Here is a 56,951-nt window from a genome sequence, read left to right as displayed (position 1 = left end):
TCGCCTTGATGGCGATACAATTCACAAACAACAATTGCCGTTTCTACAGAGAAATCTTCTCCAAGATCGTAGCGCAGAACTTCTCTGCCTGTTGTCTCATCTACAATTCGAACAAACGCATTTGATACTTGTCCAAAGTTTTGGTTTCTGATATCAGCCTCATGAATCGTAATCGTGATCGCTACTTTTTCAATGTCAGCTGGAACAGCCTTCAAATCCACTTTGATTTGCTCATCGTCGCCGTCACCCTCACCAGTCAGGTTGTCACCAGTGTGAACCACAGATCCATTCCCGCCTTGAAGGTTGTTGTAAAAGACAAAATCTTGAATCCCGGACGCTCTTCCACCAGTACGCAAAAGGAAAGCAGCTGCGTCGAGGTCAAAAGCTTGTCCGCCACTGTATTTATTTGTGTCCCAACCAAGACCAACAACGATTTTTGTTAAATTCGGATTGCCTTTTGTAAGATCAATTTTCTGACCTTTAGTTAAACTAATAACTGACATAAAAATTCAATCCTTCATCTGTGATTTGTATGCTTCCTATCCGATGTTTACTCCGAAATCGCGAGCGAGTCCTGCCAATCCATCTTTGTAACCAGAACCGATTGCACTGAACTTCCATTCGCTACCGTTACGATACAGCTCTCCAACTACAATCGCAGTTTCGATAGAGAAGTCTTCGCCCAAATCATAGCGGAGTAATTCTTCGTTGTTTGCAGGATTTACCACGCGTGCATAAGCGTTGGAAACCTGTCCAAAGTTTTGGTTACGAGTTTGCGCATCATAAATCGTGATAGCAAAAGAGATTTTTTGAATACTAGCCGATACTTTGGACAAATCAATATTGATTACTTCATCGTCGCCTTCCCCTTCGCCAGTGCGGTTATCACCAGAGTGCACAACGGAACCGTCAGGGCTAGTTGCATTATTGAAGAAAATAAAGTGTTGGTCATCCAGTACTTTTCCTGCATCATTCAAGAGAAATACGGAAGCGTCGAGGTCGAAGCTTTGTCCACCGTCATACTTGTTTGTATCCCAACCAAGACCTACCTGAATTTGAACCAGACCAGGATTCGTTTTCGTGAGATCTACCTTTTGACCTTTTTGCAAAGATACTGCCATGTTAAAAAACCTCCTTATATTTCATTCATTTTAAAAACTTTCAAATTAACTATATCTTCTTACAAGTTGGGAGATAGCTGTGTCTGTCGTCCCTTCGCCAATCGCAGAAAACTTCCACTCACCATCGTAACGGTATAGTTCTCCAATAATTAACGAAGTTTTTCCCGAATAATTATCGGTAAGATTAAACTTGCACAAATTCTGATTGTTCGAAGCATTGACTACGCGAATATACGCATTGCCGATCATCCCGAAATCTTGGCGACGACTCACACAATCGTAAATATTCACAACGAACACCAATTTATGTACATCATTGGGTACTCGGCTCAAGTCTACGTTCACTTGCTCATCATCACCTTCACCATCTCCGGTGAGATTATCTCCTGAGTGTGATACGCTGCCGCATTGACTTTTTTTGTTGCCGAAGTAAACAAGGTTCTTCTCTTTAGTTATTTTCCCGTTCTGGTCGAGCATAATTACGGAAGCGTCACAATCGATGTTTGCGTTACTCCCGCCACCAAAAATGCCTCCAAGCAACCCGCCACTTTTCTTGACCGGGTCCCAGCCTAGACCAACTAACAATTTAGTTAATCCTGCATTCCCTTTTGTCAGGTCGATCTTCTGACCTTTTTGCAAACTGACTACTGACATGTTCTACCTCCCAACCTCATTAAAATTTTACAGATTCATGTAATGAAGTAAAATTTTTTAGACATCACTATTATTTCATAAATCTACCAAAATATCTACATGAATCCCGTAAAATCGACGATATGTGCAATTTTTTGACAAGTAATAACATTTTACAGATTTAACGTGTTATCTTTATCTGCTCAATGACCCAGTCAAGAATTTCCTCTGACGCTCGTATTCCATTCTTAGCTGTAAACTGAAACGGTGTGTCTTGTGCTGATATTTGAGCAAGATGATAGATTTCCCCATGAGAAGGAATCAGAGAGTTTTTCGTGCAGGACACCAAAGGCAAATCGAGCAAAGAGTCTCCCGATGCGAAAATCTCTGTCCTCTTTTCGATGTCTTTTACATAGAGGACTGCATCGCGTTTATTCACGGCTCTTGGCACAAAATAAAGCTTTCTCCCCTGGATGGATACTGTCCAATTGCCTTGCTCCATCCATTGCACAAAACCGTCCCATTCGCTTGTTGGCATATTTTGGCGATCGATGATGAAATAATGAAACAGATCTTCTGCCGATTTTCCATTGAGAATCCAGCTTGAGTCTTTTATGTCTTCAAAACGCGCCAAAATATCCGTGATGGATATGCACTCATCCTCTATACGCTCACGAATTTTTTTGTTCCACGACTCATCGACAGCCCCATTACGGATGATATTCCCACCATTGCTCGTGACCGCATACGCAGGCCGCAGCTCGTTCTGAAATACCGTGATTCTCCTATATTGCTCGATCGTTCTCGTAGTCACTGGAATAAACAGCATGTGCTTATGGATCTCTTGCAGTAGCAATAGTGCCCGCTCTGTCATATACGAAATTGGCTTTCCATCCAGTTGCTCGATTAAGCGTACCTGCAGCGTCGGGTCCGTTAAGAACCGCTCCGAATATATCAACGTCTGGTCAAGATCACTGGCAAAGATCATCGGTTATCCTCCCCCTGTGGACGAATGATCCCACAACAAGAGTAGGAAAGGTCTGAACGTTCTTCAACCGGTACACCGCGATCATGGGCCAGCAAAAGAATGTGGGCTAAATAAGGATTATCCATTCGATTCACAAGGATTTTCCACGGAACTCTTCGCAAAAGGACACGAGTGGTCTCTCCCACTCCAGGCTTGATTAGATTGATATCATTTATCTTGTAATCCTGTTGTATTCGCTGGATATCACGTTCGCCACTCCATGTGATCCATTGCTCCTCATCTTGAATCAAGTGCATGCTGCACTGTTGCTTCGCTGTGTCTGCCAGCTCGTGGAAATGTTTAGCGATGGTATCAACAAAAAGATTGGATACGTCCTCAGACAACCATTCACGATAGTATTTCGCCCCGTGAAAGTCTGTACGTCCGATTAAATCCTGGCGATGAACAGTCCGACTGACCAAGCCTGATACCGTAGAATTGAGACATGCACTCGGGATAAGAAAATCTTCCCGTGTTCCAAACTTGCTCACACAATGACCAGGATCAGCCAATACTGCCAGATCGTCATCAAGATGAGTTCCCAGCTTTTCATTAAAGGATTTGATCGCTTTTTGCAGCACCCGCGTAATCGCACCTTTTCCCGTCCATCCATCCACAAACTGAATTTTGGCTCCTGGATGCTTGTCTAGCATATACAAAAGAGCATTCTCATCGATGCCCTTTCCACGGATAATAGAGATGCTATAGTGTGGAATATGTAGCCGATGAATGGATTCCAGATACCTTTTTATTAAAATGCCAATTGGCGTTCCTGCCCTGGCAAGTGAGGCAATCACTACATTATTTCCCTTCGTAGCCTTAATCAGCTCTGCTACGATGGCAACTGCCAATGCAACCTTTTTGGCTGATGTTTGTAAGGTTTGATGGAACAATTCCATATATTCTTTTGTTGGACGGTATTCGATCGGTAGCATCTCTGAGTAATGGTGTCCCGTCTGAATTAATTCCTCACGATCCTCTGTCCCTGTCTCCCTTATCAATCCGTTTATCTCTTTAAGCAGAAATGTCACATCACCTGGAGGGTAGCTGCCCATTGGTGAAGGTTCTTGGATTACGCGTTGTAACAACTGTGAATTCAAGAGTCTACGCCACCTTTATCCGAAAAATACGATATATTTATTGGGGATGGAAAGATTATTCAGCACGTCATAAAAGGAGCGCAATCGCTCTCCCGTCGTCCCTCGCTCAAAAAATACGAATACATCTGAATAGTAGTTATCAGGGATGTTGTAACAAAAATTCGGTACAAGCGGGTCATCAGGAGAAGAGAAGGAGAATGCATTTTTCACTGCGTACTTCTCCATCTCAGAAGGATGGATCGGGCTTCTTGTGGTCGACTGGTACCAAACGTCATCACCCATATGCGCCGCAATCATCATTGGGATGTACATAAATTCGCCTGTCCCCATGCATAAAGTTTTTCCGCTCCTATACGCGCCTAATTCGATTCCCGTTTTTTCGCAGTACGTATTCAGCAAGTTTTGATCCGAGCTTATCATCCCAAAACGTCCCGTTTGCAACAAATACGGCCGTTGATTAGGAAAGTCGCTTGAATCCATAGAGGTATAGCTCAAACGCGGCCATTCTGCCCCATCCATTTGTATAATTTTAGGGAAGCTGCTGGTTCGCTCAACAATACTCTTTTCTTCATTATCATTCTTTTCAACCGGTGCTCCCTCCACTTTGATTTGTCCTTTCACGAGGGATACGTTAGTAATTGTGATGTTTAATTCCTCTTGTAACTCCCTGAATCGCTGACAATCCTCATCAGATCGCCAGTCGAGCAAGGAAGCCACAATGTAATGACTACGAGGATACTTCTTTTGTATTTCTCGAATGATATTGAGCGCAGTTTTGCCTGTAGTGATCTCATCATCTACCAAAACAATCGGCGCATCTGTGGATAACAAGTGGTCCTCACGAGGGTACATAAGATGAGCCACTGCGTGAGAATGCTCCTCTTCAAACGTAATGGATGGCTGTATATCCTGAATCATTTCTCTTGTCGTATGGATATAGTACGCGTTGTTCTGAAAGCAGCTAAACATGGAATGACCGAGGCCCGTTGCAGTTTCGGCAAAGCCGATAAAAAGCACCTGCTCAGGCAGTTCAAATCGCTTTTGCATCAGTTGCTGGAAGACCTCTTGACTTCTCTCTTGATTCATCAAGCCTTGAACAAGTGGAGCAGTATCCACCTGCTTACCGTAGTAGGCTTCTAAAAAACGCGCACCTAGTAAAGCACCACTCACCAACGATACAGCCGGAATGACTGGAATATGCTTTCCTAGTACCTTACTTACGAACAAAAAGCCTCTCTTCTTATTAATCCGACCTGCCATTCCGAAAAGAAGCTCTAGTGGAAGATCAAATGGATTCTTCTCCACAATCACTTCCACTTCCAAACTATCGAGAATATTGAAGCTGTATCTTGGAGGATTTTGCCAAGAGGTTGATAAAGTTGTTGTGTCCATGATACACCCCATAAATTTTTGATTTCACCAAAACTCTTTTTGCCCAATTAGTATGCGGCTTTACTTCATTCATTTTGTTGGAAAAGTTACTTTTCAGTACTCCGTTGGAATTGCTTTGCAGGATGCTCATGGCATCCTCGTATTCTTCATGGCTAACAACAGAGAGAGAATGAATGATTTTGATATGACTTGGATGAATGATGGTCTTGCCCGTCAATCCATTCTCTTTATCTAGGAGCACTTCTTTTATCAGTCCGTCTTCAAATTTATTTAAAAGCTTTAATCTCAGTTTTCTTCCTTGTACGCCACCAAGCTGTTTTTCAAAAGGCGACTCTCTTAGCTGCGGCTTGAGCAGTCGATCCCCATTAGTAAAGTACTCCCAAACCGGTCCAGAGAGAACATACCCCTTTTCGGTTCTAGTAAAAATATTGACCATGTCACTAATACAATCCCGAATCGTAGAAATGTCGTAGATAGTCACATCGGGTCCCCTTCTCAACCCAAACAGGCTGGAAAAATCAGTAGCACCCATCCGGACGTTCAAAACGAGATCTTCATATTTATCTAAAATTTGCCGAATCGAAACAAGCTCGTCCACTCGCGTTTCTTTATAAATAACCTCAGCAGATTCCAGAATAGGCATACCGTAAACCGTAAAAGAAAGAGGGGCGTTAATCGAATGGAGAATGGAAAAATATTCTTCGCCATTTCTGCTCGTGAATTTTGGGAAAACAAAACCAGCGAGCACATATAGATCTTCACCCAGCGTATCTGCTATACGTTTCATTTGGGCTGCGTCCCGAACCCGAATAAAAATAAGAGGAACATCATTGATATCCAGTTCACCGAGTCGCAGCTGGTGTGCCAGGATAGCAAATTGTTTAAGCAAGCTTTGCTCCGCTTCCACAACTTCGTGATCACCGATTGCATCTTCCAAACAAGCCACCATCGAAACAAGACCTTCATGCTTCTTTCGAACAATATCTTGAGAAATCGTTGCCTTCGTTGCAGGCATGTATAATGTAGCTCCCAGACTAAAGGAAAGGATTTCCTTCTCCGTGTTTCTATTAAACGAAACCGGTTTTCCATAAAATAATTCATCGCGTTCTTCTACACTCAAATAATCGAAATGTCTCATGAATAAACGTTTTTACTACAATAGTAAAAACCCCGCCCCTTTCCTAATTTATCCATACCATTATCATTTGGAAGCTATACACATTTAAATAACATTACATCCAATAGAGAAAACAATTGTAAATATAACTTACTCTTTCCAGTATAATAAAAATGTCGATATGAAACGAATTAAATTTCGACAAAAATTACGAAAACAATGTCATTTTTTCTTGTTTTTTGATGACGCTGGAATAGGAGACATTCTATGCTACTAAAAAAAGGGCAGAAAACGGATATTACCAAAAATATCAATGCAGAAAAGTGGATCGTATGTTTAGGATGGGAATCAAAAGAGGAGATTGAGATTGACTCTGCGGCATTCTTGTTAGATATTTCCGGGAATTGCCAACAGGATGAAGATTTCATTTTTTACGGAAATACCATGAGCATCACCCAAGCAGTAAAGCACTCAACAGCGCCTGGTAAAGATAAAGAGCAAATAGAAATCATAGAGAAGAAAATTCCTCCTAACATTCATCGAATCGCATTAACTCTAACCATTCATGAAGCTGAAAAAAGAGACCACCGTTTCGGACAAATTCATGACGCATACGTTCGAATAGTGAACCCGTCTGATGGAACCGAATTATTGCGCTTCGAATTTGGATCAGATTTAGAGAACGAGACCGCAATTGTTACTGCTGAACTATATCGTTATAACGGAGAGTGGAAGTTCAATGCAATTGGAAGTGGATTTAACGGAGGATTAGCTGCGTTATGCCGCAATTTTGGACTTGATGTCAGCGAAGAGGAAGAGACATTACCGCCTCCTCTCCCCGTTACATTAACCAAAATTGAACTGACAAAGAAAGAGTCTGTGCAAATAAGGAAATCTGAAAAGATCACCACTCATCTGGAATGGACCAGCAAGAAAGACCTGGATTTGTATTGTTTCTTTGTTACTCGGGATGGCGTAGAAGGAAAAGTCTATTACAAAAATAAAGGCACCTCAACAAAGTCACCGTTTATTACATTAGATGGAGATTCCAAAAATGCCGGTAGAGAAACCATTCACATTCATCGCCCAGATCAATTGCGCTATGTTTTATTCGCCGCCTATAGTGCATTAAGTAATGGAATAGGAAGTTTTAAATCTATGCATGCAAGGGCTGTTGTGGAGAATCACGTAGGACAAACTGTGATCGCTCCCTTATTAGAAGAAAATAAATATGCCTATTGGGTTGCCATTGCCCACATTGACTTTACAGATCAAAGCGAAATGAAAATCAGCCACGTAGAAAAATACTCGAAGAATAACTCAGAAAAGTCTCCGCTCCTTTATAAGGATGGAAGTTTTAAAATGGATGTTGGACCTGAAGAATTTAAGTCTCCCTCTATCTTTCATCTATTTGGAGCGAAAAAGTAAAAAAGAAGGGCTACCGATCAGGCGCCCTTCTTTTTTATAGCTGAAACTCTGCTGGATTGAGATTAACAACCCCACAGATCTCTCGAACAACGGATTTTTCCTGTTCATCAAAATGACCATCCGCGGAACCAATTGCGCAGCAAACACTGACAACAATACGCGCAGCCTCAGCATTATTTTTATATTTTCCTATCACTTTCAATGCCTCCATCTTGCCGACACCGTGATCGAATTCAAAGCCAGATACAAAGTGATTAAATCTCGCAATGACATCATTCATGTTAAATACCTTTAACTCTTCACTTCTTCCAATATAAGCAGCCATCTTTTGTTTTTCTGCGGAATCAATACTGCCATCGGCAGCCGCTACCAATGCGCAGCCGGCTACCACTGCATCTAGAAAGTCTCGGTTTTGAAACTTTTTCACTTGCTCTTGCAAACCAACTTTTGTCGATTTCAACCAGTTTGTGAACGTACTCGTCATTGACATCCTATTACCTCCATTAAAAATTTTACATTATTTCCTTCTATTATAATACATTATTCGACAGCAATTAACAAAATCTGTTATCCCGCTCTCTCTTTTCGAGGAATTGGAAATAGATATATGCGGGTCCAATAAATCGCGGAGACCATCTCCGAGTAGGTTGATTCAAGGCTGGAAATGTTGCTGCCATACGCAAAACCTCATCAAGCAAATCGTAAGGACCTATAACTGCGCCTTTGATTTCCATCGCTCCCTACCACTTCCTCTCCGAATTTTTACTGCCATGCATTTGGCCATTCTTACATGCAATTTCCGTTAATAGTCCTTTTATTTTTATCCCCTTTTTCTATGAAAAAAACGTGCAAGGAACCACCCCGTCTTGCAGAATGATTCCCTACACGTTTTCTCGACTATACGATTCTATTATTTCTGACTGACACGCGCCAGCAAATCGACGATGTGCACGGCCTCCATCTTTCCTTCCAGCCCAGCTCGATGAATGCCTGCTTTCATTTGCAACAGACAGCCCGGATTCGAGGTCACGAGAATGTCTGCTTGGGTAGCCGCTACATGACCCATTTTTTCATCCAAAAGGCTTCCAGCCATCTCAGGCTGCACCAGATTGTAAATGCCCGCTGAGCCGCAGCAGCGATCTCCCTCGCGGAGTTGTACGTATGTGGCTCCCGGAATGGCTTGCAGCAGGTTCACTGGCTCTTTGGTCACCTTCATCCCGTTGCGCAGGTGACAGGAGGATTGATAGGTGATCCGTTGGGGCAATGACTGCCATTCTGTTGGTTCGACGAGGAGTGCAAGCACCTCGCTAATATCCTTCACGCGTGAAGCGAACCATTGTGCCTTCTCCTGCCATTCTGCATCTTCCGCCAGCAAATGGTCGTATTCCTGTAGCATCGCCCCGCAACCGCCTGCATTGGATACAATGATATCCACATCAGCCTTGTGAAAAGCAGCCACATTTTTTCGCGCCAGATGGCGAGCCTGTTCACGCTCACCGCTATGTGCATGGAGAGCACCGCAGCACACCTGGTCTGGAGCGATGATTACCTCGCAGCCTGCCTCACTCAGGAGCCGCACGGTGTTGCGATTCGTCTCATTGAATAAGACATCCATGATACAGCCGTGAAACATTCCTACGCGATACTTACGCTCGCCTACGGCTGGAATAACCGTGCCACCAAAAAAGTCCACGATACCTTTTCCAGATGCTTCAGGCATGATTGCTTCCATTTCCCGCATTTGCTTAGGCAAGATGGATAACACGCTTAGCTTGCGAACGGCTTTTTGCACTCCTGAGCGCTGATAGAAGTGCAAGAGTCCGCCGAGCTGGTACATGCGTTTCTGATGAGGGAATAGGTGGAAAAATGCGAGCTTGCGGACGACTTCGACCCACCATGGATGCTCCTGCACTTCTTCGATCGCTTCTCTCGTCTGCTCGATCAACTGACCGTACGGAACACCTGCTGGGCATACCGGCTCACATGCCCGGCAGCCTAGACACAGATTCATTTGATCGACGAAATCTTTGTCCGGCTCCATGACACCGTCTGCTACGGCTTTCATCAAGGCGATGCGACCTCGTGGAGAAGCTGCCTCATAGCCTGTTTCCCGAAAGGTCGGACAGGCTGGCTGACAGAAGCCGCAGCGCATACAGTTGGACAGCTCGTCGTAATCGAGTTTATTCACCAAGGCTTCTTTAAGCACGCTGGACCACCACTCTGTTCCGGGACTGTTTGGCAAACATTTTGTCAGGGTTCAGGAGATTGTGAGGATCGAAAGCGTGCTTGATGCCTTTCATGATCTCCATACCTGCGGCCCCTACTTTCCACTCCAAATACGGTGCCTTGACGATTCCTACGCCATGCTCTCCCGTAATCGTTCCCCCCAAATCGATTGCCGCTGCGAAAATTTCCTCGAAGGCATGCTCCACACGCTCGATCTCTTCCGTGTTGCGAGCGTCTGTCATGCAGGTCGGATGCAAATTGCCGTCTCCTGCATGACCAAAGGTACAAATTTGCAGTCCGTAACGCTCCGTAATCTCTTGAATCGCAGCGACCATCGGCGCAATCGCGGCGCGGGGAACTGTTGCGTCCTCCAAAATGGTCGTCGGACGCATCCGTGACAATGCGGCGAGCGCACTGCGTCGGGCGGTCATTACCTCATCAGCTTCCTCGGCTGTCTTCGCTACCTTAATTTGGACAGCATCATTCTTCTCGCAAATAACAGCGATCTGCTCCATGTCCCGATCAACCGTCTGTGGCTCTCCGTCCTGACCGATCAGGAGGATCGCCGCCACATCTGTCGGAAGCCCGATCTTTTTGAAATCCTCGACAACACGGATCGTGCCCTGATCAAGAAATTCAAGCGTGCCAGGAATGATACGATTGGCAATGATATCAGAAACAGACCTCGCCGCCTGTGCCATATCTGCGAACATCGCCAGCATAACCCGCTGTGTCTGCGGCTTCGGAATCAGCTTGAGAATAGCCTCGGTAATGATCGCCAGTGTGCCCTCGCTACCGACCAAGAGCTTGGTCAGATCATAGCCCGCCACATCCTTCATCAGCTTGCCCCCGGTACGGATGACCTCTCCGTTCGGCAACACAGCTTCGAGACCCAGCACGTAATCCTTGGTTGTTCCGTACTTCAACCCTCTCAGTCCACCCGAATTAAGCGCAATATTCCCGCCAATCGTGGAGATGACCATGCTGCCTGGATCTGGTGGATAAAACAAACCAAGCGCCTCTACCGCCTGATGGATGTCGACCGTTCGAACCCCCGGCTGTACCGTTATCGTCAAATTTTGTTCGTCAATCTCTACGATCTGATTCATCCGGCTCAATACCAAAACAATTCCGCCACCGACTGGTATCGTTCCGCCGCATAGATTAGAGCCTGCTCCACGCGTCACAATCGGGATGTGATGTCGTGCTGCAACTCGCATGACCTGCTGGACTTCGGCTGTGCTCTTCGGCATGACGACCACATCCGGCAATGCTTGCTGCATCGGCGTCGCGTCATACGAATAGGCGACTAATGCTTCCTGTTTGTCGAGACAGTTTTTCTCTCCGACGATGGCACGCAGCTCTTCTCGAATGGATTCTGGCAACATGGAGTCTCTCCATCCTTTCCCAAAAACTTAGTCCAACTGCTGAATGGCTTCCCTGATTCTTCCATTGGTAACATTCAACAAACGAGTGGCCTCTTCCCTGCTCGATCCCGTCAGCTTCATGATAATAGCTGTCTTCGCATCACCATCTGCCTGATCAGCCAGTTGCTCTGCTTCCTCGTAACTCGCTCCGGTCACTTCCATGATGATCCGCTTTACTCGTTCCTTCAGCTTGAGGTTGGTTGCTTGCACGCTGACCATCAGATTTCCGTACACTTTGCCCAAACGAATCATCGTCGCTGTCGTCAGCATGTTTAGCACCAGCTTTTGGGCTGTTCCTGCCTTTAGTCTCGTCGATCCGGTCAATACTTCCGGTCCTACGACCACATTAATCGCGACATCTACGCCTTCATTGATGTACGAAGGCTTGTTGCAAGAGACAGCAACCGTCTTGGCTTCGATCTTCTGTGCCTCTGCCAAAACACCGAGAACATACGGAGTCCGTCCACTGGCTGCGATTCCTACGACCACATCATTTTTGGTCACGCCGTATTTATGCACATCTTCTTGACCTAATTCAAAAGAATCCTCTGCGCCTTCTACCGCGCGTACCATTGCAGATGGTCCACCTGCAATCACACCCTGAACGAGCTCAGGCTGTGTACCAAAGGTCGGCGGGCACTCGGACGCATCCAAGATCCCTAAACGTCCACTCGTTCCAGCACCAAAGTAAAACAGTCTCCCGCCCTTTTCCAATGCGTGTGAGATGACCTCTACCGCATCGGATACTTGATCGAGAACGCGCTCTACCGCATAAGGAACCTTCTTGTCCTCATCGTTCATCATTTGCACGATGCCTCGGGCACTCAATTGATCCAAATCACTGCTGCTCTCGTTTTTTTCTTCAGTCGTCAATGCTTGCAAGTTCTCCAGATTCATGCTCTATCGAACCTCCTTTTCAATCTTACTGCCCCATGCTCACTTCATGACTGCTCCAGATGGCAAGTGACAAAATGCCCTCTCGATACCTCGCTAGCCACAGGAGCAACCGTTTTGCAAATGTCCATACAGTGGCGGCAACGCGGATGGAATGTGCAGCCAGACGGCGGATTCGCTGGACTAGGCAGGTCTCCCTCCAAAATGATCCGCTGGGTCGTCAAATGGGGATTCGGTACAGGCACCGCTGATAACAGTGCTTGTGTATATGGATGTGTTGGTTTCTCATACAACGATTGTTTATCCGCTACCTCCACCACTTTTCCGAGATACATCACCGCTACCCGGTCCGATATATGGCGGACAACACTCAAATCATGCGAGATGAACAAATACGTCAGATTGAACTCCTTTTGCAAATCTTGCATCAGATTCAAAATTTGCGCCTGAATTGACACGTCCAAAGCAGACACCGGCTCATCAGCCACAATCAGCTTGGGGCGCAATATCAGTGCCCTTGCTATGCCGATCCGCTGGCGCTGACCACCGGAAAACTCATGCGGAAAACGATCCAGCTGCTGCTTGGAGAGACCGACGATCTGGATCATCTCCTCTACTTGCTTGCGGCGTTCTACTGAATTGCCGATGCCGTGGATGATGAGTGGGTCCTCCAAAAGCTGTCCGATTGTTTTTCGCGGGTTCAACGAGGCAAACGGATCCTGAAACACGAGCTGCATGTTGCGTCTTGCCCGGCGCAGCTCTGTTTCATTAAGCTTGCGGATATCCTGTCCTTCAAAAAACACTTCTCCGTCAGTTGGCTCAATCAGGCGTAGGATGCAGCGTCCTGTTGTGGATTTCCCACAGCCTGATTCGCCAACGATGCTAACGGTTTCGCCCGGGTAAACCGTCAAGTTGACCCCATCGACGGCACGGACTACTTTTTCCTTGCTGAAGAATCCTTGCTTGCTCGTGAAATGTTTGGTCAATGATTTGACTTCTAGCAGTGGTTGCCTCATTGCACGTCCTCCTCGCGATACAGCCAGCAGCGGCACTTTTGGTTGTCTGCGACAGGCGTCAGTTCTGGATTTTTCTCGCGGCAAATATCCATGACCTGTGAGCAGCGCGGTGCAAAACGACATCCCGCAGGCATTTCGCTCAAAAGGGGCACCGAGCCCGGAATCGCATCCAAACGCTCTTGGTTAACACTGACAGAAGGCATCGATTTCAAAAGTCCTCTCGTATACGGATGCTTCGGCTCGTCAAACAGCTGCTTGACGTCGGCTTCCTCTACGATTTGACCTGCATACATGACGATGACACGATGACACATCTCCGCCACGACTCCTAGATCATGTGTGATAAGCAGGATGGAAGTGCCTTGCTCTTGCCGGACTTTTTTCATGAGTTCCAATATTTGCGCCTGAATCGTCACGTCCAAAGCCGTCGTCGGTTCGTCGGCAATCAAGAGCTTGGGCGCACAAGACATCGCCATCGCAATCATCACACGTTGACGCATCCCGCCTGACAATTGGTGCGGATAGTCGGAAATGATTTCATCGGCACGCGGAATCCCGACTTCTTTCAAAAGCTCGATCGTCCGTCGCTTGGCTTCCTGTTTCGATAGTCCGAGATGCCGACGCAAGGGCTCGCTAATCTGTTTACCGATCGAATGCAATGGGTTGAGCGAAGTCATCGGCTCCTGAAAAATCATCGCGATCTGATTGCCGCGAATCGTCTGCATTTGTTTATCCGTAAGTGAGAGCAGCTCCTTGTCTTGAAAACGGATGCTCCCGGTCATCTCTACATTCCGTCCCAAGAGCTGCATGATGGACATGCTGGTCACACTTTTTCCACATCCGGATTCACCGACCACACCGACAGTTTCACCAGGCTCTACAGAGAGACTGACACCCTCGATCACGGTCAGCTTTTTGCCTGCTTGGATAAAAGAAGTTCGCAAATCATCAATCGTAAGCATTGCTGCCATGAGTACTCCCCCTTTTCATCAGGATGTGTGGTCAGGTTTGATTACAGAAAATAATCGGTTATGGTGAGCGGTCCGCCACGCCCCGATCAAGGGGTTCGCGACAGGATGCACGCGGTTTGTCAATGTAATCAGCGTCACGTCTCTCGCCGGGTCCGACCAGATAGACGTTCCTGTAAAGCCGGTATGCCCAAAAGCGTATTCCGAAACAAGGTCTCCCCCACTACAACCTGCGGCAAGCTGTTCTAAGGAGCCGCCTGTCGGGGAAATGATCCACCCCAATCCTCTGCGATGAATCGAATGGTCTGTGAGTGAGCGAGTAGCCAAGGCACACAGCGTCGAATCAAGCTGCACGGAAGCCTTCCCACTCGTCCAAATGTGCATGTATCGCTCTGTATCAGCCAAGGTAGAAAAAAGTCCGGCGTGCCCACTGACACCTTCCAAGCCATCGTGCGCGTTGCAATCGTGAACCGTGCCACTAATCACTCCTTCTCGCCAACCGTATCCGGTCAAAGCTTGCTGCCATTCCAGCGCCAAAGGATGTCTGGCTTCTGCCAGCTCCGACAAAAAAGTCACTGCCATCTCTTGTTCAAAGGCATTGCCCTTCTCCGTAGCAGCTATGTCCATTCCTTGCATACGTGTTTGTTCCAGCGGCAAGTAGCTCGTATGAAACATTTGGCTCGGTTGAAAAATCAGTCGCATCGCCAGCGCGTCTAGTTCCTCGTCCCAGATGCGCTCCAGTAAAAAGCCCAACAGCATGAATCCCGGATCACTGTACACAACGCTTCGTCCCGGGGCGTCCAGCATCGACTCGTTTGCGATGAGCCGCAAATAGTCCTCCCGATTTTTCCCCAGCAAAAAGTACGGACGCCATGCAGGAAGTCCCGATGTATGTGTGAGCAGGTGAATGATTTTGATCTGCCCTTTGCGTTCCTGATCGTGGGCGCTCGCCAATTCTGGCAGGTAGGTCGTCACAGAGTCAGTCAACGAGAGCTTGCCTTCCTGCACACTAATGAGAATGAGCGGCAAGGTCACCATCACCTTGGTCAAAGAGGCCATATCGTATATCGTTTGACTATGAACCGGCCTTCCATCGTGTCCATAGCTTGTTTTTCCCATGCAGACTGTCAAAGCGGGCGCGCCTTTTCGCAGCATACTGACAGCGCCTCCCGGAAAAATGCCCTGATGAATCCCTTGCGTCAGACTGAACTCCATTCGTTCTCTGATCTGTTGCACGTTCATTCGTTCTCACCTCTGCCTATCGTTCCTATTTCCCACGATGACGCGGGTCGAGAATATCACGGACAGCATCCCCAAACATGTTGCAAGCAAGAATCGTCACCGTCATGGCCACACATGGCCAGATAATCATGCCCGGAGCCAGCTCCATGTAGCGACGCGCCTCTGAAATCATCCCGCCCCATGACGGGTCTGGTGGCTGAATCCCCAAGCCCAAAAAGCTGAGGGCCGATTCGGTCAGGATCGCGCCTGAAATCGCCAGAGAGGATTGAACCAGCAGCGGTGCCGTTACATTCGGAAAAATTTCTTGAAACAAGATACGCGGTGTACTCGCACCGATGGCACGAGCGCTTTCTACGTACTCCAGATTTTTGATAGAGAGAACCGCTCCCCTCACCGTCCGGGTGAAGATCGGAATGTTCACGATTCCGATGGCCATGATCGTGTTAAAGGTTCCCGGCCCTAATACTGCTACAATCGCCAGCGCCAACAAAATTTCCGGAAAAGCAAACAGAACGTCCATACAGCGCATGATAAAACCGTCAATCCAGCGCCCGAAGTAGCCAGCGATCAAGCCAAACAGCGTACCGAAAACGGCGCTGACAAGAACGGCAGAAAGCCCGACCACCAGCGATACGCGCGCACCGTAGATGATGCGGCTCAAAAGATCACGACCAAACTGGTCCGTACCTAGCAAAAACTCACCTGAGCTGCCTTCCATCCGATGATCCTGAAACATTTGTGTCGGGTCATGCGGAGCCAACACTGGAGCCAGCACTGCCGTCAAACAGAGCAACGCCAGCAAAATGGAGCAGAAGACGGCTGTCTTATTCGCCAAAAAACGCTTTCGAAATGTGCTCATGTCGCATTCCCCTTGTCAATACTTGATACGCGGATCAATCCAGGTATAGATCAGGTCGATGAGCAGATTGACCAGGACAAACACCAGAGCGACGAACAAAACGCCTCCCTGTACAACCGGATAATCCCGCTGATAAATTCCCTCCAGAATGTACTGGCCCAAACCAGGAATCGAGAATAGCTGCTCGACGATCACAGACCCGCCCAACAGGTAACCGATCTGCATACCTGCGATCGTGACAATCGGAATCGAAGAGTTGCGGAACGCATGACCTATGACGATTGTCCACTTACTGTTACCTTTGGCTCGTGCTGTCCGAATAAAATCTTTGTCCATGGTTTCCAAAAACGCTGAACGAGTCATCCGCATCACACCAGCAGCCACTACAATCCCCATCGTTGTCGCAGGCAGTATGAATACCTTGAACGCCTCGATCGGATCTTCCCAGAAGTTCACCACATCAATGGGCGGGAACCAGTTGAAATAAAGGGAAAAACCGAGCAATAGCAGGGTCCCGATGGCAAAGTTCGGAACAGAAATACCTAGCAGCGTAAACACACGAACCACGATGTCTGTTTTGGAATGAGCGCGAATCGCCGAGAGAATCCCGAACGGAATCGCGAGCACCCACCCAATCAGAACGCCAAATACAGTCAGTTGCATGGTGATGGCAAAACGCTTGAGAATTTGGGGCAAAATCTCTTCTCCTGTGTGGACCGACACACCAAAATTCCCTTGCAGGATTCCTGTGATCCAATGCAGATACTGGTTAATCAACGGCTGATCCAGCCCCATGCTTTTATTCAACGCCGCAATTGCTTCCGGTGTGGCATTCGTTCCTAGCATGATGGAAGCTGGATCGCCCGGCACCAGATGCAGGATCGTGAAGATCAAGACGGATATGCCAAACAGGATGGGAATCAGGCTGGCGACACGTTTGATTAGGTAAGATCCCACGAGTTTCCCTCCATATTTAGAAACTTGGCTCCGCCTAACCTCTGGCGGAGCCTTCCTCACACGTATGCTACATTACTTGATCGAAGTTTTGATCAGCGAGTATACTTCGCCCGCTGCCGACGGCGTGAAATCAATGTTGTCACGTACCGCGTAGTAGTTTTTCGGAGATGCCAGGAACAGGTTTGGTGCATCTGCTACCAGCATGGTTTGTGCTTCGTCATACAGCTTTTTGCGCTCTCCTTGATCTACTGTCGTCAGTGCTTTTTGCACCAGTTCATCGTAGGCAGGATTGGAGTAGTTCCACACGTTAGCAGAACCAGTTGTCGAGAAGAAGAAGCGCATGGAACGGTCAGCATCTACACCAGAAGTGTTGCGGCCTACCATCAAGTTCATGTCCTTGGATTTCCACGTTTCGATGTAGTTCCCCCACTCAAGCTGGTTGATCTTCGCATTGATGCCGATTGCTTTGAGCTGTTGTTGAATCACTTGTGCCGTTTCCACCATATCTGGGTAAGTTGCTGCTGTTTCGATTTGAGTCTCGAAACCGTTTGGATAGCCCGCTTCCGCCAGCATTTGCTTCGCTTTTTCTACATCTGTTTTGTAGGTCGGATAAGTAGCTGGGTCCAAAGCCGAGTTGGTCAAAGCAGGAGCGATCGGACCAGTCAGAGTCGCTTCCCCTTTCCAGACAGTCTGGATAATTTGGTTACGGTCAACGGCATAGCTGATCGCTTCGCGCACTTTTGGATTGTCAAAAGGCTTTTTGTTTACGTTAATGCCCAGGTAACTGTACTCCAAAGATTGGTAGTTCTTGATCTGTACACCTGGCTTGCCTTCCAAGAGCTTCGCAGAATCAGCAGACACCATGCTGATGTCGACTTTACCAGAGCGAATCGCAGCGAGACGCTCAGCCTCGTCCTTCATGATTTGGAACTTGATGGACTCTACCTTTGGCAGTTCTTTATTGAAGTAATCCGCATTTTTCTTCAGCAGGACATATTGTCCCGACTCACTTTTTTCCATTTTGAAGGGACCGGTACCGATTGCTTCCTTGGTCAGGTCAGTGGAGCCTGTTGGCACGATGGAAGCATAGGCGCTTGCCGTATTTGCAACGAATGAGGCATCCGCATTTTTCAGCTTGAAGACAACTGTCGTTGGATCTTTCACTTCAATTGCTTCTACGCTGGAAAAATATGATTTCGCGATCGAACCTGTGTCTGGATTCATGATTCGTTCAAAGCTGAATTTTACATCCTCTGCCGTCATGTCTTTGCCATTGTGGAATTTGACGCCTTTTTGCAGGAACATGGTGACGGTTTTCCCGTCTGGCGCAATCTCCCACTTCTCTGCCAGGTTCGGTATGATGTTCATGTTCTCGTCCAGCTTGGTCAGGCTATCGTAAATGAGCGCATAGACACGCACACTGGATGCCGCTGGAACCTTGTGCGGGTCATAGCCCACTGGCTCTTGCTCGGCTGCCACGATCAGTTCTGTTTTTGCTTGACCTTCCGCTGACTTGCCTTGCTCTGCGGGTGCTGTTCCTCCACCAGAACAAGCGGAAAGCACGAGAGACAATGATAGGAAAAACCCTGCCAATACTCTTTTTTTCACGATGGTACCCCCTCTGTTGATCTCATGTTAGAAGCATATATTTCCTAACGGTACGGCCCTCTTCGCCCCTGTTACAGATGGCACATTGGATGGTCGTCCCATTAGTGTCTCATGACCCAAAATGGCAAAAGCGACGGCTTCCTTCGCATCGTCAGGCATCCCAAATTGCTGCGCCGTCATCACGGTCATTCCTGTCGGCAATTGACGCTGCAGCATGGCGAGAAGCGTCTGGTTATGAGCGCCTCCCCCTGAGACGATCACTTCCTCCACTTTGGTTGTGGGTAATACGAATTGCACATAGGCGTTCGCAATTGTCGTGGCAGTCAATGCTGTCACGGTTGCTAACAGATCCGTCTGACTAATTCCGAGTTGATCCGCATCTTGGAACAGCTCTTGGGCAAAAGCTTTGCCGTATACTTCGCGGCCTGTACTCTTCGGTGGCTTGATCTGGTAATACGGGTCCTGTAGCCATTTTTCCAGTAGCACCGAAGAGACGGTGCCACCTGCGGCCAGCTTGCCACCCTCGTCATATCTCATCTGTCCATTGGTCATGAGCTGGACGATTTGATCCATGATCATATTGCCAGGGCCTGTGTCAAAAGCGACGACTTGATCGATCGCTGCGCTTGCAGGAAGTAATGTGACATTGGCGATTCCACCGATGTTTTGCAGTAGTCTGCCTTTTTGCGGATGACGGAACAAAATATAATCTGCATACGGTACAAGCGGTGCTCCTTCTCCATCAGCTGCCAAGTCTCGAGCGCGGAAGTTCCCCACTACCGGAATACCCGTACGTTCTGCCAGTGTGGACAGCTCGCCGATTTGCAAGGACGCCCTGACCTCTGTCATTCCTTGTGGTCCGGGAAATGGCGTGCGCCCGGCAATATGCCAAATGGTTTGTCCGTGCATACAGACTGCATCTACTTCGGCTGTCGTAACACCAGCTTTCTGCATCAATTGCTGTACCGCATAGGCATACCATTCAGATAAGCCGTAATGAACCGCAGTCAACTGATCCACTCTCGCTGTTTCGACACTGCACAGATTCATGACCCACTCACGCAATTCATCGGAGTAAGGCATATAAAAAAAATCGCGGAGAGTCACCTTTTCGATCTCGCCCTGTTCATCTGTGCGGATCGCTACGAGTGCGGCATCAATGCCATCCAGCGAAGTTCCCGACATGAGGCCGATGAGTACATGCTCATTTTTCGCACGATAATCGAGCAATTTTGCAGGTTGATCCATGTCAAAAGCCCCCATTTAAAAATCGAGAATCGTTGAAAAATTCGTTCCTGTTATCGCTTTCATTATATGTAGCAAAATTACACAAGTCAATCGATTATTAGTAAATTTTATTTCTTGAAATAATAACCATGGACAAGCCTCTCCCCGTTCAAGCTGTCACAGCACTAACCCGTTATAGTGAGGAAAACCAGTGAAGTTATGGGTATGTTTTCCTATTAAAAAGTTTTATATATCAGCCAATGATTCGGTCCAAAAAGCAAACAAGCCGAACCTTTTTCACATAGGCTCGGCTTGTCTTCTTATGTAAGGTTCGTATTACGCAAACAAACTAATCAGGTTCCCATCCGGGTCTTTCACAATGGCATACCGCTGGCCCCAGAACGCATCCCACGGCTCACGATGACTCTCGTAGCCATGTGAAACGATTTTTGTATACAACGCATCAAGTGCCGCAGCATCCTCACACAAAAAAGCCAGCTCAATTCGATGCCCAACAGCTGCTTCCCATCCTCCATACACACCCTTGGCAACTTCAATGGTATCAAAGGCCAGACGAACACCCTCCTGCGCTACTTCCACATGTGGCTCTTCATTTGCTCCCTCCGGAATATCGAAACCGAGAACCCGATAGAAATCCAAGGCTTTTTTCATGTCCTGTACAACAATCCCTACCATATCAAGCTTGATTCCCATATCATTCACTCCTATTCGCTCTTGATTTCTTGCTGGACGCGCTTAGGCAGTTTTTGGAGCACCGTTTCGTACGCATGCTCGATCATCCTTTCCCACAAGCCTTCGGGAATGGCAGCGTCCAAGTAGACAGAATTCCAATGGGATTTATTCATGTGATAGCCGGGTACGATCCCTTCGTAGGTCTCGCGCAATTCCTCCGCACGCATCGGATCGCATTTCAAGGTGAGGATACGAACACCTTTGGAATCGCCTCCGATCATGGCAAATATTTTGCCTCCGACATGGTAGCGATCGCATTCCCAATCCATCTGATAGTCATGAGTGGTACCGGGCTGCTTCCGGCAGTATGTATCTAATGTTTGTTCATTCACATGAATTCACCATCCTTTCTATAAGGTAACGCGTCTCGCAAAAAGAAGATTGTAAAAAACGGACAACTTTTCAAGACTATCGATTCGTACGATCTGGCGAGACAATTTTACTGGGAGCTACACCGTAAAAAGTGTGAAAGCTCTTGATCAAGTGCGACTGATCGTAATAGCCACACTGGAGAGCTGCATCTGTAAACGAAGTGCGTGTTCCTTTAGCCAGCATTTGTAGTAGCCCTTGAAATTGAATGATTCGGCCCAGTTCCTTCGGGCTCATACCCAACTGTTGTTGAAACATCCTACGCAAGGTTCTCTCGCTGTAATTCACTTTCTCGGCGAGCGCAGCCATGGAAAGACTTCCTCTGTATTCATATAAATAGTTCATGCTTGTCAATAGCAACTGGTCTGCTGGATCATCCATCCATAATCGTTTGATTAGCTCCTGCTCCAACCAAGCGATCCGCTCCGCCGTGTCGGAAGCTTCGAGTAAGCCCTCTATCACCTCATCCGCCTCTTTGCCCCAGATGTCTTGCAAATGGGGATGATGTCCGTTGATTATAGCGACGGGGTAGCGCAAAAAGCGAGCTGCTCCCTCAACGTAAAACCGAATGCCGATCAAGGCTTGTGGTTCGGTTACTAGCATGTCTTCGTACGTCCGCATCAGTCCCGTTAGAAATGCCCCCTTCTTTACAGAAGTAGCTCCGAGATTGAAAATGATATCGACGCATCCATCCGGAATGACTCGGCTCATACGTGCGATACCCTCCCCGTTGTACTCTGAGGTCCAGTAGCAGGCGATATAGTTCGCCAGGCTTTTGCTGGGCATGTATTCTCGGTAACGGTACTCATTTTGGACGTTCGCTCGTTCCAGAGTCGGAGGTTGCACTGGGCGATATTGCCGCATGATTTTCGCCATCCTTGTCCAATGATTAGAACATATATTCCCCCACAACTTTCTAAATCCTTCTCACTCCTCGGCATTTTTTGAAAAACGCCAGTCTCATCGAGAGCCAGCAAAAACGGTCGTGAATATAGTTGCATATGTTAGGACGAATGGATTTTTCGAAAGTGAGGTGCATGGTGTGATCTCTTCTTCCAAGTGGAAACTTCATCAGTTCTTTTCAAAAAGTCCGCACATTCGCCCTTACCTCCCGCCTACTTCCTTGTATCAGCCTGCACATTTGGACTCGTATGTAGCGAAGTATTCTACCGTCTATATCAAACCGACGCGAACCCATATGGGAAAAGGCATTATTCGTGTCTGGAAAACGGGCGACGGGGGCTACCAGTTCGTCAAGGAACGTGGAGAGCCGATGCACGCTATGACCTTGGCAGACTTGAAGCAACAGCTCACCAGCCTGTGCACAGAAAAAAATTATGTCATCCAAAAAGGGCTGGATTTAGCTGAAATCGATGGCCGCCCCTTTGATATTCGCGTCATGATGATGCGCAATGGATTAGGCAAATGGCAGTATGCCGGCATGCTAGCCAAGGTAGCCGGTTCCGACAGTATTATTACCAATGTCGCTCGTGGTGGCGGATATGCCGTCACAGTCCCGCATGCCTTGAAAAAATCTGGAGCAGTCGAGCCGGCCAAATTGAAAAGTGTCGTCTCTGATTTGATCCAAATCAGTCACCGTGTATGTGCCCACTTTAATAAATATCGGCACAGTGCGCAAATCGGCGTTGATTTTGCCATTGATAAAGCCGGAAGCCTCTCCATTATTGAGGTCAATTACGACTTTCCATCCCACGGGTTGTTTGCCAAGCTCAAAGACAAGACCTATTACCATACGATTAAAAGACTTCACTCTCAGTATAAAAACCGCGTGAAACGAAAACAGAGGAAGGCATAATCGCCCTCCTCTGTTCGTTTGATTCGTGTATTTGTCTTATTCGTGTGCCAATGTTCCTTTTGTCTCGAGCATGGAGGTGCAGTTCGGGCAACGTGTAGCCTTGATCGGAATAGCTGAGATGCAATGCGGGCACTCTTTCGTTGTCTCAGGTGCTTTCTCCACTTCTTGCTTGCGCTTGAAGCGGTTAAGCTGTTTGATGACGATAAAAATAGAAAAAGCGATAATGACAAAATCAAGGACGGAATTGATGAACAACCCGTAGTTCAGCGTTGCAGCTTTAGCTAATTTTGCTTCAGCGATCGTCTTATAAGGAACTCCGCTCAAATTGATGAAGAGACCGGAGAAATCGACCTTGCCCAAAAGCATCCCAATCAATGGGGTAATGATGTCATTAACGAGGGAGGTAACAATCTTACCAAAAGCCCCACCGATCACGACACCGACAGCGAGATCCATCACATTTCCTTTTAACGCAAACTCTTTAAACTCTTTTAACACAATAACTACCTCCTAATTTCCTAATACATTCTGTAAAAAATGGCTGACAAAGCGCTCATGGTCAACCTCTAGGCACACGTCCACATTCGGCGGCTGCGCTGGATGCTCCCGTCTGTCTCCAATCGTACGGGCATCACTGGCTCCCCCGGACGTATCTACCGCAACATGCATCGGGACTGCCTTCACAAACGTCGGATCAATGACAACACCTACCGCTAACGGATCATGCAGACCGCAGCCGCGCAAATTACCCACTGTGGCGTAGGCATTCATGTACACCTCGCACATATCCGCGAAAACATGGCTCAAGCGTGTATCCTTCGTTCTCCATTCCTGCAAGTGTTCGCGGGTGAGCAGCGTTTGCATCGTCACATCCAGGCCTACCAGCGTCACTGGAATACCAGACTGGAAGACATACGCTGCCGCTTCCGGATCGGCGCAAATATTCGCCTCTGCTACAGGTGTGCGATTCCCCGGCACTGTTACAGCTCCTCCCATCACGACCACTCTTTTGACAAGGGATACGATTTCTGGAGCAGCCATAATCGTCTGTGCCAGATTGGTCATGCTCCCGACGGTCACGAGTGTCAATTCGTGAGGATGTTCCTTTATCGCAGAGATGAGAAATTGTGTGGCACACTGTGGCTGAGCCGTTGTCGATGGCTCAGGAAGGACGACATTGCCTAGCCCGTTTTCACCGTGGAACAGCCTTGCTTTTCCTGTGAGATCGCGAACAATCGGCTTCGATGCCCCCTGATAGACTGGAATCGCAGAGGCACCCAGCAGTTCTAGCACCTGTAAGGTATTGCGTGTTGCTTCCTCCACCGTAATATTGCCAAAAGTCGTGGTAATCCCACACACTTCAAGAGCAGGCGAGTGAACGGCATAAGCAATCGCCAGCGCATCATCAATCCCGGTATCGACATCCAAAATGATTTTTTCCATGCGCCTATACCCCTCCCTGATCCAAAACGGTTTGCAAAAAGCGCTCTGCCTCTTCTCTCTCAACTTCAACACATACGGCTGTATCGGTTCCTACACTCGGTTTCGCCCGTAGATCGGCTAGAATGGCACCGCGTGACCATTCGCTTTTGCATTCGACTGAGAGCTTCATCTGCTCCATCCGCATCTTTTCTGGCGAGAGAGCCGCGAGCATCGCTACCCATGCATGGAGCGCACGAGCAGAAGCGGCGAATGGCATGTCTGACATCGTCGGTCTATCGATCAGGCCAACTGCTTGTGCGAGACTTCTTAGCATATGTACTTGCTCTTCCGTCAAACGAAACGAGCTGGTTGTATCTAATGGAACAAGCACCAGCGGCAAGCGGGCTGCCAAAACGAACGCAGCTGCTTCTGGATCACCATGCATGTTTGTTTCAGCAATGGCCGTAACGTCTCCTGGTACGCGTATGGCTCCACCCTGCACCACAATTCGCGTAAATTTACGCGCCAACAATGGATCACGCGTGACAGCCAAAGCTAGCGTCGTCAAACGGTCAAACGTCACGAGCGTCAAGTCACTTTCCTCATCCTGCGTGTTTTCTGCAAGGAGCCGTACACCTTCCGAGGTGGTTGTCTCTATCGTTCCCGAGAAAAGCGGTTGCTTGGCACCTGTAACGATTGGAATTTCATAGCCTGGCTGCGCAAAATCAATCAGCTTACTAGCCAAGCTTGACTGTGTGTCTCTGCAAATGATTCCTGCCACTTGAACATCAGGCGACCGCAAAGCATACAGCAAGGCCAGCCCTTGTCCAAATCCACCGCAAAACTCGATGATTAACCGGTGTTTTTTTGCCACAATCTCATCTCCCGCTTCTCGCTATTGCCATTTGTCAAAACCGCTTTTCCTATGCTATCCAAATCAGCAGCAACCGTCAAATATCCAAATGCTCATCTCTACCTTCTCTTCCCTTGCATCGAACTGATAACTATTTTACACTTATTCATAACTTCGACAAAAATCGCCATCACACAAGACTAATGCGCCAAGCCATGCAAAAGGAGTATAACGGTCATGCTTTCGTTGAACCACTCAACCATGGATGCTATTTCTCTCGTGAAAAACCAACTGATTCAAGCGATTGTACAGCACCAAACGAAGCCTTATCTGCCTGTATGGGGAGAACTATTTACAGCGTTGCGGGAAATCCAGAAAGCAGGCCAGCATTCACAGAAAAATATACACGTCTATTCCATTGAGCCGACAGGCGATCTTTGGTATTTGTACCGAGAGAATGTTTTTTCTGTCGATCTACCTGGGATGGGCATCACGATTTCTCTCACACAGGAGCAATTGATTGATGCCTTGCTAAAAGGAAGCTTTCAACCTACTCTATCGATAACAGAGCCGTTATGAGAAACGGCTTTTTTTCATGCATTTTGAACAAAAAAAAGCCCCAAGATCAAATCTTGGGAGAGAGTAGTACGTTGTATTCACGTGAATACGCTCATTTTATATCCAACTACTCACTCGTTCTAGCTGTATATTCAGGTAGTTGTACCTAATATATCCTATGAGTAAAAATGCTGTCGAAATCGAACATTTGTACAATAGCAAAAAAAGAGGCGGCCCTTCTGCACAGATTGGGTGCCGCCATCCCGAACTTCCCCAAGTTCGTTCATATTGGAATTGTACTATGAAACAGTCCTATCGAAAAGTGTCAGGTTTTGTTTTCCTGTGAATTATTGTAAATCCCTGACGTCTGCTCGGGCCATCAGGGATCATTCTATTTGCTATCGTTGTTGAGCACATCAGCAGCTCTAGGTCCAAAAATGATATACAAATAGACATATTGGCTGACGCTAACTCGAGGAAAGACGAACGCAACACTGGTCTTGCCCTCTTGTTGTCTGACAAAATAACGCAATTTGCTTGTTTTGATCCTTTTCACAATGCGTGTCGCTTCTCGCCATGGTACGGAAAATTGAACGCTTTTTTCCATCAGCACCAACACCTCTCACGGCTAGTATGCCCGGATTGGTAAAATTACACACTCACTCATACCGCAGTGCGTCAATTGGTTTGAGCTGTGCTGCTTTTCTCGCCGGATACACACCAAAAATGACACCAACCAATGTAGAGGTCAAAAATGCATACATGATCGGCGTCAGACTAATGGAGGTCGCCATCTGACCGATCTTGCTAACCAATAACGCAGCCCCTACCCCTAAGGCAATACCAATCACCCCGCCAATCAGGCTAAGCGTAACCGCTTCGATCAAAAACTGGCGGAGAATATCTCCCCGCTTGGCTCCAATCGCCTTGCGAATCCCGATCTCCCGTGTCCGCTCCGTGACTGATACAAGCATAATGTTCATCACGCCGATCCCGCCAACAATCAGCGAGATAGCAGCAATGCCAGATAAGAGCGCGGTCATCGAGCTGGAGACTGACTGTGCTGTGCTTAAAATGTCTGATTGAGACGTAATGCGGAAATCATCGGCAGCTTGAGGCCGTAGCTTGTGATTGGCACGAAGGGCTTGCTGAATATCTTGTTGTGCCTTCTCCATCAAGTCCGACGATGCTGCCGAGACGTAGATCGAGCCTACATTTTTATCTCCGGTCAACCTGTTCATCGCAGTGGTAATCGGAATGATGATCCGATCGTCGTTGTTTGTCATGCCTGTACTTCCCTGGCTCTGCAATACGCCGATGATCGTAAAGGGAATCCGGTTGATCTGAACGGTTTGCCCCACCGGATTCGCTCCTTTAAACAGGTTGCTGACCACCTCTGTCCCCACGACAGCCACGTTGTATTGCATCTTCACTTCAAAGTTGCTAAAGAAACGCCCTTGTCCTATTTCTACATTCCTCACCTGAGGGAAATCGGCTGACGTCCCCTCGAGCGTACTGGAATAGTTATTGCTTCCCCAGACAATCTGGCCCCGCGCATTGACACTGGGAGCCACACCCGATATGGACTCTTTTTGCATCAGGGTTTCTGCATCTGCCATCGTCAACGTATTCAGAGAGCCAGCCCCAAGGCTTACCCTGCCTTGTGTCGCCTGACCAGGTGAGACAATCAGCAGGTTGCTCCCTAAACCATTGATCTGTGATGTAACAGACGTGGAAGTCCCTTCTCCGATCGCCACCATCGCGATAACAGCAGCCACACCGATGATGATTCCCAGCATCGTGAGAACGGAGCGCAAGCCATTTGCCCTGATGCTGCGAAATGAAATGCGTACACATTCAATAAAGCTCATCTGCTCTACCCTCCATCGACACCCTCCTGCGATCCTCCACCACTTCATCCGCGATGATTTGCCCATCACGAAATCGGACGATCCTCTTGGCATACTCCGCAATATCAGGTTCATGTGTCACCAAAATAACCGTTTTGCCTGCATCGTTCAGCTTTTGAAAAATACCCATGATCTCTTCACTCGTCTTTGTGTCCAGCGCCCCTGTCGGCTCATCTGCCAGCAGGATGACGGGATCATTGACGAGAGCTCGCGCGATCGACACGCGTTGCTGCTGTCCACCTGACAGCTCATTGGGCTTGTTGTTCAATCGCTCTGCCAGCCCGACACTCGTTAATGCCCGGATGGCTTTTTCTCTTCGTTCCCGTGCAGGCGTGCCTCCATATAATAGAGGCAGCTCTACATTTTCAACTGCGGTTGTACGTGGCAACAGATTAAAATTTTGAAAAACAAAGCCGATTTTTTCATTGCGGATGACCGCCAATTCATCGTCATGTGCTTGTGATACAGGATAGCCGTCTAAAAAAAATTCTCCCGAGGTGGGCTTATCCAGACAGCCAATCACATTCATCATGGAAGACTTGCCTGAACCGGAGGGCCCCATGATGGCCACGAAATCCCCTTCCTCAATCGACAAGCTGACACCTCTGAGCGCATAAATCTCCTGATCTCCGATGACGTACTGTTTTTTGAGCGCTTCTATTTGAATGACCGGTTTCATCTGCCTACCGTCCCCTTATCTGGACGCCCATTCCGCCGAATCCCGGCATACCACCGCCGCCCATTCGATTTCCATTTTGAATCGTTCCAGATGAGGTCTGTGTATTCACGAGGATAACGACACGCTCTCCTTCGGTAAGCCCCTCCGTCACTTCTACCTGATCGGCAGTGAAGTACCCCATTTTGATCGGAACAAATCGATACGGCATATTTGCTCTGCCTCCACTGCGGTTATTCACTTGCTTCGCCTCAGCCTGATTCCCTTCCGCTCCTTCACCGGCTTGTTGTGCAGCAGCATCTCTTAGCACATATACGCCATCTTTGCCATTTTGCGTTTGCAGCGCTTGCGCAGGTACCACAAGCACATTTTTATGGGTACCTCTTTCGATCGCGACGTTCATCGTCATCCCGATCTTCAATTTGTTATCCTGATTTGCCACAGACAAAAGCACATCGTAAGTAGTGACTCCAGCGTCGGTTTTCGCTTCTGGATAGATCAGCTTAACTTTTCCACGGAACGTCTCGTCCGCATAAGAACTTGTCGTAATCGTCACAGGCAAGCCTTCCTGCACTTTTCCGATGTCACTCTGGCTAATCTGGGCCAATACCTCTAAGTCTCCGCTATTCGAATTATCCATGATAATGAAATCGTTGCCGGGTATTTCGCCTACATTACCATTCACTTGGACGATCACTCCGTCCATCGGTGCTTTCAAGGTGACTGCCCTCCATGCCTTTTGTGCTTGTTGCAGCCCCGCTTTTGCCTGTTCCACCGCTGCTTTGGCCGATAATACTGTAGCGGCATCGGGTCCTTCCTTCGCTTCCTGCAACGCTTCTTGCGCTGTTTGATACGCAGCCAATGCCTGCTCTACCTTCACACTGGCCTGCCCTGTCGTCTGTCCGGCTGTCAAGACTGCCGAGTTATAATCGCGCTGAGCTTGGTCCAACGAGGACTGGGCACTGTCGAATTCACTCTTGGCAATCGCACCTGCCGCAAACAATGCTTTCTGGGAAGTGTATGTCTTTTGGGCACTCTCCAGATTTGCCTTTGCCTTCTCCACGTCATTCGTCGCTTTTTTCCCGTCAATGTTTTGCTTTGCGAGCTCCCACTCGTTCTTGGTCTGATTGACGGTGGCTTGCAAGGAAGTGATTTCAGCAGGACTCTTCCGCTTTTGTGCCTCTTCTAGCTTGGCTTGTGCCGATAAAAGATTGGCTTCCGCATTGGTCACCTGGATTCTCGCTACGGAATCGTCCATCGTCGCCAGAACTTGCCCTGCCTTCACAGCATCACCCACGCCGACCTGAATGGTAGAGATCGCATCCTTGGCTTCTTCTGCATCAGAAAACGAGAGAGCCGAGCGCTTGGAAGCCTGGACAGTGCCCGATGCCTGCACGACTTCTGAGATGTCTCCCCTTTTTACCGTCTCCACTTGAAAAGCGGCCTGCGCCGTTTGTGAGGGAAAAAACGACTGGTAGCCGAATATTCCACCTGAAATGACCACGGCTCCGACAGCCAATATACCAACCATCCATCTTTTCTTGTTGCTTCCTACCTTCGAAAACAACGTTCGCTTTTTCTCCATTTGTGTCACTCGTAGTCCTCCTACCGTCTACTTGATTGAAGACTTGTCTTTTTGGTTGCGATCACTATACGGAACGAATACGTCAGGGAAAAGTCAGATGAATTCATACTGGATACAATAAAAGAGAACGATTCTCAGTAAATATTGACGATCGAATAAAGTCAGCCTATAATTAGCTCGAATCTAATTGATAATGATAATCAATATTGATTCCGACATTTTTCATTAGGAGGTTATTCCCATGTATCGTGCATTCCAGTTGAGGCTATTTTTTCTCCTCCTCCTTTTAGCAGTCATTTTACATATTTCAGGATGTGGCTCTACTGCTTCGCCAAAGGAACAAAGCGCCAACGAACAGACAGAAAGTCAGTCTCTGCTCACTCGAACCTATAAAGATGCTTATTCGGACGTGGAGATCCCAGCCAGCCCACAAAAAATTGCCGTTCTGCTCGACTATTTCTCTGATCCGTTATTAACGCTTGGAATAAAGCCTTACGCAGCCACTACTTCCTTAGTGAATGATCAGTTTTTACCCTATATCGCCAAAGAGATGGAAGGTGTCATTCCCATTGGCAGCTCAGAGTCGTTGAACATGGAGCGCCTGCTTGAGTCTGAACCCGACCTGATTATCGCTTTTGGACCTTCCCATGAAAAAGTTGCCGACCAACTGCGCAAAATTGCCCCTACGATATTCATAAGTAGTGAACTGCAAGGAGACTGGCGTCAAATGCTTCTAGAGTTCGGTAAAATCGTAGGAAAAGAGGAGCTGGCACAACAAGAACTGAAGAAATATTTGGACAAGGTAGAGGCTGCCAAAATAGAATTGGATAAGCGCGCGGGCAATGAAGTATTTGTCGTCATGCGTGTCATGCCAAAGGAGCTTCGAGTATATGGGGTCGACGATACACGTATCGGGAGAATCATTCATCAGGAACTAGATCTACAAGGGGTGAAACTGGAAGGTAACAAGCCGATGATGCCGATTTCTTTTGAAGAGCTGCCAGCCTTGAATCCAGACCATATCTTTTTGATGGAGAATGTAGAAAAAGAAGCAAAAAATAAATTGGCTGAAATGAAAAGCTCAGCGGTATGGAAAGGTCTCTCCGCTGTTCAAAAAAATCAGGTTTATATCGTGGAACAACAACTGTGGAATCGTGGCGTTACTCCGATTGGGGCCAATCACATCATTGATCAGGTCTTGGAATTTGTAAAATAACGTATCGCGGTCTTTGGGGTGTCCATGATGTATAAAAAAGCGACCGGAGCTAACCTGGTCGCTTTTTGTCCATACGTATGTTATTTACGCAAAATCAAGGTGAATGTGCTTCCCGACGAGGTACTTTCTGTCAGAATCAACCTACCGCCTAACGCTTGGGCAATCATTCTGCTAAAAGACAGACCAAGCCCAAGCCCACGGATGATGTGCTTCTTGTCCTCGCCTCGGTAGAATCGCTCAAAAATCAAAGACTGTTCTTCTAGCGGTACCCCACGTCCATTGTCCTTCACGTCAATGCGAATCTCATCTGCTGTTGCAGATAGCGACACGAGAATCCGCCCCTCCGATTCCATCGCTTGTGCCGCATTGTTTAGGAGATTGTACATGATTTGCTGCACACGCAGTGGGTCGGTCTCTATCCAAATCGGATCAGAGGCATTTTCGCTGTGCAAGCTTAGCTTCTCTTCTTCCTGCACAATTTCCCATTGGTGCGTAATTTCCCGGATCAGCTCTTGTATGTTTTGAGGTTGCCTGCGAATGCGAATGTCACCGACAGCAAAAGAGTTAAAATCGAGCAAATCCTCTACCATCTTTTGCAAACGTGCCGTTTCATTCGTACAAATATCCAAAAACTCCTTGGCTTCCTCACCGCTCACAACCTCTTCCCTCACGGCTTGTACCAACCCACTGATGGACGTAACAGGTGTTTTGAGTTCATGGGTCACCCCTGCCAATAGCTCGGTACGCATCATTTCCAGCTGCTTCAGTCGTTCTGCCATTTCTTCAAAGGAATGGATCAGCTCATACACTTCTTGTTCACGCTTGTTTTTATCCAATTGAATCTCGTAGTTCCCCAGCACGATTTGCTTGGCAGCGTCCGCCACATCCTTAATCGGCTGAGACAGCTTTTTCGTCAGCAAATAAATGACGAGCCAGCCAAGCAAGCCGAGACCCAGAAGCATGATCGCAAGCAACTGGAATTCCGTCATGCTTCGAATCACCTGTTTTTGTGGGGTGAACAGCATGACCCAGCCAACCACTCGCTCATCAACCTTAATGCTTTCCTTCACGAAAAGCACTTCTTCGCCCCGCGCAAGCTCAAACCGTGACAGACTGTCATCCGCTTCCACCAAATCAGGCGCGATGCGCTTCAGTTCCCCGGAAAAAGGACCTGGTACGCCAAATACTGGTTGCTTGTGTTCATCTAAAATCATCATAATTGGCTTGTAATTGACTCCGAGTGACTCCTGGCGACTGTCCACTATACGAAACAAGAACGGAGCCATTTTTACCTTGCCTTCCACATCCACGACCCGATCCGCTACTTCCGCCGCCATCAGTCTCATAAAATCAAGGCGTTTTTGAGTTTCGCTATAAGAAATCCAATAACTGGAGGCAATCCCGATCACGAAAAGGCCGATACACAAGATGATCAGGTATCGCGTCGTCCAATACCGAAATAAAGAGGTGCGTTTTTTCTCACTCATATACACACAGCTTGTAGCCCAAGCCACGATAGGTACGGATTTCCCCTTCGGATGTCGGCCAATTCTCCAAGGATCGCCGGATGCGTTTGATCGCGAGGTCTACTGCGCGATCACTTCCTTCGTAATCCATCCCCCACACCTGCTCGATGAGCTGTTCTCTGGTGAATGTCTGGTTTTTGTACTGTGCCAAAAAAAGAAACAGGCACAAGTCCTTAGGCGTAAACGCCAGTTCGATGCCGTGCAGCATGACAGAATACGCCTTGAAGTCGACTTTCAGACTACCGAACTGCTTCACATGATCGCCTTCTATCAATTGTTTCGGACGACGTAATACCGCATGTACGCGAGCGACCACTTCGTCGGCAATAAAGGGCTTGGTGATATAGTCATCGGCGCCTTTGTTCAAGCCCGCCAGCTTGTTATCGATTTGTCCCAACGCGGTCAGCATGATGACGGGACACGAGCTTTTCTCCCGAATATATTCGAGAATACTCCATCCGCTTCGTCCAGGCAGCATCACATCCAGCAAGACGAGCGCAGGATTGAGTGAATCAAACTTCCGCTCTGCTTCCTCGCCGTTAAATGCCTGTTCGACCTGAAAATTGTTTTTTTCCAAGTACGCCTTCAATACCCGAGAGATGGGTAACTCGTCTTCCACGATTAAGATGTTTTGCATGCTCGTACTCTCTCCCCTCTGCTCGGACTACTCTCCCCTTTAGCGTAGGACATGAATATGTCAAGCAGATGTCTGGAAGGAAGCATACTTTGTAAGTAAAATAAAGAGACCTGAATGCAAATAGGGAGGTTTTTCTCATGAAACGCTTAACCGCGGAAGAAAAAAACGGTTTGTATAAAGCCATCAGCAATCGTCGCGATATTCGTACCTTTCGTCAAGACCCTGTCGACCCAGAAAAGCTCGCCATGATCTTGGCTGCTGCCCACCATGCTCCTTCTGTCGGATTCATGCAGCCTTGGAATTTTGTCCTGGTAGAAGACGACGCAACCAAACAAGCTCTCGCAGAATGTGCGGATAAAGAACGCCGGGCGCTAGCCATCCACTACGAAGGTACGGGACGAGAGTCGACCTTTTTAGAGTTGAAAATTCAAGGGATCAAGGAAGCGCCTGTCACCATCTGTGTCACTTGTGATCCTACACGTGGCGGAGACCATGTACTTGGACGCAATTCCATCCCGGAAACTGATATCATGTCTGTCAGCTGTGCGATCCAAAACATGTGGCTGGCTGCCTACGCAGAAGATTTGGCGATGGGCTGGGTCAGTTTTTACAAGAAGGCCGACGTGCGTCGTATCCTGAACATACCGCCGCATATCGATCCAGTCGCATTGCTGTCGATCGGCTACACGGATCACTATCCGGAACGTCCACTCTTGGAGCTACACCAATGGAGACAACGCGAGGATCTGCAACAGTTGATTTATCGGGAGCAGTGGGGGAGCAAGGCGTAAGCCGCGACGAAAGACTAACAAAGAAAAATGGTTCCCGTTTCGAGCATGGGAGCCTTTTTCTTTCAGGAAAGGAAAATGAAATGAAAGAGATTCTATTGAAATACCTAACTAGATTTACAACCCTTTCTGAAAAAGAACAACAGGCAATCGTTGAAGAAATCGTTACGGAGGAATATAAAAAAGGAACCATACTCCTTCGACAAGGAGATGTTCCCACGAAATGTTATTTTGTACTAAAGGGATGTGTCAGACAGTATTCGATAGATGAAGCGGGGAAAGAAGTTACCTCCCAATTCTACACGGAAGAACAAACCATTGTGAATCTGGGGCAGCGTAAGCTGGATCAGTCATCTGCGTATTTTTTAGCTTGTCTCGAAGACTGTACATTGGTTGTCGGCAATCTCGATACCGTCAGCGACATGTTCAACAAATACGCACAATTGGAAACCATGTCACGCAAGATGTTAGAAGAAAACCTTGGCGAGATACAAGATGAGTTCGCTTCCTTCATCGCTTCCACACCTGAAGAGCGGTATAAAACCGTTTTGCAGAAACGTCCCCACTTATTCGATCGGGTGCCCCAGCATCAATTGGCGAGCTATCTTGGCATGACGCCAGAGTCGTTAAGTCGGATCAAAAAGAGGGTCTCTGTCGATAAATAGCAGCAAGTCGTCATCTTTAACTGGGTGCTTTCCCGCTCTTGAACAGTAACCAGATCCCAAAGCCCAACTCTCCTGCGATCATGGGTATTTGAAAGATGGTGATCAGTATTGAAATGATCTCGATATTTTGCAAATCAAACAAGTTGCTTACGTTGATGAAAATATAGCCGATGGAAGCCAGCAACAATAACAGGCCAATGACTTTCGGGATACTTTCTGATTGAAATACCATATACCCGATCATCATCAGATGCCCACCAAAAATAAGTAAGCCAATCGACCAAATGGATTGAAATGCCTCCAAGTAAAGCATCATTTGTCCTGGAACCTGCTCGATTGGCAAGTAGGAATTCGGAACGGCACTTTTCGCGAGAAGTAAGACAACGAGTAGGTTCAGTATGGCCATTCCCAAAACAGCCGTATAGATAAGACGGAACCACGCAGCGAGTAAGGACAGGTATTTATTCGTTGGCTTCAAAAAGAGATAGAAAGCCCAGGCGACGAGTATGTCCGTGATCAGGATCATGAGCCATCCCAAAATTTCCGCTTGGAAAAGCACAGTGGATGTCCGGATATTGTGGAAGGTTGCGTTGGGATCTCCTTCTACGACAAGATTTCCATGAACAAAACCAAAAGAAAAAAAGGAAGCAAACACCATGATGAGAAGTGAAACACCAGCAATCAGAGCAGATTTTCTCTGAATCGATGGCTGATTGATTGAGATCGCCATAAGACCCCTCCTGTTTTGCATTGTTTCATTTTATTGTAGGAGGAAGGTTAAAGACGGTCATTGACTTAAATCAAGTCTGCATTTTTTCAAAAAAAAACCGCCTGATCAACAGGCAGCATAATAAAGGTAGAGGGGGTAGTACGTGATTCACAGTATCTTCCTGACGTGCCCGAACACGAAGAAGGTTTCACAATTGACATGACTCACGAACATGGAACTAGCAAAATGGGAAATTTCACCTGACGCCGAGTCCCTCCTCTATACCCGAATATACCTAGCGAATCGATTTATATGCGTGGACGCGTTCGGTTTGTCGGAATGGCCGCTAGCGGATCATCTGGCCAATAATGCTTGGGATAACGCCCCTTCAAATCTTTTTTTACCTCAAAATACGCATGTGCCCAAAAGCTCGCCAAGTCCCGTGTCACTTGTACCGGACGATGAGCTGGTGAAAGCAAGTGCAATGTCAGTGGTACTCTGCCTCTGCCTATTCTCGGAGATTCTTGCCAACCAAACAACTCCTGTAACCGGACCGAAAGCACCGGTGCCGCTGGATCACTGTAATCGACAGGAATTTTGGAACCGCTTGGGACGATCACATGAGTCGGAGCGTATTCTTCTAGTTGTCTGCGCTGCTCCCATGACAGCATACTCTCCAGCAACGTCGTCACTGTCAGCGACTGCAAGTCTTCCTTTCTTTTGAAACCATACACATGGGGAGCGAGCCATTCCTCCAAGGAAGTAAGCAGTGCCTCCTCTTCCACATTCGGCCAGTCTTCCTCCAGACGATGCATAAACAACAAACGCTCCCGATACTGTCTCGCCTGCCGATTCCACGGCAAACTCTCCAAGCCTTCTTCTTTTATTCCGTCCAAAAACGCTGTTAACACCTCATCTGTCGAAGCCTCTGCAGGTATATCCGCCAACAGGATCGCCCCCAGCCGTTTTTGCTTACGGCTGCGAACTGCCCCTGCTGTATGCTCCCACCATATGTTCATTCGTTCGGTAATCTGTATCGTACAATCATTCAACAGCTCGCTTTCTGCCACGCTAGCCGCCAGTAATATCCGACTGTCTGCGCCCTGGTCATCGAGTTCTGCTGCCACAATATACGGCGAAGCAATCAGTGGCTGCTGCACGGAAAAAGCTGCCCCACGCCCATTGCGAAGCAAATAACGTCCATCTGCCCTTCGCTGGGCAATCCGATCCGGGTACGCAAACGCCAGCAGTCTTCCCGTCGCTTCTGTACGAGTGGAAGTGTCACTATGCTTGTTGTTTATCCATACCCGTTTGAAGTACGCCGCCTCTTTCCAAAGTCTTTTGCATGCTCCTACATCAATCGGAAGCTCAACTGCCCCATTCTGCTTGTTCGCTACCTGACGAAGTAGTTCAACACGCGTACGCATATCCGCATCTGCTGAAGCTTGGCGCCCCCTCACAATATCACGTTCTTCCAAGAGGACAGCCAGCTCGCAAGCCAATTCACCATGCCCCAGTTCATTCGCTTTCTGAATCATGTGGCCCAATCTCGGATGTACCCCCATCCCAGCCAGCACTCGTCCATGTGGTGTGATCTGCTTGCTCTCATCTAATGCGCCCAGTTGATGCAGCAGCTCTTGAGCCTGTGCCATCGCTGCCTTTGGCGGGGGATTCAGCCAATCCAACTCGTCCGACGACCCGACTCCCCATAGAGCCAGCTCCAAAGCGAGCACAGCCAGATCCGCTTCCATGATTTCAGGTGCCTGCTGTGGAATGAGCATGCGATCTTCTTGCTCTGTCCACAGTCGAAAGCAGACCCCTGGCGCAAGTCGTCCAGCTCTTCCTCGGCGTTGGTCAGCAGATGCTTTCGATACCTTTGCTGTCTCCAGTCTCGTCATCCCTGTTCGTGGAGAAAAGCGCGGCACCCGTTTTAATCCACTGTCAATCACGATGCGTACACCCTCGACCGTCAAGCTCGTCTCGGCAATCGTGGTAGCGAGGACAACTTTGCGCTCCCCTGTTTTCCCGGGCTGGATCGCCTTATCTTGTTCCTCCTGAGCCAAATTTCCGTAAAGAGGCACAATCCGTAAATTCGTGCCCACACCGCTTTGTTCAAGCAACTCTTGCACCCGGTGAATTTCTTTGGCTCCCGGTAAAAAGACGAGCATATCTCCCTCTTCTTGTCTCAACGCTTGGAAGATCATCTGGACAACGACCTCTTCCAGACGCCCCTCCATCGGGGAAGTCAAAAAGTGCGTCTCCACTGGAAACATACTGCCTTTACTATTGACAACGGGAGCATTCCCCAACAAGGCTGACACGGGCTCGGCATCGAGCGTAGCGGACATCACGAGAATTCGCAGGTCTTCCCGAAACAAGCTTTGTGCCTGAAGACTAAGGGCCAGCCCTAAATCTGCGTGCAAATTCCGTTCGTGGAACTCGTCGAAAATAACAAGACCGACATCAGATAGCTCCGGATCATCCTGTAGCATTCTCGTTAAAATTCCTTCTGTAATCACTTCAATCCGTGTGTCTGGGCCTACTCTTGATTCACGCTTGACCCGGTATCCGACCGTTTGTCCAACTGCCTCACCCAACAAGGCAGCCATGTAGGTAGCAGCTTGACGTGCGGCCAGTCGGCGTGGGACCAGCATGACAATTCGTCGATTTTGTAACCAAGCTTCTTCACGCAAGGCCAGTGGTACCCGCGTCGTCTTCCCCGCACCCGGAGCAGCGACCAACACTGCGTTTGTCTCTTTGCGCAGCATGTTTACCAGCTCTGGCAATACTTCATTTATCGGCAATGCATTCATGTTTTCACCTCATACGAGCAATCATCCCTATTCATCATACACGATACAGAGATATAGGATGAGTGTAGATCACAATCAAAAATGACTGAATACTCATTCAATAGTATAATGATTCCATTACTATGGGAGGTGTGCGGTATGATTCACATGCATCATCATGAAGACGTGGCATGTCTGGAAGGGATTGTTCGCGTAGGGGATTGGGAATCAGGAATTTATGTTTATGTGACGGATGGCATGCTGGTTGATACTGGCCCGAAAGTACTCGAGCAAGCTCTCGTTCACAGGTTTCAGGAAGCCTCGTTTGATTCGGTCGTACTGACGCACAGCCATGAAGACCATGTCGGTACCGCCTCGTGGATTGCCCAGCACAAGCAGGTCCCTCTTTTCATTCACGAAGAAGGAGTCGATATTTGCTCACAAAAAGCTCAGTACCCTTTCTACCGTAAGCTTACTTGGGGGATTCGTGATCCGTTTGTGGCCCAACCTTTGGGTGACGTCCATCACTCTCGCTCTACGAAATGGAAGATGCTTTATACCCCCGGCCATGCTCATGACCATATAGCTTTGCTGGACGAAAGGACCGGTCGCTTGTTCTGCGGCGATCTTTTTATGGGTGTGAAAACGAAGGTCATACTACGAGAAGAATCGATCCCCACCTTGATGAATTCCCTTCGTACGGTACTGGCTTGTGACTTCAAGTCGATCTTTTGCGCCCATTCCGGCTATCATCCAGACGGGAAAACACGCTTGCAACAAAAGCTGGAGCATTTGGAGAATCTGTCTGGGGAAATCCTGTATTTGCATGGCCAAGGGCTTTCTCCCCATGAAATAAACAAGCAACTGTTTCCTTCTAAACCACCAATCATCGCGGCTTCGTCTGGCGAGTTTGACTCGCTGCATATCGTCACATCTGTTCTTGCAGAGCGCATTCCTTTTCCATCGCCGGATAGTATACTAGAAGGATAATCCTTACCATTTCATAGAAAAAAGAGAGGAGAACATATGAAAGTCATCACAGTGTTACTTGCACTCATTCTCGGATTATCTGGTATATATCCCGCAGTTTCTCATGCTGCACCGAAATTTAATGATGTCGATCCGAAGAAATACGGTTGGGCCATGAATTCGATCTCCTTCATGGTAGATAAGGGTGTGGTTAGTGGTTATCCTGACGGTCGCTTCCAACCTGACAGATTGGTCGACAAGGCAGAAATGACTGTCATGATTTATCGCCTGTTTGATCAATATAGACCATACAAGGCTAAACAAAAGACAGATTACAGCGACTATCACATCAAGCAATTTGTCGACGTGCCCAAAAATCACTGGGCGTACACGGAAATCACGTCAATCGTCACACAAGATTGGTGGAATGCCGTAAACGATTCACCTGCTGGTGCAAAATTTTTCCCGGATACCAAGCTGAATCGAATTGGTACGGCAAACATGCTGCCCGTTTTTATGTTAGATAACCAAGACATTCCAGCTGCAGAAGTTTTTCAAATCCTTTCTGCCATGCGGGATATTCCCATTGTCTTGAGTCCGTATTCGCTTGATTCAAATTCGCCTGAAGATACTTTCCAGGAGGATGGTCGGTACAACGAAGATGGGGCAGACAAGACGAATATCCTCTATCCCCTTCTCTTTGGGCACGACGACAATGAAATCTTGTTTACGGATGACTACAGTGGAATCATTGGAACTAACCTCGCCCTTTTGCAAAAAACAGGGATCATGACTGCCTGGAACGGCAAGTTCGAGGGTGGAGAAATGCTGACTCGTGCAGAAGCTGTCACTATTTTGCACAGATTTTATAACTATTTGAAGCAAACAGGGACGCTCCGCCAATACTCGAGCAAGTGAAAAACCTCCATCTCGGAGGTTTTTTTGCGAATCCTTATTCTTTGTCGATCGGATTAGTGATACCGTCCTTATACGGATCGAAGTAAATTTGTCCATTAGAGCTAATCACCGCGTAATTCACTTCCGCGACACTCAAGCCTTTTTTGCCCACCTGTGAGAGTAGCCATTCGATGGTCAGGCTGTGTTGGCGTAAATTGCTCTGGATGATTTGGCCATCCATGATTAATTCAATTGGGAATGCCTGCCTATTCCCCGTTTTCAGCTTTAAGTCTCCGCGTGTGACAGGCAGAAACTGCGGCTTTCGCAGGACCGATACCTCTCCATTCAACTCCAGCACAGCATATTGGACTTCTTCGATATTAAAAATGTTTCTCTCCCTCAGCTCTTGATTCAGCGTATCCAAAGACAGCTTCAGCTTGCGCATGTTATCTTCGAGAATTTTTCCATTCTGGATGATCACCGTCGGCTGGCCCGAAAACCATTTTCGCATCTTTCGGCTTTTCAGAGAGAGGATCATGAGCGAATAGGCGATGCCACTAAAAGTGAGTAACACCACGATCATATGCGAGATTTTGATCATATTGTTAAAGGCAAGATTAGCTGTCAACGCCCCCAAAGTAATCGCCGCGACAAAGTCGTGATACGTCATTTGCGCGATCGTCTGCTTCCCCAGCATCCGTGTAATGATCATCATGATCGCAAAAGCCAGTACTACTCTCGCAACTATTTCCACAATTGACTCCATGCTCCACCCCGAGGATGACAAAATTTCCACTATATCCAAATTATAGCCATGTTTTTCAACGAAAAACCCATCCTGTCTGTTTGCGCATACAGACATTTCCTACAAATTCTTCTACAATAGAAAAAATCATACCTGTGGAAAGGAACGAACGAATATGGCAATCAAAAAGCTGGAGCATGTGGGTTTGATGGTAAAAGATTTGGAGGCATCCATTGCCTTTTACACCGAAGTGATTGGGATGGAGCTAAAAGGAAAGCTCGCTCATTCCAACGGAGTCATTACCCTCGCTTTTCTTGGATTTCCGGGGAGTACAGAGACAGAGCTGGAGCTCATTCACGGATATAGCGATTCACTGCCGGTAGAGGGCAAGGTCCACCACCTTGCGTTTTCTGTAGACAACCTCGAAGCTGAAATCGACCGTTTGAAGCAACTACATGTATCCTTTATCGATCAGGAAATAACCACACTACCGAACGGTTCGCGTTATATGTTCTTCAAAGGGCCGGATGGGGAGTGGCTGGAGCTGTTCGAAAGCACAAGAGCGTAGAGGGAAAAGATTCGCCTTTTCCTTCTACGTTCCCTCTTCTTCTACTCTACTTTAATCTCTTTTCTACGTCCCATATACCACTGATAAAACCCTTCCGCCAACTCAATCGGCACATCTGTTACCCCTTTATGACTCACTGGTTTGGCGCGATTGACCGTTTTGATAGAAGCGAGACCTAACTGCTTTTGAAGAAGGTCTCTTTTGACGTTGACCTCAATAATCTTTTCTCGTTTGGAGACAAATAACGTTGTGGTTAAGCTCCCTGTTTGGAACTGGATGAAGTGATCATTCAAGGTGTATCGCGTGTTGTAGAATTCAATGACCTCGAAGACCAGAACGAACAGTGTCAACGCAATGGATATGATCCACCATGCTTGCTCCCATCCCAAAATATTCGGCTTGAAATAGGAAAGCGCACCTGTTCCTATCATCCAAATCCAGCATGATCTGACCAAGCGAATCCATAACGATTTGATTGGGAGACTCGTCATTTCTTCCGTCACTTCATACGCAGGCAATATTTCTGAGATCATCTCATACGCACGTTTTACCGGTAAAAATGGATAGAGTGAGCTGACATCCTGTTTATCTTTCTCCGAATCACTATCCCCGCCGACAACCGTCAGCTTGACTTCGGCGAGACCCAGCATGCGCTTTAGCAAGGATTGTTTGATTTTAATCGCTTGCACTCTTTCTTTTGCGATCGAAAAAGCTGTTTCTTCGATAACTCCTTTGGCAATGTAAATTCGCTCATGATCCGACGATATCTCATATTTTCCGTAACGAATGTAAGTCGTGACCATACCGAATACGATGGATAGGACGAGAAGTCCAACGGCTGTCAGCGTAATCAATGTCCACGAGCTCGTAATAAGCGAATAAATACCTACTACCTGCTCCTCCACGTCGATATATTCGGTGAGTTTGAAATACGCCCATACCAGTAACGTAATCATCCCGAGGAAGCTGAGAGAAGTGAAGGAAGCCTTGATAATCTCTTTTTTCGTTGGCGTAAAGTGAATGATTCGCTCAGGAGTAGGATACGGCGTACCGATTTCCTCCAAAGAGGTCGCGTCTCCTTCTTTCCCTTCCGCTTCAGGCTCTTTCTCTACTCGCACTGCCTGTTTCGTGTAAGCCTCCAGTCGATCCGCTTCGTTGAAAGAAATCACCGCGAATTCCACGGTAGAATCATCCCCAACCATCCCTGTCTCAAATCGAATGGAAGTCACCTTGAAAATCCGGTGCAGCAACGTCGTATGTCGATTGACGTTTTGGATTTTGGCAAAGGGGATCGTTTGCTTTGTCTTTGTAAAAATTCCTTGGTAAAGATGGAAAGCCGTATCATCCAGCCTATATTTGTACGAAAACCATTTCAAAACCAGATAGACCAGCATCCCTACTACATAGATGTAAAACACAATTCTCCCGTACGTAATGAATGCGTTCGTCGAATCACGATTGAACACAAACAGAATCAACGCAGGAAAAAACAGATGCTTTACTTGGGTGATGAGATCAAAAAGGATATTTAGTAGATGGTATCGTTTTGCTTCCATCACTACTCCACTTCCTTTAATTTGGCGTAGTGTGCAATCTGTTCTCTTAATTGAGAAGCGACATCCCCCGGCAGTCCCGGAATTTCGTGCGAGGACCCCATTGTTTTTATCGAGATGGTGTACAATCCGTACTTTCGTAAAATCGGTCCTTGCTTCGTTGAAACTGCTTGGATTTTCGTCATAGGGACAAGGAAATGTCTCTCTGTGATCACCCCGAATTTCAATTGCAAGAAATCTTCGTCGATATCATACCGCCAGCTTTTATATAAAAAATACGGTTCGACAAAAGACCAAATCATCGCGATCACACCGATCACGAGCAATCCGTGCAGACTCCATCCAATCCATTCCTTCCAGGCAAAACGATCATCTAGATAATAAAGGACGGCCAAAATAACCAACCCGATCACTGCCGTAATCCCCTCAGTAATCAGTTGTACTTTGAACGCATCCTTGGACAAGCATTTTTGCGGTGCGCTAATTGGAGATGGCATATCATCACTCCTGTATGTTTATTACGCTCTCAATTCGCTCTTTAATTCATACGTAAAACAATCCGCCCGGTTTCTACGGACGATTCGTCAATTTTTCATACAGCAAACGAATACTCTTATGCCGTTCGAATCATACTAAATAATGGAGAAAACGGCTTGTAAAAATTATCACATTATAATCATTATAAAAAACTTGACTTACTGAATCATTTATTAAATAATAATCATTGTAAATTATATTCAAGCATGCCTCGTTACGCATGTCCTGAATATGTACTATACAAAAAAACATATAAAGGAGCTAACACTATGTCACTCATCGGAACTGAAGTATTGCCTTTTAAAGCACAAGCATTCCAAAAAGGTAAATTCCTCGAAGTAACAGAAGCAAACTTCAAAGGTCAATGGAGCGTAGTTTGCTTCTACCCAGCAGACTTTACTTTCGTTTGCCCTACTGAACTCGAAGATCTGCAAAACCAATATGCAACTTTGAAAGAACTCGGTGTTGAAGTATACTCCGTTTCTACAGATACTCACTTCACTCATAAAGCATGGCACTCCAGCTCTGAAGCAATCGGTAAAGTAGAATACATCATGATCGGCGATCCTTCCCATGTTATCTCCCGCAACTTCGATGTATTGATCGAAGCTGAAGGTCTGGCAGATCGCGGTACATTCATCATCGACCCAGACGGTGTCGTTCAAGCTGTTGAGATTACTGCAGGTGGCATTGGCCGTGATGCAAGTGCTCTGATCAACAAAATCAAAGCAGCACAATATGTTCGCAACAATCCAGGTGAAGTTTGCCCAGCAAAATGGCAAGAAGGTGGCAAAACACTGAAACCAAGCCTTGATCTCGTAGGCAAAATTTAAGGTGTGATATAAAATGGCCCTTGACCAAGAAATCAAAGCGCAACTAGAACAATATCTCGAGCTCTTGGAAGGCGATATTGTACTCAAAGTCAGTGCAGGCACCGATGAGGCATCTTCTGAGATGCTTGCACTGATTGATGAGTTAGCCAGCATGTCTTTGAAGATCAGTGTGGAGAAAGCAGCATTAACTCGCACACCTAGCTTTAGCGTAAACCGTGTCGGTGAAGATACTGGCGTCGTTTTTGCTGGTACTCCACTTGGTCACGAATTTACTTCCTTGGTATTGGCTCTCTTGCAAGTTAGCGGTAGAGCTCCAAAGGTCGAGCAAAGTGTCATTGATCAAATCAAAGAACTTCATGGTGAATATAAGTTCGAAACTTACATCAGCTTGAGTTGCCACAATTGTCCAGATGTTGTCCAAGCTCTGAACTTGATGAGTATCTTCAATCCTGGTATTACTCATACAATGATTGACGGTGCCGTATTCAAGGACGAGGTAGAGAGCAAAAACGTGATGGCTGTGCCAAGCGTTTTCCTCAATGGTGAATTTTTCGAAAGCGGTCGTATGACAGTGGAAGAAATTCTCGCCAAGCTGGGTTCTGCTCCAGACGCATCTGAGTTTGACAATAAAGACCCTTATGATGTGCTTGTTGTCGGCGGTGGCCCAGCAGGTGCTAGTGCGGCGATTTATGCAGCACGCAAAGGGATTCGTACTGGTCTTGTTGCTGAACGCCTTGGCGGGCAAGTCAATGACACATTGGGCATTGAGAACTTCATCAGTGTGAAATACATTGAAGGTCCTCAGCTCGCAGCCAACTTGGAGAAACAAGTAAAAGAGTATGGCATTGATGTCATGAAGCTGCAACGTGCCAAGCGTTTAGAGAAGAAGGATTTAATCGAAATTGAACTTGAAAACGGCGCTGTTCTGAAGAGTAAGACAGTCATCTTATCGACAGGTGCTCGTTGGCGGAATCTGGGTGTACCAGGTGAAGCAGAGTTCAAGAACAAGGGTGTAGCGTATTGCCCTCACTGCGATGGTCCTTTGTTCATAGGCAAAGATGTTGCCGTTGTTGGCGGCGGTAATTCAGGTGTGGAAGCAGCGATTGATCTCGCAGGTATTGTGAAACATGTAACGGTTCTGGAATTCTCGCCAGAGCTGAAAGCTGACGCGGTATTGCAAGATCGTCTTTACAGTCTGCCAAATGTCACTGTACTCAAAAACGTTCAAACCAAAGAAATTACGGGTACGGATAAAGTAAACGGTATTTCTTACATCGAACGGGAGACAGGTGAAACCAAGCACATTGAATTGCAAGGTGTGTTTGTACAGATCGGTCTGGTACCGAATACAGATTGGTTGGGCGACACGATTGAGCGCACTCGCTTTGGTGAGATCGTGGTAGACAGCCATGGTTCTACAAACATCCCTGGTGTTTTTGCTGCCGGTGATTGCACGAACAGTGCTTATAAACAGATCATCATTTCGATGGGATCTGGTGCTACTGCGGCTTTGGGAGCTTTTGACTATCTCATCCGCAACTAATAACAAAGCCACTCCTCTTCAAGGGAGTGGCTTTGTTTATTTATTCGATTATGGTGTACCCACGTTGATAAACGGAGTAGCTCCACCTGTTACGTTCGGCAGCTTTCCATCCCATTTGCGGATGGCTTCGAGTTGGGCCTCAATCTGTCTGAGCTGAATCAGCTCTGGCGTAACCTCTTGCTTTTGCAGACGCAGCGCTTGTGCCTGTGCTTCTGCTCTCGTGATTTCTTGCTCTTTCTCGATCTTGATCCGCTCCAAATCGAGCTTCGATTTGAGCGCTTGCTGCTCGGCCACCTGCTTGGATTCAATGGCGCGGTTGAATTCATCACTGAAAGTAAACTCGCGAATATTGATTTCGTCGAGGATGATGTTATAATTCGACAGCTTTGTATGCAAGACTTCTTTTACCTTTTGGCTGACCTCGGAGCGCTTGGATACCAGTTCTTCTGCTGTGTATTGAGCGGTCACGGCTTTAAATGATTCGGCAATGGCAGGATCAACAATTCGGCTAGTATACTCCAATCCCACTTGCTGATACAGTTTATTGACATTTTCTGCATCCAAATGATGGTTAACAGCAATTGTCGTAGAGACGGTTTGCAAGTCACGTGAAGCGGAAGTCTGGCTCATTTCTGATTTTTGAACCCGCACTTCCATCGGCACCACGGTTTGGATAAACGGAATTTTAAAATGCATGCCTTCTTGCAGCACTTTTGGCTGTACTGCTCCCAGTTGCAGCACAACCCCACTATGCCCTGCGGAAATAATCGTAAAAGATTGCGTGCCAAGCAAGACCAACGCAACCAGTATTACAATCGTTGCGATCAGCTTTCCACCTGCTTGAAAGGGACTCATTTTTACAACATTTTTGTCGCTCATACTCGTCCTCCCTCTATCTATACATGCTCATTCATGTATACGAGAGAGTGGGCTGTAAGTTTCAAGAAATTTATGAAAAATACATGTCATAAGCGCTCTGCTTTCGAAGCTTCTAACAGAACATGCGCCATGCGCTCTGCCTCGATTTTGCATAGCTCAAATTCGACTTCACCAGATACATGCGAAATCAATTGGATGACTTCCTCACACCCGTGATCGCATATTAAAAACTGTCCCCACCGCACTTCCGAACGTGGTACCTTGCGGGCGGAAAAGCCGCTCTGAAAGCCGCCAAGACTCATTTTTTCTCATCCCCTATCCGAAAAACAAATCTACGCATCCCTCTCATCTTACCCTTTCTTTCGCAAGCAAGGAAAAGATGTTTATTGAAGGAACTCCCTTTTCTCCCTACTATAGAGAATAAGAAGGGAGATGATTCATATGCTAGACCCTTATGTACGAAGAGCCGAATGCGGCTCTGAGCAAAGAGTTCCGCTTTCTCTTGGTTCAGAGCCTTTCCACATATTGAGTTGAGGATCTCTTTGCTCATCTATATACGCACATCACGCTATATAGACAGGAGCAAAGCACATGAAATACAAAAATGCACAAGACCTATTGCCAGACGATCTACTGCGGCAAATTCAGCATTACGTACAAGGAAGTTACTTATACATCCCGATCCACCACGAAAACAAACGACAATGGGGCGCCTCTACAGACACAAAGCAATGGCTAAACGAGCGTAATCAGGCTATTTGGCAAGCCTATCACGAAGGGGCTTCTGTCAAAATGCTCGCCCGGAAACATTACTTGACCGAACACAGTATTCGGCGCATTATTCGTGGACATAAATGAGACAGAGAAAAGGTCGACCGTGTGTCTGTTTCCCAATTGCGTTACACTCCTTTGTAAGATCAGTCAGTCAGGAGGAACAACGTATGAACCAGATTCACTTTCTCGACATTTCGTTTATGTACAATGGATCTGCACAGATCATTACCCCTGTGCTACTGCAGGATGAGCATGAAATGATCCTTGTGGACTGTGGTTATCCAGACTTTTTGCCACTGCTTCAGGAGGCTGCACACAAGCAACAGCTTACGCTCGACGACCTTACGAAGGTCATTGTGACGCATCACGATATGGATCACATCGGTTCTTTGGCAGCGTTAAAAAGAACCTATCCCCACCTTGAAATCATCGCCTACGAATCCGAAGCACCGTACATCGCTGGACAAAAGACATCTTTGCGATTGGAACAGGCGCAAGCAACACTGGACCATCTGTCGTCGGGTGAAAAGCAGCACGCTGAGGAATTGATTCGCTTTTTGCAGTCCATCGAGCCCACTGCGGTTGATCGAACCGTAACGAATCACGAACGTCTACCTTGGTGTGGCGGCATCAAGATCATTCACACACCTGGACATATGCCGGGACATATTTCGTTGTATTTGATCGCAAGCAAAACGCTGATTGCCGGAGATGCTGTTGTCATCGAAAACGGTAGACTCGAAATCGCCAATCCGTCCTATACGCTGGATATGCAGGAAGCGATTCGCTCTGTCCGCCACTTACTCGAATATGACATCGAGCAGTTGATTTGCTATCACGGTGGATCGTTTCAAGGGGACGTCAAGCAAGCGCTGCGGGAACTACTCCAAGCCTACGACCCGCCCCAGGAGGTTTTGAACGGATGAAACAGAACAAATACGATGAGCAAGGCTTTTTCACCACATACAGTCAAATGGCTCGTTCGATTGAGGGACTGAACGCCGCGGGAGAATGGCACGCGTTTCGGGAGCTACTGCCTTCCCTTCGCGAGAAAAAGGTCCTCGATCTTGGCTGTGGCTTCGGCTGGCACTGCCGATATGCGCGTGAGCAACAGGCCCGCTCCGTTGTAGGTGTGGACCTTTCCGAAAAAATGCTGGCTCGTGCCAGAGAGACGACAACTGATCCCGCCATCGAGTATCTGCGTCTTCCGATTGAAGACATCGATTTTGCTCCAGAGGCATTCGACGTCGTCATCAGCTCCTTGGCCATCCATTATGTGGAGCGCTTTGACTTGCTTTGCCAACGTGTTTATCACTGTCTTGCTCCTGGAGGTTCCTTCGTTTTCTCCGTGGAGCATCCCGTCTTCACTGCTCTAGCTGAACAGGACTGGCATTACGGACCCAGGGGCGAGCGCATGCACTGGCCAGTGGACAACTATCAGCAGGAAGGCATCCGGCAAACCATCTTTCTGGATCATGAAGTCGTCAAGTACCACCGAACGGTTTCGAGCTATATGAACGATCTCCTTGCTGCCGGATTTCGCCTAACAAAAGTCGCTGAACCTGGCCCTCCTGAAGAAATGCTGGATATACCCGGGATGCGAGACGAACTCCGTCGGCCGATCTTCTTGTTGATCGCCGCCAGCAAACGAGCATCCTAACCGATAAAAAAGCACCCCGTCCTCCACGTCATTTCCGTGTTTGGACGGAGTGCTCTGTTATTCCCCAGCAGCCTCTAGATTTTTAAACTGGTTGTAAAACAATTGATAATAGGTACCTTTCTGCTCGATGAGTTCATCGTGACTGCCTTTTTCCACGATCTCTCCCCGATCCACGACCATAATCGTGTCGGCATCCCGAATGGTATTCAGCCTATGCGCAATCACAAAGCTCGTACGTCCCTCCATAATGGTGAGGAGCGCATCTTGGATATTCAGCTCTGTCCGAGTGTCAATGCTGCTAGTCGCCTCGTCGAGTATGAGCAGCGACGGCTTGGCGAGTATTACACGGGCAATCGCCAAAAGCTGGCGTTGTCCCTGACTCAGGTTGCCCCCATTTTCCGTCAGCATCGTATCATAACGCATCGGCAGCCGATTGATGAACACGTCCGCATTCGCCATTTTCGCAGCGGCGACTACCTCCGTATCTGTCGCATCGGGCTTGCCGTACATAATATTTTCCTTGATGGTACCCGAGAACAAGTACGTATCCTGCAAAACAAAGCCAAAGCTGCACCGCAAGCTGTCCCGCGAATACTCTCGAATGTCTTTTCCGTCCAAATAAATCGTACCCGAGGTCACATCATAAAACCGCGTGAGCAAATTCACGATGGTGGTCTTGCCTGCACCCGTCGGTCCGACTAACGCGATGGTATTCCCCGCCTGTGCCTCGAAGCTAATATTTTTCAAAATCGGTTGATCCGGACGATAGCCAAAGCTGACCTGATCAAACACGACGTGACCCTTGGGCTGTGCAAGCACAGTAGCACCCGGAGAATCCAATGGCTCCTCTTGTTCATCCAATACCTCAAACACCCGCTCCGCCCCAGCAACACCGGATTGAAGCACATTGAAAATGTTCGCGAGGTCGTTCAGCGGGCGGACAAACTGTCGGGAATAGCTGAGAAAGCTCGCAATCACACCTACTGTGATCAGTCCTTTTACAGCGAGTACACCTCCGACGATCGCTACCATGGCAAAGCCGAGGTTGTTAATCACGTTCATGATCGGCATGAGAAAGCCTGTCCATACCTGTGCCTTCATCCCGATCTTGCAGAGCCGGTCATTGATCGTCGTAAAGTCCTCAATGGCCTTTTGCTCATAATTGAAGGCCTGCACCACCTGAATGCCTGAAATCGTCTCTTCAATATGCCCGTTTAGCTTGCCCAGTTCCATCTGCTGATCTTTGAACAGTACACTCGTTCGTTTGGCAATCGAGCGTGTGAGCAGGAACACGAGTGGCACCGTGATCAGGCATGCGAGTGTCAGGATCGGAGACAAGACGAGCATCATCACCAGCGAACCGAGGATCACGATCCCGCCTGACATCAACTGCGTTGTGGATTGAGAGATCGAGTTGCTGACGTTGTCGATATCATTCGTGAGCCTGCTCATTAACTCCCCGTGCGTACGCGCATCGAAATAAGCAATCGGCAGCTTTTGCAGCTTGTCAAAAAGGGCTTGCCTCAGATTCGTGACGATCCGTTGCGAGATGCCTGCCATCAACCAGCTTTGCAAAAACGTCAGTGCCCCATCCAAGATGTAGGAGCCGAGCAGGGCAAGAATGATGATAGACAAAAAGCTAAGAGCTTCCTCGCCACCTGTCATCGTATCAATCGACTTTCCGATCAAATAAGGCGCAGACAGCATGAGTAGTCCATCGACAAAAACAATGACAAATACAATCGGCAGCAGCTTTTTTTCTTTGCCAAAAGCTTGCCAGAGCCTTTTTAGCGTAGCCGAAAAATTCTTGGGCTTACTCACTGGACCTCTGGCAGCACCATGTCCAAAGCCTCGTCCAGGTCTCGGTGAAAAGACAGGTTGTTGTTTCTGTTGACTCACCTTACTTCACCTCCCGACCGATTTGTGACTGAAAGATTTCCTGATAGACCTGACAAGAGGTCATCAACTCGTCATGCGTACCGATGCCCACGACTTCCCCATTGTCGAGCACGATGATTTTATCCGCATCCATGACAGACGTGATCCGCTGTGCGATCAAGATGCAGGTAAGGCCAGCCGCATAGGCTCGAAGTGCATCCTTAATCTTCCCTTCTGTCGCCACATCTACCGCACTTGTACTGTCGTCGAGAATGAGGATGTCCGGCTTTTTCACCAAGGCTCTGGCTATGGAAATACGCTGCTTCTGTCCACCAGAGAAGTTGACTCCTCCCTGCCCTACGCGTGTCTCATAGCCTTCAGGAGTGGTGGAGATAAACTCGTGAGCCTGCGCCATACGTGCCGCTTGCTCGACCTCCTCATGGGTCGCCTCTGCCTTGCCCCAACGAATGTTTTCCATCACCGTGCCTGTAAACAGCATCGTTTTTTGCGGTACGATCGCCATTTTTTCACGTAATCGCTTGGGTTCGATGTCTCGTACATCCATGCCATCAACCCGAATCGTTCCTTCCGTAACATCATAAAACCGTGGAATCAAGCCAACCAAACTGCTTTTTCCAGCGCCTGTCGACCCGATAATCCCGACGGTCTCCCCAGGCAGACAAGTAAACGAAATCTGCTTGAGTACTGGCTGACCGCCTTCTCCATCATAGGAGAAGCTGACCTCTTCGAAGTCAATGCGCCCCTTTTTGCCTGGAAGCTCGTGAGGTTGTTCTTCTTTCCAGCTCATTTGGTTTTCCTCAGCAAATACTTCTCCAATACGTCCTGCCGATGCTTTGGCCCGCACAAACATGTTAAATACCAAGGAAATCATCATGAGTGAAAACAGGATTTGCGTCATGTAGTTCGTAAACGCGATGATATGTCCGACTTCGATGCTTCCTTGTTCTACGCCAAGCCCCCCAAGCCAGAGGACCGCGACAATTCCGAGGTTCATCGTCAGCATGATCGCGGGACTGAAGATGGACATCACTCGCGTAGCCGATACCGATTTGGATTGCAGCTCTTCGTTTGCCCGTGTAAACTTGCCACGCTCAAAATCAAAGCGATTGAATGCCTTAACAACTCGTACGCCAGATAAATACTCGCGCATCGCACCATTCACTCGGTCGAGCGCTTGCTGTACCTTCAGGAAAAAAGGAAAACCAATTTTCATATTCAAGAAAATAAACAATCCCACAATGGGTACGACAATTGCGAGAATCACAGCCAAATCTACGTTCAATTGGGTTGCCATAAACAACCCGCCAATGCACATCAACGGTGCTTTGACGAATATTCGCATCATGCCGTTTACAAACATCTGCACTTGATTGACGTCATTGGTCAGGCGTGTCACGAGCGAGGCTCTGTCGAACTTGTTTAAGTTTTCAAAGGATAAGGTTTGAACTTTTGAAAATAAATCTGCGCGCAGCTGCGCACCAAAGTTTTGAGAGACGTATGTAGCTAGCACATTTCGGATCGATGCAGCAACAGCCCCCAACGCCGTTACGAGCAGCATCAGCCCGCCTGTCTTGAGCACGTAGTCCATATCCCGGTTTGCTACACCCGTATCGAAAATGTGTGATAGGATCGTCGGCTGCAAAAGATCACATACCGCCTCCAAAGCTAAGAAAAACATGGAAATCCCGGCGACTACGCCGTATTTTTTTATGTATGTTGTGTAGAAGCGCATCCGTTCACCCCATCTGTGTTCTTACGTACAAGATAACGCTTAGCTAGCGAAATGTCACGAGTGATTGTCAAAATGAAAGTGTGGGGCTTACAGGTTTTTCCTAGCATCGTCGGCGAAAATGTTAGGTGATAGATTTTTGATCAAATGGGAGATGAAATGATGGCTCAATCACTGTTAAAAGGCATAGAAGGGATTTTTATACCTGTGACGGACCCGCGTGCGTCTGCAAAATGGTATGAAGAAAAGCTTGGGTGCAGACCTTTGTTTGTGGAAGAGGAAGCAGTCACCATGCGGATTTCTGATGAATCAAATACCGTGATCTGTCTCGTCCGCGTAGAGAACCATCAGCCAATGTCATTTCCGGAAAATCGTTTTGGTGTCGGCAAATACTATAATTTTCTTTCCGTGAACATTGAGGCTGCACATCAACTAATAACAGAGCGTGGAGTGATGGTAACGCCGATTGATGAATTTGGGTCTACGAAGGTGCTGACGTTTTTTGACCCAGACGGGAATCCGCTTGGAATGTGCCAGTACTGACAAAAAAGGGCAAAAAGCTGGAATCACTTTTTCGATCCCCTGCTTTTTGCCCTCATTTCGTTTACTCGGTCTTTTATTCCTGTGGAACAGCGCCTTGATCCATATACAAGAACTCCCACAGATGTCCGTCCAAATCTTGAAAGCTCCAGCTGTACATGAAGCCGTGGTCAACCGGGTCTTTCGATGGAGTTGCCCCCGCGTTTAATGCTTTATTTACGATCTCATCGACTTGCGCTCTGCTGTCCGCCGACAACGCTACAATCACTTCTGTACTTCTTGTTGCATCCGTTAACTCTTTTTTCGTAAACGTTTGGAAAAACTCTTCGACGAGCAGCATGGCAAAAATGTTTTCGCTGATCACCAGGCATGCTGCATTTTGATCCGTAAATTGCGGGTTAAATTCATAGCCGATTGCTGTAAAGAAGTCGATCGATTTGTTTAGGTCCTTCACCGGTAAATTGACGAAAATCTGTTTGGATTGCAATGCCATGTGTACTTCCTCCTCGGGTTTGTTTTTCCTTGATGTCTATATCCTAGCATTTCTGATTGCACGAGGCTTCTTATGGATTGCTATTTTGCCATGTAGGTATGTGGCTTTCCGATTGAGTTTCTATGCCGATGGACACTCAGGACGAGACCGAGGACGGCGAAATGAGCCAAAGCAGTTCCTATTCTGCTATAGCTGAGAAAAGGAATTTCAAGTTGTGCGATTGGCAGCATGCCTGTTGACATCAGCAGTGGCCAGAAAAAGTACACAGAGAATAAAGGAACGATACTGACAATGAGATGTTTGCCATAAGGCTCGTCCACTTCCTTGACGACCCGAACCAGCCTCATCATAAACAAGGTAACGGCTAACAAGATCAAGAGTCCAGCAATCCAGCCATAGCTATGGATTAAATACGTGAACTTGAAATCTGAGTCTATCTGAGGAAATTGTAAAGGCGCACCGAAGCCCTTTCCCCAAAAACCTGCCGAGCGAATTGTCTCCATCACTAGGAGATAAAAATAACCGCCTCCTTCAGGATCTTTCATCGGTTGCATCCAGTCCAACAACTTATCAAAAGTATGGTAATCCAATAACAAGGCAACCAGATAAGCACCAACAGACGTGATGTAAAGGGGGAGCTTTTCTTTCTTAACTGTCTTCGTGTACATCAAGAGTACAACAAAACCAAATAAGTAAAGCTTAAGATTCAAATACTGTTGCGTCATCAGCAAAAATATAGTGGGCAGAAAAACAAATCAGCTTAGAAGCAGTGCTCCGGAAACGCCAGACCCTAGTAAGTAGCATTCCTGCGACGCTTATGAGAAACAAATACATGGAAATCGTTCCAAAATCAAAAATTCCGAATCGGTTGAAATGCACTATCACCCTTTCATAAACTGTGTATTCATACAAAAAAACAAATAGGAAAACGCCTACAGTCAGCACGTATACATGCAACGAATACCGCAATAGCTTACGATAGTCTGTAAAAGCCACCACAAGCATCACCCCGATACCCAATAGGGCTGAGAGCCAATACGTGTCCAGCTTGTACTCAAAGTAATTGACCGGAGTTCCATACATCGTGAAAAGCCCAACAGCCAGAAAAGCCACCACATACATCAGAAGCCTCCACTCCACTTTGGGCTTATGAATCTGATGCAGCTGCTTCCCGACCGCAGCAGAATCGCCCATTTGCAAAATGGCTTGCCGTACCGCTTCCTCCTCTTCCACACCCTCTTCCATCTGCTCATCCATCAAATCAAGCAAGTGACTTTCCAGCTCATCCCGAATTCTGCGATGCATTTCCGTTGCCCGCACATGTCGACATACTTGATCGAGGTAATCTGCGATCAGTGGATGTGTATTCGTCTGCTTCATGCTCTTCCCTCTCCTAACACCCGATCAATCCCATCGCGGAACGTATGCCACTCGAGCTTTTTCTCCTTCAATTGCCCGCGACCTTCTGCCGTAATCCGATAGTATTTACGCTTCCTCCCATCCTTCTCATCCCAATACGCTTCCACATAAAGCTCCGCTTCGAGTGCATGCAAGATCGGATACAACGTCCCTTCTTTTAGCGTAAACAGACCATTTGACTCCTTCTCGATGGCTTTCGCGATTTCATAGCCGTACATTTCCTTTCGATCCAGCATCGTCAAGATTAAAATCACGGTACTGCCCTTTAAGAGTTCCTTATTGATTTTCATAGTGCCTCCCGATTTAATCGCAAATACCTAGATTAACAATACATCATAAATCTATGCATATGATTCTATCATCCAAATCTTGTCATTATCAACTTTTTTCTCTATGTTTATTATGATCCCTATTTTTTAAATGAAAGGACGTTTTTCCATGGAGCCAACTGTTCTCTCCCGCGAGGAAACACACGTAATTGGTTTTACTTTTACGGCGAATGTGACAGAAGACTTGGAACAGAAACACTCCGCTAGTACGACTGAAGCTTTGCGAGCTAGAAAAAGCGAGATTCACAATCAGGTTGGTAAGGGCGAATACCTAATCCAAATCTATCCTGACAAAGATGACTTCGATGCAGCCGTTGATCCTTTTACCACCCTAATTGGCGTCGCAGTTTCCAGCCTCGCCGATATTCCTGAAGGGATGGTCAGTCACATGATTCCTGCAGGGACATTTGCAAAAGTAACACACAAGGGACCTGAGACAAACTTAGGCGAAACATATGATTTTCTTTACGGATCTTGGCTCAGCGAATCGGGATATGATTATGCCGGATTTGATTTTGAGTATTGGGACGAGCGCTACAAGCCAGAGCAAGAAGACAATGAGATTGATATTTACGTTCCGCTCTTCAAATAAGAGACATAGCGAAAAACCAGGGAATCCGCTCCCTGGTTTTTCTGTTGTTACGATGTTATTAACTACGCACCCACTCTCCTATCAGGCATCTACCATATAAAGCGGGGTATCGTGATAATAAATTAGTGTCTTGAACAGGAAAAAGGTTACAGCAGAATGTTTGAAAATGTTCAGGAATGCAACAGCGACGGATGGATCGGGTAGCCTATAATTTACATGAGTCCTGCTACTTTCCTGATAACACAAGAAGTAAGAACGGAGTGACCTGTATGTATAAACGGCTACTAGCTATCCCGATTGCCGCTTTGCTCCTCGTCCTGTCAGCCTGCGGCAATGGTGGACAAACGGGCGATTCAGCGGCATCGAAACCGACCAGATCGATTAATTACTTGGGCAACACTTATACCATTCCGGCCAGAACCAAAGATATTGTTTTCGTAGGCTTCCCTGCTTCGTATGAAGATTCTTTCTTGCT

60 protein-coding genes (2 of these 60 cut by a window edge) are annotated in these 56,951 nt (G+C 47.4%); 17 read left to right on the top strand and 43 right to left on the bottom strand.

Features of this window, described 5'->3' with window-relative positions; genetic code table 11:
• The 7 genes from HPY28_RS08645 to HPY28_RS08615 all read right to left on the bottom strand — a co-directional run.
• A protein-coding gene (locus HPY28_RS08645) for a TerD family protein (protein WP_017250922.1) crosses the window boundary here: on the bottom strand, positions 1–503 show its 5' portion. Its footprint begins 82 nt before the window's first position; 503 of the gene's 585 nt are visible here — the first part of the coding sequence; the start codon lies at positions 501–503; its stop codon lies beyond the left edge, outside the window.
• A 36-nt stretch (positions 504–539) separates the two neighbouring features.
• Positions 540–1,121 (bottom strand): TerD family protein, encoded by a 582-nt coding sequence (locus tag HPY28_RS08640; RefSeq protein WP_017250921.1) that lies wholly within the window; start codon positions 1,119–1,121, stop codon positions 540–542.
• Between the two features lie 45 nt (positions 1,122–1,166).
• Positions 1,167–1,775 (bottom strand): TerD family protein, encoded by a 609-nt coding sequence (locus HPY28_RS08635; protein WP_017250920.1) that lies wholly within the window; start codon positions 1,773–1,775, stop codon positions 1,167–1,169.
• Positions 1,776–1,935: 160 nt separating this feature from the next.
• Positions 1,936–2,742 carry an HAD family hydrolase gene (locus HPY28_RS08630; RefSeq protein WP_017250919.1) on the bottom strand — a complete coding sequence of 269 codons (807 nt, stop codon included), beginning with the start codon at positions 2,740–2,742 and terminating at the stop codon, positions 1,936–1,938.
• Positions 2,739–3,836, bottom strand: coding sequence for a cysteine protease StiP family protein (locus HPY28_RS08625; protein ID WP_052168355.1), 1,098 nt, complete (start codon positions 3,834–3,836; stop codon positions 2,739–2,741). Before HPY28_RS08625 ends, HPY28_RS08630 begins: the two co-directional genes overlap by 4 nt.
• Before the next feature lie 60 nt (positions 3,837–3,896).
• A complete protein-coding gene (locus tag HPY28_RS08620; protein ID WP_254613090.1) occupies positions 3,897–5,273 on the bottom strand; it encodes a phosphoribosyltransferase family protein in 1,377 nt (458 codons plus the stop codon).
• Entirely contained in the window at positions 5,206–6,411 is a 1,206-nt protein-coding gene (locus HPY28_RS08615; protein WP_174230406.1) for an HpcH/HpaI aldolase/citrate lyase family protein, read from the bottom strand. The genes HPY28_RS08620 and HPY28_RS08615 overlap by 68 nt, the downstream gene beginning before the upstream one ends.
• Positions 6,412–6,657: 246 nt before the next feature.
• On the opposite strand from HPY28_RS08615, the gene HPY28_RS08610 reads away from it, so the two are divergent.
• Positions 6,658–7,818, top strand: coding sequence for a TerD family protein (locus tag HPY28_RS08610; protein WP_173624161.1), 1,161 nt, complete (start codon positions 6,658–6,660; stop codon positions 7,816–7,818).
• A gap of 34 nt (positions 7,819–7,852) precedes the next feature.
• On the opposite strand, the gene HPY28_RS08605 is transcribed toward HPY28_RS08610, so the two are convergent.
• The 14 genes from HPY28_RS08605 to HPY28_RS08540 form a co-directional block, all read right to left on the bottom strand.
• The gene (locus HPY28_RS08605) at positions 7,853–8,308 is read right to left on the bottom strand and encodes a tellurite resistance TerB family protein (protein ID WP_069845765.1); all 456 of its coding nucleotides are present in this window, start codon (positions 8,306–8,308) and stop codon (positions 7,853–7,855) included.
• Positions 8,309–8,728: 420 nt separating this feature from the next.
• Complete coding sequence (locus tag HPY28_RS08600; RefSeq protein WP_174230405.1) at positions 8,729–10,024, bottom strand: (Fe-S)-binding protein; 1,296 nt, start codon at positions 10,022–10,024, stop codon at positions 8,729–8,731.
• Entirely contained in the window at positions 10,017–11,432 is a 1,416-nt protein-coding gene (locus HPY28_RS08595; RefSeq protein WP_100169662.1) for an FAD-binding oxidoreductase, read from the bottom strand. Before HPY28_RS08595 ends, HPY28_RS08600 begins: the two co-directional genes overlap by 8 nt.
• A gap of 27 nt (positions 11,433–11,459) precedes the next feature.
• Positions 11,460–12,368 carry an N-acetylmuramic acid 6-phosphate etherase gene (murQ, locus tag HPY28_RS08590; protein WP_017250913.1) on the bottom strand — a complete coding sequence of 303 codons (909 nt, stop codon included), beginning with the start codon at positions 12,366–12,368 and terminating at the stop codon, positions 11,460–11,462.
• 44 nt (positions 12,369–12,412) lie between these two features.
• On the bottom strand, positions 12,413–13,381 hold the full coding sequence (locus HPY28_RS08585) for an ABC transporter ATP-binding protein (protein ID WP_026043276.1): 969 nt from the start codon (positions 13,379–13,381) through the stop codon (positions 12,413–12,415).
• The gene (locus HPY28_RS08580; protein ID WP_026043275.1) at positions 13,378–14,352 is read right to left on the bottom strand and encodes an ABC transporter ATP-binding protein; all 975 of its coding nucleotides are present in this window, start codon (positions 14,350–14,352) and stop codon (positions 13,378–13,380) included. The genes HPY28_RS08585 and HPY28_RS08580 overlap by 4 nt, the downstream gene beginning before the upstream one ends.
• Before the next feature lie 18 nt (positions 14,353–14,370).
• Positions 14,371–15,591 carry a serine hydrolase domain-containing protein gene (locus HPY28_RS08575; RefSeq protein WP_174230404.1) on the bottom strand — a complete coding sequence of 407 codons (1,221 nt, stop codon included), beginning with the start codon at positions 15,589–15,591 and terminating at the stop codon, positions 14,371–14,373.
• A 25-nt stretch (positions 15,592–15,616) separates the two neighbouring features.
• Complete coding sequence (locus HPY28_RS08570) at positions 15,617–16,450, bottom strand: ABC transporter permease (protein ID WP_017250911.1); 834 nt, start codon at positions 16,448–16,450, stop codon at positions 15,617–15,619.
• A gap of 15 nt (positions 16,451–16,465) precedes the next feature.
• Positions 16,466–17,407: an ABC transporter permease gene (locus tag HPY28_RS08565; protein ID WP_017250910.1), complete on the bottom strand. Its 942-nt coding sequence runs from the start codon at positions 17,405–17,407 to the stop codon at positions 16,466–16,468.
• Between the two features lie 72 nt (positions 17,408–17,479).
• Entirely contained in the window at positions 17,480–19,015 is a 1,536-nt protein-coding gene (locus tag HPY28_RS08560; RefSeq protein WP_106832924.1) for an ABC transporter substrate-binding protein, read from the bottom strand.
• A gap of 27 nt (positions 19,016–19,042) precedes the next feature.
• Positions 19,043–20,263 (bottom strand): anhydro-N-acetylmuramic acid kinase, encoded by a 1,221-nt coding sequence (locus tag HPY28_RS08555; RefSeq protein WP_174230403.1) that lies wholly within the window; start codon positions 20,261–20,263, stop codon positions 19,043–19,045.
• Positions 20,264–20,578: 315 nt separating this feature from the next.
• Positions 20,579–20,956: a VOC family protein gene (locus HPY28_RS08550; protein ID WP_174230402.1), complete on the bottom strand. Its 378-nt coding sequence runs from the start codon at positions 20,954–20,956 to the stop codon at positions 20,579–20,581.
• 11 nt (positions 20,957–20,967) lie between these two features.
• Complete coding sequence (locus tag HPY28_RS08545) at positions 20,968–21,327, bottom strand: MmcQ/YjbR family DNA-binding protein (RefSeq protein ID WP_106832922.1); 360 nt, start codon at positions 21,325–21,327, stop codon at positions 20,968–20,970.
• Between the two features lie 76 nt (positions 21,328–21,403).
• Positions 21,404–22,240 carry an AraC family transcriptional regulator gene (locus tag HPY28_RS08540; RefSeq protein ID WP_174230401.1) on the bottom strand — a complete coding sequence of 279 codons (837 nt, stop codon included), beginning with the start codon at positions 22,238–22,240 and terminating at the stop codon, positions 21,404–21,406.
• 166 nt (positions 22,241–22,406) lie between these two features.
• Here HPY28_RS08540 and HPY28_RS08535 point away from each other — a divergent pair, with 166 nt between their 5' ends.
• On the top strand, positions 22,407–23,180 hold the full coding sequence (locus HPY28_RS08535; protein WP_017250904.1) for a YheC/YheD family protein: 774 nt from the start codon (positions 22,407–22,409) through the stop codon (positions 23,178–23,180).
• A gap of 36 nt (positions 23,181–23,216) precedes the next feature.
• On the opposite strand, the gene mscL is transcribed toward HPY28_RS08535, so the two are convergent.
• The 3 genes from mscL to HPY28_RS08520 are packed head-to-tail and all read right to left on the bottom strand — an operon-like array spanning position 23,217 to position 25,476.
• Positions 23,217–23,678 (bottom strand): large-conductance mechanosensitive channel protein MscL, encoded by a 462-nt coding sequence (gene mscL / locus HPY28_RS08530; RefSeq protein WP_017250903.1) that lies wholly within the window; start codon positions 23,676–23,678, stop codon positions 23,217–23,219.
• Positions 23,679–23,690: 12 nt separating this feature from the next.
• Positions 23,691–24,623 carry a nucleoside hydrolase gene (locus HPY28_RS08525; protein ID WP_174230400.1) on the bottom strand — a complete coding sequence of 311 codons (933 nt, stop codon included), beginning with the start codon at positions 24,621–24,623 and terminating at the stop codon, positions 23,691–23,693.
• 4 nt (positions 24,624–24,627) lie between these two features.
• Complete coding sequence (locus HPY28_RS08520) at positions 24,628–25,476, bottom strand: nucleoside hydrolase (RefSeq protein WP_173624167.1); 849 nt, start codon at positions 25,474–25,476, stop codon at positions 24,628–24,630.
• 216 nt (positions 25,477–25,692) lie between these two features.
• On the opposite strand from HPY28_RS08520, the gene HPY28_RS08515 reads away from it, so the two are divergent.
• The gene (locus HPY28_RS08515) at positions 25,693–26,034 is read left to right on the top strand and encodes a hypothetical protein (RefSeq protein WP_017250900.1); all 342 of its coding nucleotides are present in this window, start codon (positions 25,693–25,695) and stop codon (positions 26,032–26,034) included.
• 370 nt (positions 26,035–26,404) lie between these two features.
• On the opposite strand, the gene HPY28_RS08510 is transcribed toward HPY28_RS08515, so the two are convergent.
• From HPY28_RS08510 to HPY28_RS08495, 4 genes are read right to left on the bottom strand one after another with little or no spacing between them, the layout of a single operon-like run.
• Positions 26,405–26,620 (bottom strand): hypothetical protein, encoded by a 216-nt coding sequence (locus tag HPY28_RS08510; RefSeq protein ID WP_017250899.1) that lies wholly within the window; start codon positions 26,618–26,620, stop codon positions 26,405–26,407.
• 52 nt (positions 26,621–26,672) lie between these two features.
• Positions 26,673–27,884 carry an ABC transporter permease gene (locus HPY28_RS08505; protein ID WP_174230399.1) on the bottom strand — a complete coding sequence of 404 codons (1,212 nt, stop codon included), beginning with the start codon at positions 27,882–27,884 and terminating at the stop codon, positions 26,673–26,675.
• Positions 27,871–28,602, bottom strand: coding sequence for an ABC transporter ATP-binding protein (locus HPY28_RS08500; protein WP_017250897.1), 732 nt, complete (start codon positions 28,600–28,602; stop codon positions 27,871–27,873). The genes HPY28_RS08505 and HPY28_RS08500 overlap by 14 nt, the downstream gene beginning before the upstream one ends.
• Positions 28,603–28,606: 4 nt before the next feature.
• Positions 28,607–30,193, bottom strand: a complete 1,587-nt coding sequence (locus tag HPY28_RS08495) for an efflux RND transporter periplasmic adaptor subunit (protein WP_173624169.1) — start codon at positions 30,191–30,193, stop codon at positions 28,607–28,609.
• 232 nt (positions 30,194–30,425) lie between these two features.
• Here HPY28_RS08495 and HPY28_RS08490 point away from each other — a divergent pair, with 232 nt between their 5' ends.
• Positions 30,426–31,400: an ABC transporter substrate-binding protein gene (locus HPY28_RS08490; RefSeq protein WP_173624170.1), complete on the top strand. Its 975-nt coding sequence runs from the start codon at positions 30,426–30,428 to the stop codon at positions 31,398–31,400.
• 80 nt (positions 31,401–31,480) lie between these two features.
• On the opposite strand, the gene HPY28_RS08485 is transcribed toward HPY28_RS08490, so the two are convergent.
• Both HPY28_RS08485 and HPY28_RS08480 read right to left on the bottom strand, forming a co-directional pair.
• Positions 31,481–32,914 carry a HAMP domain-containing sensor histidine kinase gene (locus HPY28_RS08485; RefSeq protein ID WP_174225673.1) on the bottom strand — a complete coding sequence of 478 codons (1,434 nt, stop codon included), beginning with the start codon at positions 32,912–32,914 and terminating at the stop codon, positions 31,481–31,483.
• The gene (locus HPY28_RS08480) at positions 32,880–33,563 is read right to left on the bottom strand and encodes a response regulator transcription factor (protein ID WP_017250893.1); all 684 of its coding nucleotides are present in this window, start codon (positions 33,561–33,563) and stop codon (positions 32,880–32,882) included. Before HPY28_RS08480 ends, HPY28_RS08485 begins: the two co-directional genes overlap by 35 nt.
• A gap of 137 nt (positions 33,564–33,700) precedes the next feature.
• On the opposite strand from HPY28_RS08480, the gene bluB reads away from it, so the two are divergent.
• Complete coding sequence (gene bluB, locus HPY28_RS08475) at positions 33,701–34,354, top strand: 5,6-dimethylbenzimidazole synthase (RefSeq protein WP_173624172.1); 654 nt, start codon at positions 33,701–33,703, stop codon at positions 34,352–34,354.
• Positions 34,355–34,434: 80 nt separating this feature from the next.
• On the top strand, positions 34,435–35,016 hold the full coding sequence (locus tag HPY28_RS08470; protein WP_174230588.1) for a Crp/Fnr family transcriptional regulator: 582 nt from the start codon (positions 34,435–34,437) through the stop codon (positions 35,014–35,016).
• A gap of 16 nt (positions 35,017–35,032) precedes the next feature.
• Here the strand turns inward: HPY28_RS08470 and HPY28_RS08465 are convergent, their stop codons facing one another.
• Complete coding sequence (locus HPY28_RS08465) at positions 35,033–35,746, bottom strand: DUF4386 domain-containing protein (RefSeq protein WP_174230398.1); 714 nt, start codon at positions 35,744–35,746, stop codon at positions 35,033–35,035.
• Between the two features lie 287 nt (positions 35,747–36,033).
• Positions 36,034–38,538, bottom strand: coding sequence for an ATP-dependent helicase HrpB (gene hrpB, locus HPY28_RS08460; protein ID WP_174230397.1), 2,505 nt, complete (start codon positions 38,536–38,538; stop codon positions 36,034–36,036).
• A 138-nt stretch (positions 38,539–38,676) separates the two neighbouring features.
• Here hrpB and HPY28_RS08455 point away from each other — a divergent pair, with 138 nt between their 5' ends.
• Positions 38,677–39,507, top strand: coding sequence for an MBL fold metallo-hydrolase (locus tag HPY28_RS08455; protein ID WP_174230396.1), 831 nt, complete (start codon positions 38,677–38,679; stop codon positions 39,505–39,507).
• A gap of 36 nt (positions 39,508–39,543) precedes the next feature.
• Complete coding sequence (locus tag HPY28_RS08450) at positions 39,544–40,404, top strand: S-layer homology domain-containing protein (protein ID WP_017250887.1); 861 nt, start codon at positions 39,544–39,546, stop codon at positions 40,402–40,404.
• Between the two features lie 34 nt (positions 40,405–40,438).
• On the opposite strand, the gene HPY28_RS08445 is transcribed toward HPY28_RS08450, so the two are convergent.
• Entirely contained in the window at positions 40,439–41,149 is a 711-nt protein-coding gene (locus HPY28_RS08445) for a DUF421 domain-containing protein (RefSeq protein WP_174230395.1), read from the bottom strand.
• A gap of 154 nt (positions 41,150–41,303) precedes the next feature.
• Between HPY28_RS08445 and HPY28_RS08440 the strand changes: the two genes are divergently transcribed.
• On the top strand, positions 41,304–41,696 hold the full coding sequence (locus HPY28_RS08440; RefSeq protein ID WP_174225668.1) for a VOC family protein: 393 nt from the start codon (positions 41,304–41,306) through the stop codon (positions 41,694–41,696).
• A gap of 41 nt (positions 41,697–41,737) precedes the next feature.
• On the opposite strand, the gene HPY28_RS08435 is transcribed toward HPY28_RS08440, so the two are convergent.
• Positions 41,738–43,252 carry a PH domain-containing protein gene (locus HPY28_RS08435; protein WP_217438031.1) on the bottom strand — a complete coding sequence of 505 codons (1,515 nt, stop codon included), beginning with the start codon at positions 43,250–43,252 and terminating at the stop codon, positions 41,738–41,740.
• A 2-nt stretch (positions 43,253–43,254) separates the two neighbouring features.
• Positions 43,255–43,746, bottom strand: coding sequence for a PH domain-containing protein (locus HPY28_RS08430; RefSeq protein WP_017250883.1), 492 nt, complete (start codon positions 43,744–43,746; stop codon positions 43,255–43,257).
• Between the two features lie 309 nt (positions 43,747–44,055).
• Between HPY28_RS08430 and ahpC the strand changes: the two genes are divergently transcribed.
• Both ahpC and ahpF read left to right on the top strand, forming a co-directional pair.
• Positions 44,056–44,619, top strand: a complete 564-nt coding sequence (gene ahpC / locus HPY28_RS08425) for an alkyl hydroperoxide reductase subunit C (protein ID WP_007727513.1) — start codon at positions 44,056–44,058, stop codon at positions 44,617–44,619.
• A 13-nt stretch (positions 44,620–44,632) separates the two neighbouring features.
• Complete coding sequence (gene ahpF, locus HPY28_RS08420) at positions 44,633–46,162, top strand: alkyl hydroperoxide reductase subunit F (RefSeq protein ID WP_017250882.1); 1,530 nt, start codon at positions 44,633–44,635, stop codon at positions 46,160–46,162.
• Positions 46,163–46,210: 48 nt separating this feature from the next.
• On the opposite strand, the gene HPY28_RS08415 is transcribed toward ahpF, so the two are convergent.
• Together HPY28_RS08415 and HPY28_RS08410 are read right to left on the bottom strand one after the other, a co-directional pair.
• On the bottom strand, positions 46,211–47,041 hold the full coding sequence (locus HPY28_RS08415; RefSeq protein WP_017250881.1) for a prohibitin family protein: 831 nt from the start codon (positions 47,039–47,041) through the stop codon (positions 46,211–46,213).
• A gap of 86 nt (positions 47,042–47,127) precedes the next feature.
• Entirely contained in the window at positions 47,128–47,343 is a 216-nt protein-coding gene (locus HPY28_RS08410; RefSeq protein ID WP_017250880.1) for a hypothetical protein, read from the bottom strand.
• A 289-nt stretch (positions 47,344–47,632) separates the two neighbouring features.
• Between HPY28_RS08410 and HPY28_RS08405 the strand changes: the two genes are divergently transcribed.
• The 3 genes from HPY28_RS08405 (at position 47,633) to HPY28_RS08395 (ending at position 49,475) form a co-directional block, all read left to right on the top strand.
• Positions 47,633–47,899, top strand: a complete 267-nt coding sequence (locus HPY28_RS08405) for a CD3324 family protein (RefSeq protein WP_017250878.1) — start codon at positions 47,633–47,635, stop codon at positions 47,897–47,899.
• An 83-nt stretch (positions 47,900–47,982) separates the two neighbouring features.
• The gene (locus tag HPY28_RS08400) at positions 47,983–48,741 is read left to right on the top strand and encodes an MBL fold metallo-hydrolase (protein WP_174230394.1); all 759 of its coding nucleotides are present in this window, start codon (positions 47,983–47,985) and stop codon (positions 48,739–48,741) included.
• Positions 48,738–49,475, top strand: coding sequence for a class I SAM-dependent methyltransferase (locus tag HPY28_RS08395; RefSeq protein ID WP_017250876.1), 738 nt, complete (start codon positions 48,738–48,740; stop codon positions 49,473–49,475). Before HPY28_RS08400 ends, HPY28_RS08395 begins: the two co-directional genes overlap by 4 nt.
• A 57-nt stretch (positions 49,476–49,532) precedes the next feature.
• Here the strand turns inward: HPY28_RS08395 and HPY28_RS08390 are convergent, their stop codons facing one another.
• Positions 49,533–51,374: an ABC transporter ATP-binding protein gene (locus HPY28_RS08390; RefSeq protein ID WP_174230393.1), complete on the bottom strand. Its 1,842-nt coding sequence runs from the start codon at positions 51,372–51,374 to the stop codon at positions 49,533–49,535.
• A gap of 1 nt (position 51,375) precedes the next feature.
• The gene (locus tag HPY28_RS08385) at positions 51,376–53,106 is read right to left on the bottom strand and encodes an ABC transporter ATP-binding protein (protein ID WP_174230392.1); all 1,731 of its coding nucleotides are present in this window, start codon (positions 53,104–53,106) and stop codon (positions 51,376–51,378) included.
• 159 nt (positions 53,107–53,265) lie between these two features.
• Between HPY28_RS08385 and HPY28_RS08380 the strand changes: the two genes are divergently transcribed.
• Positions 53,266–53,646 (top strand): VOC family protein, encoded by a 381-nt coding sequence (locus tag HPY28_RS08380; protein ID WP_174230587.1) that lies wholly within the window; start codon positions 53,266–53,268, stop codon positions 53,644–53,646.
• Between the two features lie 73 nt (positions 53,647–53,719).
• Here HPY28_RS08380 and HPY28_RS08375 read toward each other — a convergent pair whose 3' ends face one another.
• From HPY28_RS08375 to HPY28_RS08365, 4 genes are all read right to left on the bottom strand, one after another.
• The gene (locus HPY28_RS08375; RefSeq protein ID WP_017250872.1) at positions 53,720–54,136 is read right to left on the bottom strand and encodes a VOC family protein; all 417 of its coding nucleotides are present in this window, start codon (positions 54,134–54,136) and stop codon (positions 53,720–53,722) included.
• Between the two features lie 80 nt (positions 54,137–54,216).
• Entirely contained in the window at positions 54,217–54,846 is a 630-nt protein-coding gene (locus HPY28_RS30405) for an FtsW/RodA/SpoVE family cell cycle protein (RefSeq protein WP_254613088.1), read from the bottom strand.
• Positions 54,836–55,516, bottom strand: coding sequence for a permease prefix domain 1-containing protein (locus tag HPY28_RS30400; protein ID WP_254613087.1), 681 nt, complete (start codon positions 55,514–55,516; stop codon positions 54,836–54,838). Before HPY28_RS30400 ends, HPY28_RS30405 begins: the two co-directional genes overlap by 11 nt.
• Complete coding sequence (locus HPY28_RS08365) at positions 55,513–55,845, bottom strand: PadR family transcriptional regulator (RefSeq protein WP_017250870.1); 333 nt, start codon at positions 55,843–55,845, stop codon at positions 55,513–55,515. Before HPY28_RS08365 ends, HPY28_RS30400 begins: the two co-directional genes overlap by 4 nt.
• A 148-nt stretch (positions 55,846–55,993) precedes the next feature.
• Between HPY28_RS08365 and HPY28_RS08360 the strand changes: the two genes are divergently transcribed.
• Positions 55,994–56,476 (top strand): GyrI-like domain-containing protein, encoded by a 483-nt coding sequence (locus tag HPY28_RS08360; protein WP_174230391.1) that lies wholly within the window; start codon positions 55,994–55,996, stop codon positions 56,474–56,476.
• Between the two features lie 269 nt (positions 56,477–56,745).
• Positions 56,746–56,951, top strand: partial view of an ABC transporter substrate-binding protein gene (locus HPY28_RS08355; protein ID WP_174230390.1) — the beginning only. It continues 733 nt past the right edge of the window; the window shows 206 of its 939 coding nt (coding positions 1–206); its start codon is at positions 56,746–56,748; its stop codon lies beyond the right edge, outside the window.

It is taken from the genome of Brevibacillus sp. HB1.2 (assembly GCF_013332495.1).
In the GTDB taxonomy this organism is placed as follows: Bacteria; Bacillota; Bacilli; order Brevibacillales; family Brevibacillaceae; genus Brevibacillus; species Brevibacillus porteri.
Note: the sequence above shows the minus strand (reverse complement) of the source record. Positions and strands in the feature narration are given on the sequence as shown.

Excerpts from the sequence above, each read along its gene's own strand:
- HPY28_RS08640 (WP_017250921.1), bottom strand. The coding sequence starts at position 1,121 with ATGGCAGTATCTTTGCAAAAAGGTCAAAAGGTAGATCTCACGAAAACG.
- HPY28_RS08635 (WP_017250920.1), bottom strand. The coding sequence starts at position 1,775 with ATGTCAGTAGTCAGTTTGCAAAAAGGTCAGAAGATCGACCTGACAAAA.
- HPY28_RS08630 (WP_017250919.1), bottom strand. The coding sequence starts at position 2,742 with ATGATCTTTGCCAGTGATCTTGACCAGACGTTGATATATTCGGAGCGG.
- HPY28_RS08625 (WP_052168355.1), bottom strand. The coding sequence starts at position 3,836 with ATGGGCAGCTACCCTCCAGGTGATGTGACATTTCTGCTTAAAGAGATA.
- HPY28_RS08620 (WP_254613090.1), bottom strand. The coding sequence starts at position 5,273 with ATGGACACAACAACTTTATCAACCTCTTGGCAAAATCCTCCAAGATAC.
- HPY28_RS08615 (WP_174230406.1), bottom strand. The coding sequence starts at position 6,411 with ATGAGACATTTCGATTATTTGAGTGTAGAAGAACGCGATGAATTATTT.
- HPY28_RS08610 (WP_173624161.1), top strand. The coding sequence starts at position 6,658 with ATGCTACTAAAAAAAGGGCAGAAAACGGATATTACCAAAAATATCAAT.
- HPY28_RS08605 (WP_069845765.1), bottom strand. The coding sequence starts at position 8,308 with ATGTCAATGACGAGTACGTTCACAAACTGGTTGAAATCGACAAAAGTT.
- HPY28_RS08595 (WP_100169662.1), bottom strand. The coding sequence starts at position 11,432 with ATGTTGCCAGAATCCATTCGAGAAGAGCTGCGTGCCATCGTCGGAGAG.
- murQ (WP_017250913.1), bottom strand. The coding sequence starts at position 12,368 with ATGAATCTGGAGAACTTGCAAGCATTGACGACTGAAGAAAAAAACGAG.
- HPY28_RS08585 (WP_026043276.1), bottom strand. The coding sequence starts at position 13,381 with ATGAGGCAACCACTGCTAGAAGTCAAATCATTGACCAAACATTTCACG.
- HPY28_RS08580 (WP_026043275.1), bottom strand. The coding sequence starts at position 14,352 with ATGGCAGCAATGCTTACGATTGATGATTTGCGAACTTCTTTTATCCAA.
- HPY28_RS08575 (WP_174230404.1), bottom strand. The coding sequence starts at position 15,591 with ATGAACGTGCAACAGATCAGAGAACGAATGGAGTTCAGTCTGACGCAA.
- HPY28_RS08570 (WP_017250911.1), bottom strand. The coding sequence starts at position 16,450 with ATGAGCACATTTCGAAAGCGTTTTTTGGCGAATAAGACAGCCGTCTTC.
- HPY28_RS08555 (WP_174230403.1), bottom strand. The coding sequence starts at position 20,263 with ATGGATCAACCTGCAAAATTGCTCGATTATCGTGCGAAAAATGAGCAT.
- HPY28_RS08550 (WP_174230402.1), bottom strand. The coding sequence starts at position 20,956 with ATGGGAATCAAGCTTGATATGGTAGGGATTGTTGTACAGGACATGAAA.
- HPY28_RS08540 (WP_174230401.1), bottom strand. The coding sequence starts at position 22,240 with ATGGCGAAAATCATGCGGCAATATCGCCCAGTGCAACCTCCGACTCTG.
- HPY28_RS08525 (WP_174230400.1), bottom strand. The coding sequence starts at position 24,623 with ATGGAAAAAATCATTTTGGATGTCGATACCGGGATTGATGATGCGCTG.
- HPY28_RS08515 (WP_017250900.1), top strand. The coding sequence starts at position 25,693 with ATGCTTTCGTTGAACCACTCAACCATGGATGCTATTTCTCTCGTGAAA.
- HPY28_RS08510 (WP_017250899.1), bottom strand. The coding sequence starts at position 26,620 with ATGGAAAAAAGCGTTCAATTTTCCGTACCATGGCGAGAAGCGACACGC.
- HPY28_RS08505 (WP_174230399.1), bottom strand. The coding sequence starts at position 27,884 with ATGAGCTTTATTGAATGTGTACGCATTTCATTTCGCAGCATCAGGGCA.
- HPY28_RS08500 (WP_017250897.1), bottom strand. The coding sequence starts at position 28,602 with ATGAAACCGGTCATTCAAATAGAAGCGCTCAAAAAACAGTACGTCATC.
- HPY28_RS08490 (WP_173624170.1), top strand. The coding sequence starts at position 30,426 with ATGTATCGTGCATTCCAGTTGAGGCTATTTTTTCTCCTCCTCCTTTTA.
- HPY28_RS08480 (WP_017250893.1), bottom strand. The coding sequence starts at position 33,563 with ATGCAAAACATCTTAATCGTGGAAGACGAGTTACCCATCTCTCGGGTA.
- bluB (WP_173624172.1), top strand. The coding sequence starts at position 33,701 with ATGAAACGCTTAACCGCGGAAGAAAAAAACGGTTTGTATAAAGCCATC.
- HPY28_RS08470 (WP_174230588.1), top strand. The coding sequence starts at position 34,435 with ATGAAAGAGATTCTATTGAAATACCTAACTAGATTTACAACCCTTTCT.
- HPY28_RS08465 (WP_174230398.1), bottom strand. The coding sequence starts at position 35,746 with ATGGCGATCTCAATCAATCAGCCATCGATTCAGAGAAAATCTGCTCTG.
- hrpB (WP_174230397.1), bottom strand. The coding sequence starts at position 38,538 with ATGAATGCATTGCCGATAAATGAAGTATTGCCAGAGCTGGTAAACATG.
- HPY28_RS08455 (WP_174230396.1), top strand. The coding sequence starts at position 38,677 with ATGATTCACATGCATCATCATGAAGACGTGGCATGTCTGGAAGGGATT.
- HPY28_RS08450 (WP_017250887.1), top strand. The coding sequence starts at position 39,544 with ATGAAAGTCATCACAGTGTTACTTGCACTCATTCTCGGATTATCTGGT.
- HPY28_RS08445 (WP_174230395.1), bottom strand. The coding sequence starts at position 41,149 with ATGGAGTCAATTGTGGAAATAGTTGCGAGAGTAGTACTGGCTTTTGCG.
- HPY28_RS08440 (WP_174225668.1), top strand. The coding sequence starts at position 41,304 with ATGGCAATCAAAAAGCTGGAGCATGTGGGTTTGATGGTAAAAGATTTG.
- HPY28_RS08435 (WP_217438031.1), bottom strand. The coding sequence starts at position 43,252 with ATGGAAGCAAAACGATACCATCTACTAAATATCCTTTTTGATCTCATC.
- HPY28_RS08430 (WP_017250883.1), bottom strand. The coding sequence starts at position 43,746 with ATGCCATCTCCAATTAGCGCACCGCAAAAATGCTTGTCCAAGGATGCG.
- ahpC (WP_007727513.1), top strand. The coding sequence starts at position 44,056 with ATGTCACTCATCGGAACTGAAGTATTGCCTTTTAAAGCACAAGCATTC.
- ahpF (WP_017250882.1), top strand. The coding sequence starts at position 44,633 with ATGGCCCTTGACCAAGAAATCAAAGCGCAACTAGAACAATATCTCGAG.
- HPY28_RS08415 (WP_017250881.1), bottom strand. The coding sequence starts at position 47,041 with ATGAGCGACAAAAATGTTGTAAAAATGAGTCCCTTTCAAGCAGGTGGA.
- HPY28_RS08410 (WP_017250880.1), bottom strand. The coding sequence starts at position 47,343 with ATGAGTCTTGGCGGCTTTCAGAGCGGCTTTTCCGCCCGCAAGGTACCA.
- HPY28_RS08405 (WP_017250878.1), top strand. The coding sequence starts at position 47,633 with ATGAAATACAAAAATGCACAAGACCTATTGCCAGACGATCTACTGCGG.
- HPY28_RS08400 (WP_174230394.1), top strand. The coding sequence starts at position 47,983 with ATGAACCAGATTCACTTTCTCGACATTTCGTTTATGTACAATGGATCT.
- HPY28_RS08395 (WP_017250876.1), top strand. The coding sequence starts at position 48,738 with ATGAAACAGAACAAATACGATGAGCAAGGCTTTTTCACCACATACAGT.
- HPY28_RS08385 (WP_174230392.1), bottom strand. The coding sequence starts at position 53,106 with ATGCGCTTCTACACAACATACATAAAAAAATACGGCGTAGTCGCCGGG.
- HPY28_RS08380 (WP_174230587.1), top strand. The coding sequence starts at position 53,266 with ATGGCTCAATCACTGTTAAAAGGCATAGAAGGGATTTTTATACCTGTG.
- HPY28_RS08375 (WP_017250872.1), bottom strand. The coding sequence starts at position 54,136 with ATGGCATTGCAATCCAAACAGATTTTCGTCAATTTACCGGTGAAGGAC.
- HPY28_RS30400 (WP_254613087.1), bottom strand. The coding sequence starts at position 55,516 with ATGAAGCAGACGAATACACATCCACTGATCGCAGATTACCTCGATCAA.
- HPY28_RS08365 (WP_017250870.1), bottom strand. The coding sequence starts at position 55,845 with ATGAAAATCAATAAGGAACTCTTAAAGGGCAGTACCGTGATTTTAATC.
- HPY28_RS08360 (WP_174230391.1), top strand. The coding sequence starts at position 55,994 with ATGGAGCCAACTGTTCTCTCCCGCGAGGAAACACACGTAATTGGTTTT.